Annotated in this window: 52 protein-coding genes and 3 pseudogenes (2 of these 55 running past the window's edge); 41 read left to right on the top strand and 14 right to left on the bottom strand. The window is 40.6% G+C overall.

The window, feature by feature from the left end:
- On the top strand, positions 1-21 hold the 3' end of the coding sequence (locus DWX57_RS09195) for a radical SAM mobile pair protein B (protein ID WP_118758417.1). 888 nt of this gene lie to the left of the window's left edge; the window shows 21 of its 909 coding nt (coding positions 889-909); its start codon lies off the left edge, out of view; it ends in the stop codon at positions 19-21.
- Positions 22-187: 166 nt separating this feature from the next.
- On the opposite strand, the gene DWX57_RS09200 is transcribed toward DWX57_RS09195, so the two are convergent.
- Positions 188-541, bottom strand: coding sequence for a cupin domain-containing protein (locus tag DWX57_RS09200; protein ID WP_015530645.1), 354 nt, complete (start codon positions 539-541; stop codon positions 188-190).
- A gap of 140 nt (positions 542-681) precedes the next feature.
- Here DWX57_RS09200 and DWX57_RS09205 point away from each other — a divergent pair, with 140 nt between their 5' ends.
- The 7 genes from DWX57_RS09205 to DWX57_RS14805 all read left to right on the top strand — a co-directional run bounded on the left by DWX57_RS09205 (position 682) and on the right by DWX57_RS14805 (position 6,203).
- Positions 682-1,014, top strand: coding sequence for a winged helix-turn-helix transcriptional regulator (locus DWX57_RS09205; RefSeq protein ID WP_015534088.1), 333 nt, complete (start codon positions 682-684; stop codon positions 1,012-1,014).
- 75 nt (positions 1,015-1,089) lie between these two features.
- Positions 1,090-1,887 carry a PfkB family carbohydrate kinase gene (locus DWX57_RS09210; protein ID WP_022215831.1) on the top strand — a complete coding sequence of 266 codons (798 nt, stop codon included), beginning with the start codon at positions 1,090-1,092 and terminating at the stop codon, positions 1,885-1,887.
- A 174-nt stretch (positions 1,888-2,061) separates the two neighbouring features.
- Positions 2,062-2,664 carry a Type 1 glutamine amidotransferase-like domain-containing protein gene (locus DWX57_RS09215; protein WP_015534087.1) on the top strand — a complete coding sequence of 201 codons (603 nt, stop codon included), beginning with the start codon at positions 2,062-2,064 and terminating at the stop codon, positions 2,662-2,664.
- Positions 2,665-2,724: 60 nt separating this feature from the next.
- Positions 2,725-3,288, top strand: coding sequence for a GNAT family N-acetyltransferase (locus DWX57_RS09220; protein WP_118650060.1), 564 nt, complete (start codon positions 2,725-2,727; stop codon positions 3,286-3,288).
- Between the two features lie 78 nt (positions 3,289-3,366).
- Positions 3,367-3,771 carry an LptM family lipoprotein gene (locus DWX57_RS09225; protein ID WP_120123836.1) on the top strand — a complete coding sequence of 135 codons (405 nt, stop codon included), beginning with the start codon at positions 3,367-3,369 and terminating at the stop codon, positions 3,769-3,771.
- Positions 3,772-3,844: 73 nt separating this feature from the next.
- Positions 3,845-5,782 (top strand): ATP-binding response regulator, encoded by a 1,938-nt coding sequence (locus tag DWX57_RS09230; RefSeq protein ID WP_243002936.1) that lies wholly within the window; start codon positions 3,845-3,847, stop codon positions 5,780-5,782.
- A 370-nt stretch (positions 5,783-6,152) separates the two neighbouring features.
- On the top strand, positions 6,153-6,203 hold the full coding sequence (locus DWX57_RS14805) for a hypothetical protein (RefSeq protein ID WP_242992750.1): 51 nt from the start codon (positions 6,153-6,155) through the stop codon (positions 6,201-6,203).
- 2 nt (positions 6,204-6,205) lie between these two features.
- Here the strand turns inward: DWX57_RS14805 and DWX57_RS09245 are convergent.
- Positions 6,206-7,258: pseudogene (locus DWX57_RS09245) on the bottom strand (IS1380-like element ISClsp2 family transposase); the annotation flags it as partial.
- 260 nt (positions 7,259-7,518) lie between these two features.
- Here DWX57_RS09245 and DWX57_RS09250 point away from each other — a divergent pair.
- Together DWX57_RS09250 and DWX57_RS14810 are read left to right on the top strand one after the other, a co-directional pair.
- Positions 7,519-10,938 (top strand): M64 family metallopeptidase, encoded by a 3,420-nt coding sequence (locus DWX57_RS09250; protein WP_120123838.1) that lies wholly within the window; start codon positions 7,519-7,521, stop codon positions 10,936-10,938.
- A complete protein-coding gene (locus DWX57_RS14810; protein ID WP_155219561.1) occupies positions 10,919-11,149 on the top strand; it encodes an InlB B-repeat-containing protein in 231 nt (76 codons plus the stop codon). The genes DWX57_RS09250 and DWX57_RS14810 overlap by 20 nt, the downstream gene beginning before the upstream one ends.
- Positions 11,150-11,332: 183 nt before the next feature.
- On the opposite strand, the gene DWX57_RS09260 is transcribed toward DWX57_RS14810, so the two are convergent.
- The gene (locus tag DWX57_RS09260; RefSeq protein WP_044945660.1) at positions 11,333-11,569 is read right to left on the bottom strand and encodes a DUF6061 family protein; all 237 of its coding nucleotides are present in this window, start codon (positions 11,567-11,569) and stop codon (positions 11,333-11,335) included.
- Positions 11,570-11,916: 347 nt separating this feature from the next.
- Between DWX57_RS09260 and DWX57_RS14140 the strand changes: the two genes are divergently transcribed.
- The 7 genes from DWX57_RS14140 (at position 11,917) to DWX57_RS09295 (ending at position 17,570) form a co-directional block, all read left to right on the top strand.
- On the top strand, positions 11,917-12,060 hold the full coding sequence (locus DWX57_RS14140) for a hypothetical protein (protein WP_158547614.1): 144 nt from the start codon (positions 11,917-11,919) through the stop codon (positions 12,058-12,060).
- A gap of 77 nt (positions 12,061-12,137) precedes the next feature.
- Positions 12,138-12,467 (top strand): nitroreductase family protein, encoded by a 330-nt coding sequence (locus tag DWX57_RS09265; protein ID WP_279230024.1) that lies wholly within the window; start codon positions 12,138-12,140, stop codon positions 12,465-12,467.
- Positions 12,468-12,676: 209 nt separating this feature from the next.
- Positions 12,677-13,156: an Hsp20/alpha crystallin family protein gene (locus DWX57_RS09270; RefSeq protein ID WP_022216070.1), complete on the top strand. Its 480-nt coding sequence runs from the start codon at positions 12,677-12,679 to the stop codon at positions 13,154-13,156.
- A gap of 540 nt (positions 13,157-13,696) precedes the next feature.
- A complete protein-coding gene (locus tag DWX57_RS09280; protein ID WP_120123840.1) occupies positions 13,697-15,496 on the top strand; it encodes a diguanylate cyclase domain-containing protein in 1,800 nt (599 codons plus the stop codon).
- A gap of 207 nt (positions 15,497-15,703) precedes the next feature.
- Complete coding sequence (locus DWX57_RS09285; protein ID WP_117551388.1) at positions 15,704-16,204, top strand: hypothetical protein; 501 nt, start codon at positions 15,704-15,706, stop codon at positions 16,202-16,204.
- A 49-nt stretch (positions 16,205-16,253) separates the two neighbouring features.
- Positions 16,254-16,616 (top strand): acyl-CoA thioester hydrolase/BAAT C-terminal domain-containing protein, encoded by a 363-nt coding sequence (locus tag DWX57_RS09290; protein ID WP_243106210.1) that lies wholly within the window; start codon positions 16,254-16,256, stop codon positions 16,614-16,616.
- A gap of 195 nt (positions 16,617-16,811) precedes the next feature.
- Positions 16,812-17,570: an alpha/beta fold hydrolase gene (locus DWX57_RS09295; RefSeq protein ID WP_118017864.1), complete on the top strand. Its 759-nt coding sequence runs from the start codon at positions 16,812-16,814 to the stop codon at positions 17,568-17,570.
- Positions 17,571-17,662: 92 nt separating this feature from the next.
- Here DWX57_RS09295 and DWX57_RS14715 read toward each other — a convergent pair whose 3' ends face one another.
- Complete coding sequence (locus DWX57_RS14715) at positions 17,663-18,079, bottom strand: TetR-like C-terminal domain-containing protein (RefSeq protein ID WP_165852792.1); 417 nt, start codon at positions 18,077-18,079, stop codon at positions 17,663-17,665.
- On the opposite strand from DWX57_RS14715, the pseudogene DWX57_RS14720 reads away from it, so the two are divergent.
- The 5 genes and pseudogenes from DWX57_RS14720 to DWX57_RS09320 all read left to right on the top strand — a co-directional run.
- Positions 18,042-18,941, top strand: a pseudogene (locus DWX57_RS14720) (ATP-binding protein); the annotation flags it as partial. The gene DWX57_RS14715 and the pseudogene DWX57_RS14720 sit on opposite strands and share 38 nt — an antisense overlap.
- 260 nt (positions 18,942-19,201) lie before the next feature.
- A complete protein-coding gene (locus tag DWX57_RS09305) occupies positions 19,202-19,681 on the top strand; it encodes an Hsp20/alpha crystallin family protein (RefSeq protein ID WP_022216070.1) in 480 nt (159 codons plus the stop codon).
- A 271-nt stretch (positions 19,682-19,952) separates the two neighbouring features.
- The gene (locus DWX57_RS09310; RefSeq protein ID WP_117551070.1) at positions 19,953-21,290 is read left to right on the top strand and encodes an acetyl-CoA hydrolase/transferase family protein; all 1,338 of its coding nucleotides are present in this window, start codon (positions 19,953-19,955) and stop codon (positions 21,288-21,290) included.
- A complete protein-coding gene (locus DWX57_RS09315) occupies positions 21,287-21,805 on the top strand; it encodes an NUDIX domain-containing protein (RefSeq protein WP_120123843.1) in 519 nt (172 codons plus the stop codon). Before DWX57_RS09310 ends, DWX57_RS09315 begins: the two co-directional genes overlap by 4 nt.
- A 142-nt stretch (positions 21,806-21,947) precedes the next feature.
- Positions 21,948-22,778, top strand: coding sequence for a metallophosphoesterase (locus tag DWX57_RS09320; protein ID WP_243106211.1), 831 nt, complete (start codon positions 21,948-21,950; stop codon positions 22,776-22,778).
- A gap of 123 nt (positions 22,779-22,901) precedes the next feature.
- Here DWX57_RS09320 and DWX57_RS09325 read toward each other — a convergent pair whose 3' ends face one another.
- The 3 genes from DWX57_RS09325 to DWX57_RS09335 all read right to left on the bottom strand — a co-directional run bounded on the left by DWX57_RS09325 (position 22,902) and on the right by DWX57_RS09335 (position 25,542).
- Positions 22,902-24,428, bottom strand: a complete 1,527-nt coding sequence (locus DWX57_RS09325; RefSeq protein WP_117551076.1) for a CoA-transferase — start codon at positions 24,426-24,428, stop codon at positions 22,902-22,904.
- Positions 24,429-24,472: 44 nt separating this feature from the next.
- Complete coding sequence (locus tag DWX57_RS09330) at positions 24,473-24,817, bottom strand: helix-turn-helix domain-containing protein (RefSeq protein WP_120123847.1); 345 nt, start codon at positions 24,815-24,817, stop codon at positions 24,473-24,475.
- A gap of 128 nt (positions 24,818-24,945) precedes the next feature.
- Complete coding sequence (locus DWX57_RS09335) at positions 24,946-25,542, bottom strand: N-acetyltransferase (protein WP_120123850.1); 597 nt, start codon at positions 25,540-25,542, stop codon at positions 24,946-24,948.
- Positions 25,543-25,816: 274 nt separating this feature from the next.
- On the opposite strand from DWX57_RS09335, the gene DWX57_RS09340 reads away from it, so the two are divergent.
- Together DWX57_RS09340 and DWX57_RS09345 are read left to right on the top strand one after the other, a co-directional pair.
- Positions 25,817-26,008: a hypothetical protein gene (locus DWX57_RS09340; RefSeq protein ID WP_120123852.1), complete on the top strand. Its 192-nt coding sequence runs from the start codon at positions 25,817-25,819 to the stop codon at positions 26,006-26,008.
- Between the two features lie 40 nt (positions 26,009-26,048).
- Positions 26,049-26,927, top strand: a complete 879-nt coding sequence (locus DWX57_RS09345) for a ParM/StbA family protein (protein WP_442872084.1) — start codon at positions 26,049-26,051, stop codon at positions 26,925-26,927.
- Between the two features lie 35 nt (positions 26,928-26,962).
- Here the strand turns inward: DWX57_RS09345 and DWX57_RS14815 are convergent, their stop codons facing one another.
- The 5 genes from DWX57_RS14815 to DWX57_RS09370 all read right to left on the bottom strand — a co-directional run bounded on the left by DWX57_RS14815 (position 26,963) and on the right by DWX57_RS09370 (position 29,736).
- Complete coding sequence (locus DWX57_RS14815) at positions 26,963-27,193, bottom strand: cysteine-rich KTR domain-containing protein (RefSeq protein ID WP_120123854.1); 231 nt, start codon at positions 27,191-27,193, stop codon at positions 26,963-26,965.
- A gap of 267 nt (positions 27,194-27,460) precedes the next feature.
- Positions 27,461-27,865 carry a DUF3592 domain-containing protein gene (locus DWX57_RS09355; RefSeq protein WP_243106212.1) on the bottom strand — a complete coding sequence of 135 codons (405 nt, stop codon included), beginning with the start codon at positions 27,863-27,865 and terminating at the stop codon, positions 27,461-27,463.
- Positions 27,865-28,506, bottom strand: a complete 642-nt coding sequence (locus tag DWX57_RS09360) for an ABC-2 transporter permease (protein WP_120123856.1) — start codon at positions 28,504-28,506, stop codon at positions 27,865-27,867. Before DWX57_RS09360 ends, DWX57_RS09355 begins: the two co-directional genes overlap by 1 nt.
- Entirely contained in the window at positions 28,503-29,360 is an 858-nt protein-coding gene (locus tag DWX57_RS09365) for an ABC transporter ATP-binding protein (protein WP_120123858.1), read from the bottom strand. The genes DWX57_RS09360 and DWX57_RS09365 overlap by 4 nt, the downstream gene beginning before the upstream one ends.
- A gap of 1 nt (position 29,361) precedes the next feature.
- Entirely contained in the window at positions 29,362-29,736 is a 375-nt protein-coding gene (locus tag DWX57_RS09370; protein WP_120123861.1) for a GntR family transcriptional regulator, read from the bottom strand.
- Between the two features lie 390 nt (positions 29,737-30,126).
- On the opposite strand from DWX57_RS09370, the gene DWX57_RS09375 reads away from it, so the two are divergent.
- The 5 genes from DWX57_RS09375 (at position 30,127) to DWX57_RS09395 (ending at position 34,188) form a co-directional block, all read left to right on the top strand.
- The gene (locus DWX57_RS09375) at positions 30,127-30,813 is read left to right on the top strand and encodes a response regulator transcription factor (protein WP_120123863.1); all 687 of its coding nucleotides are present in this window, start codon (positions 30,127-30,129) and stop codon (positions 30,811-30,813) included.
- A gap of 101 nt (positions 30,814-30,914) precedes the next feature.
- Positions 30,915-31,853 (top strand): ABC transporter ATP-binding protein, encoded by a 939-nt coding sequence (locus tag DWX57_RS09380; RefSeq protein ID WP_120123865.1) that lies wholly within the window; start codon positions 30,915-30,917, stop codon positions 31,851-31,853.
- The gene (locus DWX57_RS09385; protein WP_055165788.1) at positions 31,831-32,526 is read left to right on the top strand and encodes an ABC transporter permease; all 696 of its coding nucleotides are present in this window, start codon (positions 31,831-31,833) and stop codon (positions 32,524-32,526) included. The genes DWX57_RS09380 and DWX57_RS09385 overlap by 23 nt, the downstream gene beginning before the upstream one ends.
- 15 nt (positions 32,527-32,541) lie before the next feature.
- Positions 32,542-33,279: an ABC transporter permease gene (locus tag DWX57_RS09390; RefSeq protein WP_055303142.1), complete on the top strand. Its 738-nt coding sequence runs from the start codon at positions 32,542-32,544 to the stop codon at positions 33,277-33,279.
- Between the two features lie 9 nt (positions 33,280-33,288).
- Entirely contained in the window at positions 33,289-34,188 is a 900-nt protein-coding gene (locus DWX57_RS09395) for a sensor histidine kinase (RefSeq protein ID WP_117915790.1), read from the top strand.
- Positions 34,189-34,419: 231 nt separating this feature from the next.
- Here the strand turns inward: DWX57_RS09395 and DWX57_RS09400 are convergent, their stop codons facing one another.
- Complete coding sequence (locus DWX57_RS09400; protein WP_120123867.1) at positions 34,420-34,779, bottom strand: helix-turn-helix transcriptional regulator; 360 nt, start codon at positions 34,777-34,779, stop codon at positions 34,420-34,422.
- 229 nt (positions 34,780-35,008) lie between these two features.
- On the opposite strand from DWX57_RS09400, the gene DWX57_RS09405 reads away from it, so the two are divergent.
- The 12 genes and pseudogenes from DWX57_RS09405 (at position 35,009) to DWX57_RS09455 (ending at position 57,305) form a co-directional block, all read left to right on the top strand.
- A complete protein-coding gene (locus DWX57_RS09405) occupies positions 35,009-35,320 on the top strand; it encodes a hypothetical protein (protein WP_120123869.1) in 312 nt (103 codons plus the stop codon).
- Positions 35,321-35,428: 108 nt separating this feature from the next.
- Complete coding sequence (locus tag DWX57_RS09410) at positions 35,429-35,668, top strand: helix-turn-helix domain-containing protein (RefSeq protein WP_117961092.1); 240 nt, start codon at positions 35,429-35,431, stop codon at positions 35,666-35,668.
- A gap of 457 nt (positions 35,669-36,125) precedes the next feature.
- Positions 36,126-36,320, top strand: coding sequence for a hypothetical protein (locus DWX57_RS09415; protein ID WP_005423220.1), 195 nt, complete (start codon positions 36,126-36,128; stop codon positions 36,318-36,320).
- A gap of 103 nt (positions 36,321-36,423) precedes the next feature.
- Positions 36,424-37,557: pseudogene (locus DWX57_RS14725) on the top strand (integrase DNA-binding domain-containing protein).
- A 267-nt stretch (positions 37,558-37,824) separates the two neighbouring features.
- Positions 37,825-37,950 (top strand): hypothetical protein, encoded by a 126-nt coding sequence (locus DWX57_RS14545; protein ID WP_278321130.1) that lies wholly within the window; start codon positions 37,825-37,827, stop codon positions 37,948-37,950.
- A gap of 238 nt (positions 37,951-38,188) precedes the next feature.
- Positions 38,189-39,541: a hypothetical protein gene (locus DWX57_RS09425; RefSeq protein ID WP_120123871.1), complete on the top strand. Its 1,353-nt coding sequence runs from the start codon at positions 38,189-38,191 to the stop codon at positions 39,539-39,541.
- The gene (locus tag DWX57_RS09430; RefSeq protein WP_015534070.1) at positions 39,522-40,223 is read left to right on the top strand and encodes an ABC transporter ATP-binding protein; all 702 of its coding nucleotides are present in this window, start codon (positions 39,522-39,524) and stop codon (positions 40,221-40,223) included. The genes DWX57_RS09425 and DWX57_RS09430 overlap by 20 nt, the downstream gene beginning before the upstream one ends.
- Positions 40,224-40,230: 7 nt before the next feature.
- Complete coding sequence (locus tag DWX57_RS09435; RefSeq protein ID WP_243106213.1) at positions 40,231-42,738, top strand: ABC transporter permease; 2,508 nt, start codon at positions 40,231-40,233, stop codon at positions 42,736-42,738.
- A 253-nt stretch (positions 42,739-42,991) separates the two neighbouring features.
- Positions 42,992-53,053, top strand: coding sequence for an InlB B-repeat-containing protein (locus tag DWX57_RS09440; RefSeq protein WP_165852789.1), 10,062 nt, complete (start codon positions 42,992-42,994; stop codon positions 53,051-53,053).
- 128 nt (positions 53,054-53,181) lie between these two features.
- A complete protein-coding gene (locus DWX57_RS09445) occupies positions 53,182-55,623 on the top strand; it encodes a LuxR C-terminal-related transcriptional regulator (RefSeq protein WP_118017846.1) in 2,442 nt (813 codons plus the stop codon).
- 270 nt (positions 55,624-55,893) lie between these two features.
- Positions 55,894-56,475, top strand: a complete 582-nt coding sequence (locus DWX57_RS09450; RefSeq protein ID WP_004849872.1) for a xanthine phosphoribosyltransferase — start codon at positions 55,894-55,896, stop codon at positions 56,473-56,475.
- A 35-nt stretch (positions 56,476-56,510) separates the two neighbouring features.
- Positions 56,511-57,305 (top strand): hypothetical protein, encoded by a 795-nt coding sequence (locus DWX57_RS09455; RefSeq protein ID WP_004849874.1) that lies wholly within the window; start codon positions 56,511-56,513, stop codon positions 57,303-57,305.
- Between the two features lie 63 nt (positions 57,306-57,368).
- Here DWX57_RS09455 and DWX57_RS09460 read toward each other — a convergent pair whose 3' ends face one another.
- Positions 57,369-57,671, bottom strand: the end of a protein-coding gene (locus DWX57_RS09460) for an alpha-amylase family glycosyl hydrolase (RefSeq protein ID WP_120123877.1). It continues 1,488 nt past the right edge of the window; the window shows 303 of its 1,791 coding nt (coding positions 1,489-1,791); the start codon falls outside the window, past its right edge — the gene reads right to left on this strand; the stop codon is at positions 57,369-57,371.

A 57,671-nucleotide genomic window follows, 5' to 3' on the forward strand; every position in this document is an offset into this window, starting at 1 on the left:
ACCGGAAAAAGAAATCGTTAATCTAAACGAAAATTAAACTGATGATGGTGGAGAGATTTATTTATCGCAATTTGAAATCGAGAAGTTCTTGTTTGAAAAATTGAGAAATCGTAAAATTGAAAAAAAAAGGAATGCACAGTTCTTAGCTTATCGGGAACTGTGCATTTTTGTAAATAAATACTTTTAATTAGCCTATTACGGCATCCTCTGCTGTAAAATGTTTCAGAGAATTTTCTTTTACCTGAATGCAGATATAAGTAATTCCGGAAATATCGGATGCAAAAAACTGACGCTTTGCAGCAGGTGCGATTTTTATCCAGTCTCCAGTTGAAAGGCTGATTTCTTCTCCATCAATTATGGCCTTGCCGTTACCTGAAAGAATTCCATAGATTTCTTCATTTTCTTTATGAGAATGAACAAATGGGACATTTGCTCCTGCAGGTAGTTCGTTTAAACTGATTTCTGCACCTGTTAAAGACAACTTTTCATGCAGCTCAATTCGGTTTTCCTTTCCAATAGTTGTTTTTGTGTAATTTGCCATAATAACCTCCATAGTTAATTTGTAGTTTCTGGTTGCTTGGTATTAGTATAGTGTGAGACACATACAAAAACAAGTACGCACCTTTTTGTAACTGTGCACTCAAAAATGAATGTGTTACAATAGACTCGGAGGTGAGAATTATGCGAGCAAAAGAAGAATTACCGGAATGCCCAGTTGCAACAGCAGTATCTCTCATCGGAGGAAAATGGAAATTGCTGATTTTGCGTAACTTGAAAGAGCGTCCATGGAGATTCAATGAGCTACTACGAAGTATAGATGGTATTTCACAAAAGGTTTTGACAGATAGTTTAAGACAAATGATGAGTGATGGGCTGGCATATCGCCACGATTACCATGAGCAGCCACCGAGAGTTGAATACGGCTTAACGGAACTCGGAACAAAAATGCTTCCAATTGTTAATTCACTTGCTGACTTTGGTAACTACTATAAATCAATTATTGAACAAAATTAAGGACGTTAGTATTTGAAAAACTCGAACAATTCCAGTTTTTGAAACTGAGAAATCGGAATTTAGGGAGGTACAAGAATGATAAATTTAGTGGCACTTCCGTGCCTCTGTGTAGATGTTTTTGATGGAACAGATGAATTGCGTGCAGGTGGTGAAGCCCTTAATTTTGCAGTTCATGCATCAAAATTTGAGGAGTTTAATGTTTCAATATTGGGTGCGGTTGGACAGGATTCCTACGCAAAATTTATTATGGATTCTGTTTCTGATAAGAGAATAGATGTAAGCCATGTAAGAGTTGAAGAGGATAAAGTAACTGCAAATAATCGTACATATCTTACGGCTGACGGTGACAGATATTACAAAGATGATTCATGGACGGGTGATATTGTTGATAAAATGATATTGAATCAAGACGAATTGGACTTTATAAAAAAATCAGAGGTTGTATTTATACATTTCTGGGCAGGCTGTTTTGAACAAATTATAGATTTAAAAAAGAATAATAACTTCAGATTGGCTGTGGATTTTGTAGAATATCGTAATTTTAAGGAGATGGAGAAATATGCACCATATATAGATTATTTCCTGATTAGTGGAGAGGAATCAATTCTTCCGATATTTGAAGCATTTTCCAAGAAGTATAAAGGACTATTTAATGCATCTTTAGCTGATAAAGGAAGTGTTACATATTATAATGGTGAAAAGTATTTTGTCCCGGCTGATGAAGCTTTAGAAATAGTTGATACTACTGGTTGCGGAGATAGCTACCATGCAGGCTTTGTGTGTTCTCATATGTTAATTGGTGATATTTACGAGGCTATGAGAGTTGGTACAGAATTTGCAACAGAGACATTGTCTCATTATGGTGGCTTTTAATTCGATTTGTAAGGAGAAACAATATGACAGGGTTTATTATATGGTCACTTTTCGGAGTGTTTATAATTGGATTATGAATAAAAGATATGTTTTCTAAGAATTCGGTTGTGAAGAAAAGTAAATAAACTTCAGTTTTTGAAACTGAGAAATCGGGATTTATAAAGGAGAATATTGATGAAACTATTTTTATGTTCGCACTTTTCAAGTGTAGGAAGTCTGATAAAGGAAGAAATTGAAAATAAGAAAGTCGCATTTATTCCAACAGCTTCGTTGCGTGAAGGCTACACCGGTTATGTCGGCTCGGCTCGAAAATTATTCAAAAAGTTGGGAGCAATCGTAACTGAAATTGATATTTCAACGGAGGCTTATTCAACGATACAGTCTGTTTTTGAAGATGCAGATGTGATATATTTTACCGGCGGAAATTCTTTCTTTCTTATGGACCAACTCCGTAAAACAAGAACTGATGGGTTGCTAAAAAAGGAATTGGCAAATGGAAAATTGATGATCGGCGAGTCGGCAGGCGCAATTATATGCGCTCCAAGCATCCAATATATCGAGCAAATGGATGAAAAGCCGGAGGACTACTCACAAGAAGATGATGCAGGGCTTGATTTGATTGATTTCTATGTTCTTCCGCATTATCTTACAGCACCATTTAAGAAAGTTACCGAGAAAATAATGACTGAGTTTTCGGATTTGAATCTATGCCCTATTAACAACCATCAGGGAATTGTAATTGATGGTGAAGGTTCAAAGGTTATTTGCAAAGACTAATTTGAAAAATCCTTTTTTGAAACTGGAAAATCGGAATTTTCTTGATGATGGAGGATGCGTATGGAACATAAGGGCACAATTAGAATAGAAACAGATAGATTAGTTCTTAAACGACATGTATTAGATGATGCAGAAATCATGTTTAAAAACTGGGTAACAGAAAAAGATGTAACAAAGTTTTTAAGTTGGCAACCGCATAAAAATGTCGACGAGACAAAGCAATTACTAATTGATTGGATAGAATCGTATGATAAGCAGGATTTCTATTTTTGGACAATTGAGTTAAAAGATTCGCATGAACTGGTTGGAGATATATCAGTAGTAAGTCTCGATGAGGCAACAGAAAGTGTGGAGCTCGGGTATGGTATTGGAAGCAGATGGTGGGGAAAAGGTATAACTGCAGAAGCAGGAAGGGCATTGGTAAAATTCTTTTTTGAAGAAGTAAAAGTCAAACGTGTATATGCAAAGCATGCTGCAGGTAATCCAAACTCAGGAAGTGTAATGCAGAAAATGGGAATGAAAAAAGAAGGAATAATTAGGCAGTCGGGAACCTGTAATCAAGGTATTGTGGATGTAGTTTATTATTCCATACTTAGAAATGAGTATTTTAGTAATGATAATTGATGAAAAAATCTAATTTAGCGACACACTCGAAAATTTCAGTTTTTGAAACTGAGGAATCGGGATTTAAGGAGGTCTTGTATGAAGAAAATCGTATGTACAATGCTATGTATTATGTTTTTATTTGGTTTGAGTGCTTGTGGTGGAGATGTCAGTGAAGAGAAAACTCATAATGTTGAATCTGAGAGCTATTCAGAAGAGGATATTAAAGCCGCTATTGACACAATAAAAAAGGAGTTTAAGAGTGACTGGAAAGGATGCACTCTCACAGAAATTTACTATGCCGGAGATGACTGCACGAAAGATCATAAAGATTGGGCAGACAGAAACAATGCAGATGAAGTCATTGTTTTATTATCTTCATTCGATGTTGATTCATCTGGTGGAAACGGGTCTTTGAATCCAAATAGTACATACAGTGATTGGAAGTGGATTTTAGTTAGAACAGATGGCGGAAAGTGGCAGCATGTTGACCATGGATATTAAGTCAAATTCCAGTTTGTAGAATCAAGAAAATCGGAATTTGTTAAATTGGAAAATTAGAATTTAGAGGATGTGAATGAGCAGCATGAAGAAAACAAAAGAAGGAGTTAATTTGAAGAAAAAGAAATTCCTTAGACTGAAGAATACAGGTAGTATCCTTGTGCTTATGGGGCTTTTGATAATTTTTGTAATAGCACTGTACACATTTATCCTGCAAAGTTCTTACACTAAGACTGCCCTTGAAACAGAAATTGCGCGCGATACAGCGAGTGCAGATGCAGTACACAAACTTGTGGATGGAAGAATCGGCAAAGAAGATTTTGATCAAATCAAAGATAAATCTGATGAAAAGAAGCAAATATATAAGGATATTTCTTCATATTTCAATGAAATCAGAACACTGAATTCTACTCGATATATTTACACCGCTACAAAAAATGAAGAAGGAAAACTCGTTTATGTGGTAGATGGTTTGGATTCGGATGCGGATGATGTAAGACACCCTGGAGATTATATTGAGGAAGAAATGGTTCCGTATATTGATAGGGCTATTTCTGGGGAGAATGTGTACTCTCAGGATATCATTGATACAACATGGGGACCGATTTTTACGGCTTGCTATCCTGTAAGAGCAAATCATGATGGGACAGGAGAAATCATTGGCGCATTTTGCATTGAAATGGATATGCAATCAGCTTATGGAATGGTTGAAGAGACGAATCATATTTCCATCATCTGCGGTTTAGTCGCAGGAGCTGTATTGCTTTTAATTTGTCTATATACCTATTATGTTTACCAGAAAAGCAAGGCAGAAGAGCAAAAACAAAAACAATTATTAATGAACGCCGCTGAGAAAGCAGATGCTGCCAACAAAGCAAAATCTGCGTTTTTGCTTAATATTAGCCATGACATCAGAACGCCGATGAATGCCATTATTGGATTTACAAACATTGCGCTTCACCAGAACACGGTTTCAGATATTCATGATAGCTTGGAGAAAGTTCAAAAAAGTTCGAATCATCTTCTCTCTTTGTTGAATGACGTTTTGGATTTCAGTCGCATTGAAAGCGGAAAAGATATCATTTCGCCTGAGCCAGTGGACATTACTCAATTGACAGATAACGTCCAGGCGATTATGAATGGACTTCTTTATAACCGAGATCTTAAGTTCGAAGTACATCGAGAAAGACCAAAGAACCCATATGTCCTTGCGGATGTTACGCGTATTCGAGAAGTTTTGGTGAATCTTCTTGGCAATGCTGTGAAATTCACAAAGGACGGTGGAAAGATTACTTTGGATATCAGCAGTTACCCCGGAACGGATGAGAAACATATCATAATTCGTTATGTTGTTCAAGATAATGGTATTGGCATGAGTGAAGAGTTCCAGAAAGAATTATTCAAGCCGTTTTCACAAGAAGATGATGCTAATGCCAGAACCCAATATAAGGGAACCGGTCTTGGCATGGCCATCACAAAAAAACATATAGATATGATGGGCGGTTCAATTGCTGTTGAGAGCAAAAAAGGTGTAGGTACTACATTCACTGTGGAGATTCCACTGGAGTTGACAGAACAAGTTATTCAATCAAAACAAAAACAACCTCCACATAGAGATTTGACGGGTATTCATGTTCTTATGGCTGAGGATAATGATCTAAATGCTGAACTTGCTACGATAATACTGGAAGATGCTGATATGACCGTAACACGCGCATCAGACGGAAAAGAAGTTGTGGAATTGTTTAAAAATCATCCACGAGACACATACGATCTTATTTTGATGGATATTATGATGCCAAACATGGATGGATACCAAGCAACAAAAGCCATTCGAGCCTTGGGTATAGAGCGGTCCGATGCAGTTACGATTCCAATTATAGCTTTGTCTGCAAATGCTTTTGTAGATGATATTCAGGAATCCCTGGATTCAGGCATGAATGACCATATTTCCAAGCCGATTAACATGGAGGAATTAATCGATACTATCACTAAATACATTAAACACGATTAGGAAAACAAAGAAGTTAATTCTGATGAAAAGTTTGCACTGGTCTTGTCGGATGCGAAAGCGCAAGTTTCCTATGATTATGATACAGGTCGCATCACCACATTTCTTATCAGCACCCAGCACCAGGAGGACACCTCTGTTATGGATATTCGCCCGCTGGTGGAAGCTGTCATGGAAACCGCCGGGAAGATCAAGAACGACAATATGTCCGATCAGGATTTCTACAACTTCAAGTTTTTGAAACTGAGAAATCGGAATTGACCGAATAAGTTAATCGTGCCATATGGCTTGATTATAAATACATAGATCAAGTTGTTTGGAATATAGATGATATGAAAAAAACACCCCATGGGGAAAGAATGTAGCTGCCTCAATTACTGATCTGTCATATTATTTTGTCACAAGTGACGGAGAGGATTTTTGACAGTACTGCTCACTTTCTCCGTGGGCATGGTAAAGATCAATGACTGTTTCGTCTGGCAGGGAAGTGTTTGTCCAGTATGTGCCCAGTTCTATATCGGGTACGATAAAATACTGCCCATATCGGTCAATGGTTCTTTCCGTGATCTCATAGATTGTGCGTATTCCGACAGTTTTCTCCTCGTTATCAGAAAGGGAATATGTCACATTCCGGAAGGTCTGTCCGATATAAACAGTTTTCCCATCACGTGGATGCTGGATATTCTGGCAGCATTCCCTGACGGATTCCAGCCATTCTTCTTTACTTTCCTGTCTGGGATTCCGTTTTATGATGAAAGACACATTGTTGTATTTATAGCTTTCTTCCATAAAGATGCCTATGTTTTCAGATGCATCGTTGCCGGAATCCAGCCGGATGAGCAGTGGTTTTTCCGTCAGCTGTCTGCACAGTTCAATGGTCTCTCTCAGGAAATCAGGAGTTTCTTTCTGGCAGTGCTGTTTCCCAATCCGCAGTTCAAGATTGACGAGGTATCCTTCTGTGCCGATATATGCCATAATTGGTGCATATCCGTCAAAACCCTTGTAGGTACGGGATACGCCTTCCTTATTGGATTTCGAATTGTCAAAGGGGGTTACATCAATATCGACAGGAACAAAGCCGTTATCCAGGGCTGTCGGCTCTATGTGTATTTCACGCAGCATGTCGACATTTGCCTGCTGGATGTCTTTGCGCAGGGAATCCCCGATCATGTCAAAACGCTGACGGAGTGTTTCGGCGGAAGGAATCGCATAGGAGATGCCTAATGCGTATTTGTAGTAGTCAGGGTCATCTATCATTTCACGGACAGCCTCATACTGGGGTTTTCCCTGACAGAGCATACCAATATAGGTGAGGAGCACGTCTCCATTTTTTATCTGTTTCTGCAGATAATCTTTTGAAATTGGAGCACGGTTGATTTTTTTAACAAAACTGCTTTTTCCAAGTATTTGCCCTACGAATACCAGACCACTGGGAGTAATGAGCCGCTCATCGCTGAATTCAATGTGTATTTTCTTCATTGCACTGCCTCCGCCTATCTTTTGATACTTTCATTATACAGGATAATGCATGATGATACAGTAAAAAAACAAAATTTTGTTTAACCTAGTGGGTGAAATAAAATGTATTGCGAAAATCAGTTTCCAGCAGGTATTATTGCTGAAAAAAAGGGATGTAACACTATGGTAAGTTTCACGGAATAAGGTGGATTTTCATTGACGCATATAACACCTTACAATATAATAAAAGCAAATATATAGCTTATAAAGGAGGTTCCTTAATGACGAAAAAAATAACCGCAATATTCTTGGCATTGTGCATGGCAATCTCCGTTTTGCCGATGACCATTCAGGCGGCATCAAAGCCCGATATTAAAGTTGGCGACTATGTTAAAATGGGCGCGTATAACAATGCCTCAATTCTTTGGCGATGTGTAAGCATTGACAATAACGGACCGCTTATGCTTGCAGACAAAATTGTTGACACCCTTGCATATGATGCCAAAACAAATGACAACAGCAATTCAAAATCACACAGCAGAAGCTATAAGCGTGATGATTACGGTTCTAACTATTGGAAAGACAGCAATATGCGTTCTTGGTTAAATTCGACCGCAGCTGAAGGCAAAGTCGATTGGCTTTGCGGCAACCCTCCGAAAGACGGATATGTAAGCGGTGTGGGAGCGTACAACGAAAAAGCGGGTTTTCTCAACGCTTTTTCAAAATCTGAAATTGCGGCAATGAAAACCGTTACCCAGCGTTCTCTCGTTTCTCATCCCGAATACAACAAGGGCATAGTTGATGGAGACGCAAATTCGGATTTGTTATACTACACCGATATTTCGGAAGCGGTGGCAAACTACGACAGTTCATATTTTGAAACTACAACCGAAAAGGTTTTTCTTCTTGATGTAAAGCAGGCTAATGCCGTGTGGAAAAATCTCAAAGGTTATTATGTTGCGTATAATAATGACGGTATGGCTTGGCCTTATTGGCTTCGCACTCCTGTTACCGATTGCAATCACGATATGCGTTATATCAGTTCATCGGGTCAGGTCGGTCGTTATGCTCCGTGGTATTCCGATTTGGGCGTAAGACCTGCATTTTATCTCGATTCCGAATATTTTGTTACAACTTCCGGCAGCGGCTCACAAAGCAGTCCTTATATCGGCTCTGCTCCAAATAAGCAAGAGGATGATTATACAATTTCGGAACCTGCCGAGGACGCAAATCCCGATTGGAATGTCAGCACCGAGCAAAGCATTCAGCTCACCCTCGGCCCGTGGTATTCAAATGACGGAAAATATTCTAATCCTACCATCCCTGTTTATACCATCCAAAAAACACGCAGCGACACGGAAAATATGGTTGTTGTCGTTTGCGGCGAGGGATACACAAAAAGTCAGCAGGGCAAATTCATCAATGATGTCAAACGACTTTGGCAGGACGCTATGAAATATGAACCGTATCGCAGTTATGCCGACAGATTCAATGTTTACGCTCTTTGCACAGCTTCCGAATCGACTTTTGACAATGGTGGAAGCACCTTCTTTGATGTTATAGTCGACAAATATAATTCGCCTGTTATTTCTAATAATCTCCACGGAAGTCAGTGGAAAAATCATATTTTTGAGAGATGTATCGGTCCTGAATTTATCGAGAAAATTCACGATGCTCATATCAAAAAAAAGTGTGATCCAAACACAATTCCGTCCGGTTCGGAATATGAGCCTTATTATTATGTTCACGATTATATTGCTCAGTTCGCTATGGTTGTAAACACAAAATCAGATTTCGGCGGTGCTTATAATAACCGTGAATACGGCTTCCATTATTTCATTTCGCCATCAGACAGTTATCGTGCGTCAAAAACTTTTGCACACGAGTTTGGACACGGTTTGCTCGGTCTCGGTGATGAATACAGTAACGGATATTTGCTTGACGATAAGGAACTTAAATCACTCAATCTTTCCTCGGTTGAAGACCCGGAAAAGATAAAATGGCGACAGCTTTTAGGTTTTAGAAACACATATACCTGCCGCAATGCTTACGGCTCAAAAATGCTTGTTTCAAGTTATGAGTGCATAATGAGAGACACAAACTATCAATTCTGTGAGGTTTGCCGTTTGCAGGGCTTCAAGCGAATGTCTCAGCTTGTTAAGGATGTAGACCTTTATGTTGCAACTCCCGAGGTTAAGGAATATACGGGCGCTTATTCAAAGCCGTCTGATTTTACCGACCTTGAAACAAGTTCATATTATAATTACACATATAATCGCAATGACCGACTTTTGAGCGGCAACAGCAAAAGCAGATTTAATACTAATATGAACGGTAAAAAAATCGAGCTTAGAACTGTTATTCAAAACATTTCAGATAAAAATGCACGACAATTAAAATTCAAAATGTGGATTAAGCACTCCGACGGAAGCGTTGCGACCGATTCATCGGGGAATCCGCTTCAAACAGTACAAACCTTTGACATTCCTGTTTGGAATGATAAGGCAAATTTCTGGCCGCTCGGTGCTTTGGATCACATCAAAAGCGACTTTAATTCAGGCTTAAAGAGTTGCTCGCTTATTTATCAAATTCCGTCTGATGCACAGCTTAAGAGCGGCGATACCGTGGCATTTCAGGTGCTCGATGAAAACGGAAATGTGCTTGCAGACGACAATACGGAAACACAGCGCTACACAACCGTTTCAATTCAGTATAAATTTGAGGACGGCTCTGAAATTCCAAACACTGCCGGCGGAACATTTACCGTGCCATACGGCACAAAGCTTGATTTAACACCGGCAAAAACACTTTATGATTATGAATTTATAAAGGTTGACGGCTTGAATAAGCCTATTGTTTCGGACGGAACGGTTGTTACATATTATTACAAAAATAAAAACGAAGAACACACTCACAATCTGACTTTGGTTGCTGCGAAAGCTGCCACCTGCACAGATGGCGGTAAGGAAGCATACTACAAGTGCGAAGGTTGTGGCAAGTTCTATGAAGATGTACTCGGTACAAAGGAAATAACCGACCTTGCATCTTGGGGCAATATTGCTAAGATTGCCCACACCACAAAGCAAACCGTAACAAAGGCAACCCCAACAGCAAACGGCAAGATAGTAAATTACTGTTCGGTATGTAAGAAAACTCTTTCAACGACAGTAATTCCAAAGGCATCAAGCATAAAGCTTAAAGCAACATCATTAACATATAACGGAAAGGTTAGAACACCTAAGGTTATTGTTAAGGACAGAACAGGAAAGACACTTGTTAAGAATACTGACTATACTGTGTCTTATGCAAAAGGCAGAAAGTATGTTGGCAAGTACGCAGTAAAGATTACCTTTAAGGGTAAATACAGCGGAACAAAGACGCTTTATTTCACAATCAAGCCAAAGGCAACAAGTATTTCCTCACTTAAAGCAGGTTCAAAGAAGTTTACAGTAAAGTGGAAGAAGCAGGCTACACAGACAACAGGCTATCAGGTACAGTACAGTGCCTCAAGTAAATTCAGCAAGGCTAAGACCGTAACAGTAGGCAAGAATACAACAGTATCAAAGAAAATTTCAAAGCTTTCGGGCAAGAAAAAGTATTATGTAAGAGTTCGCACCTATAAGACAGTTAAGATTAACGGCAAATCCATAAGGATTTATTCAGGCTGGTCAAAAGCTAAGACTGTTACAACAAAGAAATAAAAACTATACCGTAACCTTTGATTCTGCCGGTGGCTCTGCAGTAACGACTCAGACTATCGAAGAAGGTCAGAAGGCAACCAAACCTGCCGCTCCTACCAAGTCTGACGATACCACCAAGCCTTCGGATGATGTTCAGAATCCGCAGACCGGCGACAACAGTATGAGTGGCTGTGGATCGCTCTGCTGTTCGTCAGCGGCTTCGGAGTTGTGACAACTACTGTTTATACTAAATTAGACGAAGCAATTTCTGATGCTGTTAAAACTGGGAAAATCACTCAAGAAGAAGCGAACGCAGCTTACAAATAAATATACGAGGCTTGTCTTAAAAAAGACGAGCTCAAAATGACAATGAAACTGTCACTCTCTGGAGACACTAGGAGTGACAGTATAATCATCATAAATAAAATGAATCTTCGGCATCAACCCACATCTGCATAGTTCCATCAAGGTATAGTCTTGCATATTCAAGTGGTTCATCAATAGCAAGTGCATTTAATGCACAATCTAATCTGGGTGTTGTTTTTAAATTCTTTTCTGCTTCCCAGCAGTCAATGCGGAGCATATAGCCAGCAGAAGTATAAACATCAATGCTGTTGCGTTGTGGATTGTATTCTGCAAATATTGTTCTCATCGTATCAAATCTCCTTATCATTCAATCAATCATTTGTTACAAAAATCAGAAGCATTTCAATCAGTTCACCATGTCGTTTTTATTTTGTGTTATACTGTTTTAGAGGATTTTCTTTTCCTTGTATTTTCCCTTATCAGGGTTCATAAATCCATATGGGAAGATATAACATAAGGGAAAGTCTAAGGGAAAGATCACCTGCGACAAACTTAGTGTTTTCAAGGGATTCAGAGATATTTGATAATAAAATATAACAATTATTAAATCCCTTGGAATACATGAAATCTCAATTCCAGTTTGTCAGAATGAAAAATCAAGTGTAGAAGGACACATGACAGGTGGGATTTGGAATGATTCAGACAAAGAAAAAGATGAATTATGTCCGACCGTTTGAACAGGTATTACAGGAAGAATCTCATCCTGCGAATCAGACAGCATATATTGATATTATCAGGGTACCGGAGAAACTGGCGGAAAATAAATATGAAGGATAACTTCAAGTTTGATGGACTATACTCGGCGTAGATATCAGAATGAGAGCGAGGGAAAATGCATGGATATGTTACAGTTGATGAAGGAGAGGCACAGTGTGCGGCAATATAAAGATAAGCCAATCGAGCAGGAGAAACGTGCGGAGATCGACAGGCTTATCTCTGAGATAAATTTTGAGAGCGGACTGAGTATGCAGGCGGTCTACGATGAGCCGAACTGTTTTGATTCGTTTATGGCGCATTACGGCAAATTCACAAATGTTTCTAATTATATAGCTATAGTTGGCGCGAAGAACGACCAGGAAAAGGCCGGCTACTACGGTGAAAAGCTGGTGCTTGGATGTCAGGAACTTGGAATTGCCAAATACCACTTTGAGGCTGGGAGTGGACACAAAATCTTCACAAAATAATTAGCACTCACCTCTTGACGGTGCTAACAATCAGATGTATAACATAGTCAAAGATAAGGAAAGGGATTAGAAAGAAGAGAAAGAATCCCGAAAGTTTATCTTGATAATTATTTTGAAAGTAACAGTAAACAAAAAGTCTAAGTGCCTTGGGGTTTCATAAGAAACCACAATTTCCGACACTTGTTTGAGATTGAAAGGAGAAATGACTTATGTTACCTAGTATTTTTGGAGAAGATTTATTTGATGATTGGATGAATGACTATTTCCCATTTGGAAGGGATTTTGACAAGGAGTTTAGTAAAGCGTTAGCACCTACCGAGCGTGCGCTGTATGGTAAGCATGCAAAGAACATGATGAAGACCGATGTCCGTGAGACTGATGATTCATATGAAGTAGATATGGATCTCCCAGGATTCAAGAAAGATGAAGTAAAGGTTCAGCTTGCTGATGGTTACCTGACAATTGAGGCTGCAAAGGGTCTGGATAAGGATGAGAAGGACAAGAAGAGCGGCAAATATATCAGACGTGAGCGTTATGCCGGCAGCATGAGCAGAAGTTTCTATGTCGGTGAAGGAGTTACTCAGGAAGACATTCATGCAAAGTATGAACATGGCGTACTGAAACTGTCGATTCCTAAGAAGGAAGAGCAGAAGAAAGTAGAGAAGAGTAATTACATCGCAATCGAATAATGTAAGAAATGCGTAATTACTTAATAACAGATGACTAATATTCGTAGAGCCCTCCGTGTATCTGCAAGGTGCAGGTATGCGGGGGGCTCTTTTGCTTGTCTGTTCCAGGGACAATCCTCATGACAAAAGAAACGTCCCCATTAAAGTAAAAAAACGTCCCCATTAAAGTATCAGCCATGAGAACAATATGACAGCCAAAGGCATGGTTATGATACAGAACAAAGTAGTAAATACATTTAAAAGACTGGAGTATGTTGCATCTTTGTTATATATTATCTTTTTCCATTCCAGGTGTGGCTTTTCGGAGAGCATTGTGCTGCAGTGTGTCCAGGATCATAATAAAAAAGTTAATAAGCTTTCCGAGCAAAATTATACTTATCTGCATAGCGATTACCTCTTTTCGTTTCTGTATTATAGTACTATTCCTATAAAAAAACACCCCTGAATGCTGGCTTGTCAAAAATAAAAGAATGCGATAAAATATGTGCAATTTGTAGAGAACTTGTAAATAGCATCCAAAATAAGGAGAGATGACATACTATGAATTCGCGTAAAAACCATAATAAAAAACTTATGTTGCCGATTCTCATTTTTCTGGTTGGCTGTCTGGTTTTGACAGTAGTTTTATACCATTCATACAGATCAAATTATAAACAGGTACGGAATGTCACAGCGCTTAATGCCACAACATATGCAGAACGACTACAGAATGACATGAACCGTGGAGTTGCAATTACAGATACACTTGAAGAGATAGCAATCAGCGCAAATGGGGAAATTGACAATTTTCAAAAAGTTGCCCGGAATCTGATGGCAGATTTTATTCAGAGCATACAGATTGCGCCTGACGGTGTTGTCACAGATATATATCCGGAGGCGGGGAATGAAGCTGGAAAGATAGATTTGATTCATGATGAAAGTCGCGGAGAGATATGCCGTTATGGAAGAGATAAAAATATAGTCACGATGCAGGGCCCTTTTGATTTAAAACAGGGGGGGCAGGGCATTGCGATTAGAAATCCTGTATATCTGGAGGGCGCAGATGGCTCTCCGGTATTTTGGGGATTTACCATAGTAATTATACGTGTTCCGGAGATATTTACAGAATCAATTCAGTCACTCACAAAATTTGGTTATGATTACTCCCTGACAAAGACAGTTTCCCCTTTGTCTGATGATACAGAGATAGTATCATCATCCGGCAATATTATGAAGAATCCGATTACATTTGAGTTTGAATTTTGCGGCTGTCTATTTGATTTTGAGGTAATGCCTGCTGATGGCTGGAGTCATGGGTGGAATGTATTTCCGCAGCTGTTTTTGGGAATATGTGTTATTTTGCTCTTAACTGGATTAACGGTTGTCATCCTTGTGATTGAGAGACATAGAGATATATTAAAAAAAATAGCGATAACAGATCCACTGACCGGACTCTTGAATCGTAAGGGCTTTGACGAACAGCTCAAAAAGGTTATGCAGGGCGATCTTCATATTCATTGTGTGGGTATACAGATGGATATTGATGATTTTAAATTTATAAATGATATGTATGGTCATGTGGTTGGAGATGCCGCACTGAAAAGTCTTGCACAGGACATGCAGAGCTATTTCAATGATAATTCTATTCTTTGCAGAAATGGCGGTGATGAGTTTTCTGTCATTCTGGTTGACACAACAGAGGAAGAGGCAAGAAAGAAAATAGAACACTTTACTCTTCAGCCACGACATATAACGTATAATGGTGAGGAGCATCCATTTTACATTTCTCTCGGGTATGCAGAATATCCAAAAGATTGTGAAGATGTTTTGAAGCTTATCAGATGTGCGGATATGGCACTTTATGCGGTAAAACTTCATGGAAAGCATAATTGCAGTCGTTATCGAGGTGATTATAAGATACAGCACAGAAGACAGCTTGGGTTTGCACTCCAGGATGTATCAAAGAATCTCCCGGGAGCTTTCCTTATATATATAGCTGATCCTGAAAATGATGATATTTTATTTGCAAATCGTGAACTGATAGAATTGGCTGGATGCAGTGATTTTGATGATTTTCTGGATTACACAGACCGTAGATTCAGAAACCTGATCCATCCAGACGAACGGGATTCTGTTGAGACCAGCATCTGGGAACAGATTGATGCAAAGACCAGTGGAAATAATGACTATGTAAGGTTCCATTTTGCAAAAAAAGATGGAACATATCTTCCTGTTCTTGATCACGGAAGAATAGTGGAAAACCGTTATTATGGAAATGTATTCTACGTTTTGATCATGGACTGCGCTCTGGTTGAATCTTATTATGATAACAAAACAGGTCTGGGAACTGTGCAGGAATAGCGGATTGGCTTTTACAGTAATAGGACACAAATTCTTCATCCAGCCATTTGCAAATATAGTAGGCTGTTATACTCATTTACATTCTCAGGAAAATATGCTAATATTAGGTTAGCGACAACTAACTCAATCTCGATGTTTCGATCAGTGCAGCGTCTGTCAGATAGATCGAGGCGATTTTGCATGGCTGGTGTTAGGAGAGGAGGCAAAATGAATTATCTATTAGAAATAGTTATTTTTAATGTTATCATTTACACAATTTGCGGTATCAATATAGCAAAGAAGGGAAAGCTTGGCATGATACAGGAATACCCCAAGGCGATACAGGATCGATGCAGAGAGCTTGGATTGATTCAGGAAAGCTCCGGGAAACTTAAGAAGAAAGCAACGATAGGAAAACTGGGATTATTTATCGGATACATATTTTTGCAGACTGTATTAGCGTACTATATCGGCGGTGCACGTACTTTCTCTGAAGGATGGTTTCACGGATATATCATGTGGGTAGTTGAGATGTGGTTTGATGCATTGGTGGTGGATTGTCTGTGGTTTTGCCATAGTAAGAAGATGATAATTCCGGGAACTGAGGATTTGGTGGATGCTTACCATGATTATTGGCATCATATTAAATATGCGGTGATAGGAATGTTCAGCCAGGCGGTGATTGCTTTGCCGGTAGGGCTTTTGGTGATGTGGCTGTCTGGGAGGTAAAGACGCAAGAATAAAAGGCTGAGCATTTTCAGCTGCAAACTGGAATTTGATGAAAGGACTTTCCTATCATGGGAAGCCGCTTGCTTATATGCCATTTGTTTACGAACATCCAACGTATTGGAAAAAGGTTGAAGAGGAAACGAAAGGCTCAGGTGATATTGAGCGTTCCACATGCCTGTTCATAGATTCCGAAAAAGATCGGGAACATACGGAAGAAGAAATGATAAAGGTTGAAAATATCAAGGAAAAGTTAATTTTGATTGGCGCAGATGATGATAGCTTCTGGGAGGCTGGCAAATATGTCCGCCGGATGGATCAGCGTTTGCAGCAACATCCGCATGAGTGTGAGGCTACAAGAAAGGACGTAGACAAAAGACATTCGGCGGCGCTGCATGAGTGGATTGCGGTATAATGTTCGTGGTACAAGGTGCTTGCCGGACTACAAAAGGTTGGATTCGTCAGTAACCACTGAGGTTTGACGCATCCGGCTTTTATATTACAGAAATATGGCATCGAATGGATATTCGATTCTGCCGATATAATGTATAATAGAAAGTAACAAATCGGAAGTTATCAAATTGATTGGGAAGTATACAGGAGATAAGGAATGACAATTCATGAATATGGAAAAAGTAATGCAAAGACAGTGGTTCTGGTACATCCATCTGTAGTGATGTGGGATTTTTTTGAATATCTAATTCCTTTATTGGAAAAGGATTGTCATGTAATTATTCCGGCATTACCGGGATATGATGAAAATGATTCACAGCAAAATTTTACCAGCGTGGAAAATATCGCCGGGGAATTGGCAGAGTGGTTAGTAAAAAATAAGATTACCACCATTGATGTTCTATATGGCTGTTCTATGGGAGGTAGTATTGTTTTAAGAATGCTTGCAGATAAGAAAATTACCGTAAATAACACAATATGCGATGGCGGAATCACACCATATCAGATACCATGGTTACTTACTCGATTCATTGCTGTTAAGGATTTTCTGCTGATCTCTATGGGAAAAATAGGCGGGTTTAGCCTTCTGGAAAAGGTGTTTGCAACAGATGAATATAGCAAGGAAGATTTAGAATATATGGCGAAAGTTTTCCGCTTTATCAGTTATAAGACCATCTGGAGAACTTTTGAATCATGCAACAACTACAGGATGCCGGAAGGTACTATAGAATATTCGGGTAAATTAGAATATTGGTACGGTGATAAAGAACGTAAAGAAAGAGCAAAAGATTTAGCATATGTAAAAGAACATTTTCTACATGTAAAGTTTATAGAAATGAAAAATATGGGACACGCCAGTATGGCGACATTATATCCAGAAAACATGGCAGAACGTATTATGAATTTAGCAAAGTAAGGAGTTGCAGCAAATAAAAAGAAGTTGTGTTGTGACAACTTCCAGTTGTGCGCCCCGCTAAGGGTGTGTAGTCAAGCCGGTGGGAAGCCGGTTTATCCAAGGTCTAGCCAATCAGATAATAGCGAGTCTTGGGATGATGTCGGTAACGGCATTTGACAAGCGTAGACAGCAAGAAAGCAGGGTTGAATAGTGATTGAGCTTCGAAACGTTAAATTCAGTCGGTCGATTTCAATCCTTCCTCTATACTCCTGCCTTATAATGTCAGCAATTTCCGCAGGACTTTCCTTACATCCATTTTTTAACCACATTTTTATAATACTTGTAATGGCAGCCCTGAAAAATTCACAATGATATTCTATGTATTTATTTCCAAAATGCTGCTCTGCCAGCTTATGATCAAACTGAACTATTTTATAGTTATCATCAAAGCCAAGTTTAAAATATGTGTTAAAAATAATCTGATTATCTTTTATGTATCTAAACAGCTTTTCAAAATCATTAAAAGAAATTAAAAAAGATTACTATTTAGAACAACTTATAAATTGTGAAGGAAATGGTCTGATTAAAATTGTAACAGGAATAAGAAGATGTGGAAAATCATATTTATTGCGAACGCTGTTTAAAAATCATTTGCTTGAAAATGGAGTGGATGAAAAAAACATCATTGAAATGGCGTTTGATTTATACTACTTTCTTTTAGATGAAGTGCAGTTGCTGGATGAGTTTGTGAGTGTGCTTAACGGTTTAGCGGATAAGAAGAATTGCGACGTGTTCGTAACGGGAAGTAATGCATAGTTTTTATCCAGAGATATAGCTACTGAGTTTGGCGGCAGAGGGGATGAGGTTCATATGTACCCTTTGAGCTTTTCGGAATTTATGAGTTGCTATGATGGAAATAAATATGATGGATGGAACGAATATATTACTTATGGCGGTATTCCGTTGGTGGTATTAGCTGAAACGGATGAGCAAAAAATGAATCTATTGGATAATCTGTTTCAGGAAACATATATCAGTGATATTGTGAAACGAAACAAAATCAGAAACGTTGGAGAAATGGAATCATTGCTAGATGTTTTGGCATCCGCAATTGGCGCGTTGACAAATCCTAACAAACTTCAGAAAACATTTAAAAGCGTAAACAATTCGAAGATTACAGCAACAACGATTACGAAATATATTGAATATTTGGAGGATGCTTTTTTAATTGAAGAGGCGAACAGATATGATATTAAGGGAAAGTTCTATATCGGTACGCCAATGAAGTACTATTTTATGGATATGGGACTTAGAAATTCAAGAATTCATTACAGGCAGCTGGAAGTGACACATTCTATGGAGAATGTCATTTACAATGAATTAAGAATGAGAGTATCTATAAGGGATAGAGCCATTTGCGTTCACATAATCTTCATAAAAAAATTAGCACTCACCTCTTGACAGTGCTAACAACTGGGTGTATAACATAGTCAAAGATAAGGAAAGGGATTAGAAAGAAGAGAAAGAATCCCGAAAGTTTATCTTGATAATTATTTTGAAAGTAACAGTAAACAAAAAGTCTAAGTGCCTTGGGGTTTCATAAGAAACCACAATTTCCGACACTTGTTTGAGATTGAAAGGAGAAATGACTTATGTTACCTAGTATTTTTGGAGAAGATTTATTTGATGATTGGATGAATGACTATTTCCCATTTGGAAGGGATTTTGACAAGGAGTTTAGTAAAGCGTTAGCACCTACCGAGCGTGCGCTGTATGGCAAGCATGCAAAGAACATGATGAAGACTGATGTCCGTGAGACGGACGATTCATATGAAGTAGATATGGATTTGCCTGGATTCAAGAAAGATGAAGTAAAGGTTCAGCTTGCTGATGGTTACCTGACAATTGAGGCTGCAAAGGGTCTGGATAAGGACGAGAAGGACAAGAAGAGCGGCAAGTATATCAGGCGTGAGCGTTATGCCGGCAGCATGAGCAGAAGCTTTTATGTCGGTGAAGGAGTTACCCAGGAAGACATTCATGCAAAGTATGAACATGGCGTACTGAAGCTGTCGATTCCTAAGAAGGAAGAGCAGAAGAAAGTAGAGAAGAGTAATTACATCGCAATCGAATAATGTAAGAACTGCGTATTTACTCAATAACAGATGACTAATATTCGTAGAGCCCTCCGTGTATCTGCAAGGTGCAGGTATGCGGGGGGTTCTTTTGCGTTCTGCTATTAGATGCAAATGAGCATTGTTCCAGTGAAAGTGGAAAATATTATGACTATTTTGGCTGGAATATCTTTAAAAATGTTGAAATGATATTTAATTTATTTGATAATGGTGATAGAGACTGGTGATGGAGGACAATCGGTGAAACGTTATTCAATAAAGGGGGATTTATATGTTCGATTTTCAGCAAATGTATAGAGAAAAGCTGCGTACACCGGAGGCTGCGGTGGAGTGTGTCAAGGATGGAGACTGGGTCGATTACACATCGTCCCTTGGAAAACCTGTACTACTTGACAGGGCACTGGCAAAGCGGAGAGATGAGCTGCACGATGTGAAGATCAGGGGTAATCTGATGGCTGGGCCTATAGAGGTTGCAGAGTGCGATGACAGTCAGGAGCATTTTGTGTATCATAGCTGGCACTGTTCGCAGTACGAGAGAAAGCTGTGCGATGAGGGCAAATGCTATTATATACCGATGGTGTTCCACAATAATGCGGCTTATTATGAGTATTTTCTCCATGTAAATGTGGTCATGGTGTCGGTGGGACCTATGGACAAGCATGGTTATTTTAACTTCTCGGTGAATACCGGTGTGGCTGCCCCTATTGCCAGGAAGGCTGACATAGTGATAGTTGAGGTGAATGAGCATATGCCTAAGATACGCGGCGGATATGACGAATGTATTCACATATCGGATGTGGATATGATCGTAGAGGGAGAGCATGAACCATTTGCTGATGTGAAAACACAGGCACCGCGGGAGGTTGACCGGAAGATAGCGGAGCTGCTTATTCCGTATATTGTGGACGGTTCAACACTGCAGCTCGGTATCGGAGGAATGCCAAATGCGGTGGGTGAGATGCTGGCCCAGTCAGATCTAAAGGATCTTGCCATGCACACGGAGCTCTGTTCGGACGCATATCTGGCCCTGTACAAGGCGGGCAAGCTGACAAATAAATACAAGAACATAGACCGTGGAAAAGGCGTATTTGGCTGCGCCATTGGTTCAAATGAGCTGTATGAGTGGCTGGACGACAATCCTGGGATAGCGGCGTACCCACTTGAATATGTGAACAGACCGTATGTCATATCGCAGATAGATAATATGGTATCAATAAACAGCTGCGTGGCTGTGGATCTGTACGGACAGGTGGCGGCGGAGAGCAGCGGTTCACGCCAGATCAGCGGAACCGGCGGACAGCTTGATTTCCTGATCGGAGCATCTGGCTCCCATGGCGGCAAGGCGTTTATATGCATGAGCTCCACCCACACCGACAGGAACGGAGTGAAACACTCCAGGGTTAAGCCACAGTTCAACGGAGATATCATCACCTCCCCTAGAAGTCAGGTGTATTTCCTTGCGACAGAGTACGGAGTCATCAACCTTGAGGGACGCTCCACATGGGAGAGAGCTGAGGCGCTCATCTCCATAGCTCATCCGGATTTTCGCGATATGCTGATAAAGGAGGCCCAGGAGAGAAAGATTTGGCGGAGGTCGAATAAGAGATGAAAAGATTATTTGACATAGATATAAAGGACTACGAAGCGGGCTACAAGGTATACTGCAGACCATCGGCACGTGGAATCATCCTGCAGGGAGACAAGATAGCCCTTGTCTACAGTGGGCGGGAGCACTATTGCAAATTTCCAGGTGGCGGTATTCAAGGCGGAGAGGACAAAAAGGTAGCTCTTGTCCGTGAGGTCCGTGAGGAGACCGGGCTTGTGGTCATCCCTGATAGCATAAGAGAATTTGGAAGTGTACTCCGCAGACAGAAGAGTGACAAATCGGCTTATACTATATTTGAGCAGGAAAACTTCTATTATATATGTGATGTTGAAGCTGCGAATATAGGACAGGAACTTGATGAATATGAGCGAGAGGCGGGATTTGTGCTAAGAGTCTTGCCAATCGATGAGGCGATATGTGTAAATGACGAGTATCACAGTGAGAATTATTTCGATGAGGTTATGATAAAGAGGGAGCTGCGTGTTCTTCAAATGGTGAAGAAACAGATGAAACTATAGACGCATCTGATTATGTGTAAAATTTTATGTGGGCTGATACTCAGAAACAGGGGAAATGGGGAATTTAAAAGTGGGGCTGCGAATGAAAGGAAAATCTAAAAAACAAAAAAGTAGAAATACGAAAAAGCAAAAATATATAAAATTGGCAATTGCTCTGAGTATAGTGATTGTCATAATATTGTTCTGCAATTTTCAGAACAAACACCTTGAAACCACACATTATACATATGCGGCAGAGCAGCTTGGTGCAGATCTTGAGGGATATCGCATAGTCCAGATATCGGATCTGCACAATGCAAAGTTTGGCAAGAATAACCAGAAACTAGTGGACAGGATAAGAGAATGTGAACCTGATATGATCGTCCTGACCGGAGATCTTGTGGACTCAAATCACACAAATGTAGACCGCGCAGTCCAATTTGTGGATGAAATCGTGAAAATATGTCCGGTATACTATGTCACAGGCAATCATGAATATTGGCTTGAGAAATCTGAATATGACGAGCTTATGGATGGGCTTATAGGTGCCGGGGTGGTTATTCTGGATGATCAGGTTGTGGAGATATCCATGGGTGATGCAAAGTTCAGGCTGGTTGGACTGGACGATAAAAGTCTTGCGGATGGAACACTTGGGACGTTACTGAATAACGCTCAGAATGTGGCGCATGAGGACTCTGAGAAAAAAGAATTCACAGTCGTTCTTGCACATGAGCCACAATACCTCGCAAGGTATGCCGGCACCGGTGTTGATCTCGTGCTTTCCGGACATGCCCACGGCGGACAGTTCAGACTTCCATTTGTCGGCGGGATAGTGGCGCCGGATCAGGGATTTTTTCCAGAATACACAGCGGGGGAATACTATATGGACGGCACAGAGATGATAGTCAGCCGAGGCCTTGGCAACAGTGTGATTCCGGTGAGGCTGTTTAACTATCCAGAGATTGTGTGCGTGGAGCTGGTGGGGAAACATTAGTTATTGTGAGAAAGTTAATGTAGATAAGAAAATGATGTACATAAAAGATCGTGGGAAGATTTTGAGTAGGGATCTTCTCACGACCTTTTAATATATTAGGATTTATTTTTCTCAGACTTCTAGCTATCGCAGCCTTTCATCCACCTCAACCTTGAAAGGAAGCTTGTTCAGAATGTCATGTTCAAGATCAATTCCCGGGTACACTTCTATGAGTTTGAGCCCCTTTTCAGTGAGCTCAAATACGCATCGTTCTGTGACGTATATAACCCTCTGCCTGTTTGCCAGCGCACGTTTTCCTGAGAAACTGATGCTTCTGACATCGTTTACGAACTTAGGAATGCTTCCCTCGTTTTTGATGGTCACGATGCCGTCATTGTCTTCCACGGCAAGCCCCTTCGTATCAAATGTGAGACAGAACACAACGGTTGCTGTCTTGGCGGTGATATTTGCAAATCCGCCTACACCGGCAAATGCGCCAGGACCCTTGTGGGCATTTACATTCCCGAACCTGTCAACCTCGATTCCGCCCATGAAACAGATATCAAGACCGCCATTGTTGTAGAGATCAAACTGGTTTGCCATGTCATAGATGGAGTCCGCGCCGATAACAGCGCCGAACACCTTGCCCGATGCCGGAAATCCTCCTACACCTCCGGATTCTACGGTCAGGGTTATCTTGTCCAGAATACCGTTCTCTCTGGCATACTTGGATACAGTCTCCGGAATTCCAACACCTATGTTGACTATATCGTCCGGTTTCAATTCCAGAGCGGCCCGTCTTCCAATGATCTCTGCGCTTGTATTGACGACATTCTTTGTCTTGGTACGACCGGAAAGCATTTCAGCCCAGTCCTGCCACTGTGAATATGGAATCTCAAAACTTCCTGTCAGGGATTCGTATGATGCGTGTCTTGGCTCCGGCGGTATCTCAACGATAGCGTCAACCAGACATCCCGGAATGATGGTATTGTGAGGTCTTGATGGCCTTGCCACAAGTCTGTCAACCTGCACGATGACCTTTCCGCCATTTGCCTTTACGGCCTGACAGATAGACAGCGCATCTCCTGCGGTAAACAGATCCTCAAATGAGATGTTGCCCTTGCGGTCGGCAGCAGTTCCCTTGATGATAGCCACGTTGATAAGCGGCAGCTTGTAGTAGAGGAATTCCTCACCGTCAAGCTCAACGTATTTTACAAGTGAGTCGTCTTTTGATATGTTGTTGATTCCCGGTCCCTCAAGTCTCGGATCGACAAATATATCCAGCCCGACCTTGGAGAGTGCTCCCGGAAGTCCGCCGGCCTGTGCACGAATTGCGTGTGAGATACAGCCGAGTGGGAGATTGTATGCCTCAAATCTGTCCTCAAGGACAAGCTTCTTGGTGCTGTACATGGCACCGAAATGTCCACAGATGATCTTGTCAACTGCGCCGTCTCTTATGTATCCCTCTGCCGCCTTGTTCTCATCCCACGCACCAAAGCCCGCGCTTGATATAGCTGTGAGGTGCTTCGGCGAACCTGTCCTCTGGTATCTTTTATATAATGCCTCGTGAAGCTCGATTGGAATATCTATGCCGAGAAATGAGTTGAGCGCGATCACATCTCCGTCATTTATAAGCTCCATTGCCTCGTCGGCTGTCATTATCTGGTACATTTGTTCTATCCTTTCGTGTGTATATTAAAATTAGTCAAATTAAGTTAAGATTTTGGGGATGAATTGCAATAAGCTAGTATTCTTTGTATTATTTCAGTATCTTTGTTCTGGCAGAATTCAACAAGCTCGAACAATTCAGGATTCTTGTTTTTGTCAATTACAATCTGGGTTGCATCTGGAGAATCCGAAAGGCCGGTCAAATATTCAACAGATGTGTTAAAACACTGTGCTATAATTTCAAGTGTTTGTACAGATGGAATACGTTCTCCGTATTCATATCTACAGTATCCTATTTTGGAAAGATTAAGTCTTCTTGAGGCCTCGGCCATAGTAATACCCATGCTTTCTCTTACACTTTTTAAGCGTTCTGGAATTAATTGAGCAGACATTTACGTTCCTCCTATGATATTGGCAGTAACCATTGGATAATATATAATGGATTTTATCCAACGGTTACTATACAATAAAAAAATCCTATAATCAATGGAGAAAATAGAAAAAGATGTGTTAAGTTTTTCTATTCAGGAAATTTCACAAGATCGTACAGCTTACCGTATGCTTTGATGTCACGCACGCCGTAAAGCTCCATGCCGAGGTGCATATATTTGTCGCACTTTGACCGGGCATCCGTTTCCAGAATCACAGGAACATGCAGACGATTTCCCTCTGAGAAAGCCATATCCAGCACTTTTCGCATATACCCCTGACCCTGATACTGCTCCCGGACACATACCATGCCGACAAATATAAAAGGTTTCTTTTCTTTTTTCATTTTGTCCTGCAACGATTTGCCGCCGCTTACGATCGCTTTCCACATACGCATCATTTCTCCGATGCTCATGGAATGGAAAAGGGCTTTGATAAGCGCCATCCCCGCCTTGAAATTCGTCTTTTGCCCTGGCAGGGTATAAGCGATATATCCCTCGCCATTATCGCTGGTTGTATAAAGCATGTCTCCTTCGTATGCCATCTTCACGTATCCATAGATATAATCCGCCACGGCATCCTTACTGCGGTAGAATACTCCCATGCCAACTTCGTCCCCATAGTCGTAATATCCAAATGCGTGCCCGATCTCCCTGGCCGCCTCTTCGTTCCACTTTGTTACTTTCATTTGTTTCTCCCTTCGAATTTTTGAGCATCTAGGCAATTGCAAAACACCTATGGAAAGAAAATGCAATGACTTTAGCATATCCAGTGCATATCCCGATTTTGAGTTTTGCAATTGCCTAGATTGAACGTTAATTTATCTAGTGTGTTGATTTTACGGGTTAGCTTGAACTAACTCCATAAAATCATAACATAACGAGAGAAATATGAAAACATAAAAATACGAGACATATAAGATAGAAGCTAATCGACGCTGATTCCTCCAAAGAATTCATCAAATGATATATCATAGATTTCTTTCAGGGCAACCAATTCAGAGATACAATGGTGAGTTCTATTATCAGAATATTGCAGTTAAGGAAGAAGATTTTTGCCCTGTAGATCCAGAAGAAAGAATACCTTTTGAAGAAACAGATACAGATTATAAACAGTTACAGTTAAATATGAATCAGGGAATTAAGGGCATTTAGGGCAAAATAAGCAAAAAGAAATGTTACCGGAGCAGGAGAAATAACAAAGATAGCTGCCAGATGCTTTCCGTCCGGTGTAGCCAGATATGACAATGAGCCAATCTTTCAGAATAATCTTCTTGTTTACAATGGCATGTATTACCAGATCGGAGAGGAACACAAGGAGTTCTGTGCAGAGAAAACGCAGGATGAGGACTATTATGTGCTGACACTGGCGGCTATCGCAAGAGAACTTGATGGGAAAGGAATGAATCGGGCAAAGGTACACATTGCAGCCGGACTTCCGCTTACCTGGGTAGCTACACAGAAAGAAGATTTCCAGAAATATCTTCTCCAGAATGAAAGCGTGGATTTTATATTCCGCAATAAAGAGTATCATGTAGAGTTTGCAGGAGCTGATATTTACCCACAGGGATTTGCAGCAGCCTTTTACCGCTTACAGGATTTCAAAGGGATCAACATGCTGGTGGATATTGGAAACGGAACTATGAACATCATGTATATCAACAATTCCCGTCCATTAGAGAAGAAATGTTTTACAGAGAAATATGGAACGCATCAGTGTGTGCTTGCTGTAAGGGGATCTTTGTTGAAAGAACAGGGAACAGTGGTGGATGATCTGGTGATTGAGCAGGTGATCCGTACTGGGACAGCAGATATTGGTGAGAAATATCTGACAGTCATTCGTAAAGCTGCCGGAGATTATACAAAAGAGATCTTCCATAAGCTGAGAGAACGGGAATATAATCCAGAACTGATGCGTCTGTACGTGGTCGGCGGTGGCGGTTGTATGCTCCAGAATTTTGGAGAATATGATAAGAGCCGGGTGACGATTGTACGGGACATCTGTGCCACAGCGAAAGGTTATGAAGCAATGACCGTAAGGAAAATCCAGAGAAACGGAGGAATGCTTGTATGAGAAAAGAACGGAAAATCATCAATACAAATATCCGTTTAAATCTTTGTGATGAACAGGACAGGCAGGCATGGGAATATTTGCAGACGATGGACAGGGAAAAATATAAATCGTACACTAGAGCAGTTGTAGTTGCTTTGTATTACATCTATCTTTATTTCTTTCTTACACTTCGGACAGTACAGCGGAAACTTTACGAGAATAGTATCGTCATATACTTTTGTTTTTCCTCCGCAAATCGGGCAATAGATCCAAAGAGAGTTTTTCAATTGTCATTCACTCTTTACACCTCCAATAATGGCATAGCTCCGCGTTGATCGTCCGGCTTTTGTCTATTTATAAGTATATTCCAAAAGAGCCAATGGACTACAATTTCTCATAGTTCATCGGCTCTGTGACTGTGTGTCAGGCTCTTTGATAATTAGTTTTTCTTATTGTTCTTCCATATTTTGTATATAACATTGGAAACAGGAAGTAAAACACATATAGCTACAAACCAACCTGGAAAATGTGGCATAATCTCAATCCTCCTTATCTTATACAAGATTGAATATAGCCGTTGCAATGCAGATGGCAGCAACGATAAGTGATACAATAATTCGTAAAATAGAAAAACTATACAATTTTTCCGGATTTTGTGTGTCATAACGCACGGTAACGGTTGTTCCAATCTGTGACGCCATTGGTACTTGTATGCAGTTTTGGGACTGATACGTTCTTCCATTCACTTTATACGAAACGGTCGCCCATTTTGAATTACGAAATTTTGAGTTTTCTGGATTTATTGTTTTGAAAGAAATAATCGTACCGACGGTTTGTGCCGTGTTGTTTCCTTTAAAAAAAAATTGAATACAGTTTATCAATCCAAAACACGATGCTATCACAGCAATGACATAAAGAAAAATAGTATCTCTATCCATAGTCCCACCTTCTTTCTTCATCACGCCAAGTCTGCTTTATCGTAAATCTTTATAGACAAAGATGCCGATAATGCTAAAATCGCAAAACCAATAAGGACAATACCGCCATAAACAAGGTATGGCGAAAACATAGAGAGGAAGTTTAAGTTTAGACTTCCCGCTCTCATAAGCAGTGGCAGAATAAATGGCGAAGCCATAATAATCACCCCCAAGGCAAACTTTGTTTTTTCATATCCAAACTTATACTGTATTGGCAAATAAATACCAATAAAAACAGATACTATAAGAAACATAAATGCAAACAGCTTTATATCTGATGTTCCTAATCCGGGCATAAACAAGGTTTCAAGTTCAAAAACGATACAACAGATTGCATATATAGCTATGCAAAAAATGTATTTTGATGAAACTATTGCTTTCCGTGAAAATGGTGTGGCACATAGTAATGTCACAGCTTTTGGGAATTGATACTCTTTTAGGGAGACATATTGCAACAGCATGAAAATGCCAAAAATGACAGAAAGAATAAATCCAAAAACTCCCGTAAATTCCGGTGTCCGCCAACGCATGACAGGTGGGATAAGTGCAATAACTACAAGCATAATCAGCACATATTTTTTTACAATCAGAAAATCCTTTTTTAGTAGGGCGAACAACATCATTTTTCACCTCCGATATTCCCAAGCATAATATCCTCAATCGTCGGACGCTCAACCATAATGTTGGGAATATAAGACCGTACTTCGGATATTTGCTTTGTAATTCCTGTAAATCCAAAATCAGTTTCCGATATAGATAAAAAGAGCTTGCGAGCATCAGTTGTTAAAGCCCCGCTATCACCTTTGACAAGCCGATATGTGTCAAGCAAGGTATCCTTTTCCTCTCGAAAGACGATACGCCCGTTATCAATCATAATGAGCATATCGGCAATCTTATCAAGGTCAGAGGTGATATGTGTCGAAAAGAAAACACCTTTGCCGCCATTTTCCATGTACTCAGTTAAGATTTTCAAAAGCTGCCCCCTAACTAAAGGATCAAGTCCGCTTGTCGGCTCATCCATAATCAAAAGTTCTGCGTTATGAGAAAGAGCTAAAGCAAGAGCATACTTCATTCTCATACCTTTGGAAAGGCTATTGATTTTTTGCTTCGGGTCAAGCGAAAACATATCCATGTACCGCTTAAAATCCTGTTCAGACCATGAAGTGTACGCAGATGAAATAATTCCTTTCATTTCACCGAGCGAAAGTTCTTCGTAAAATCCCCCACCGTCTAAAACTATACCAATACGGTCTTTGATTTCTCTTTCATTCTTATCCATGTCAAGACCGAAAAACTGAATTTTGCCGGATAGCTTGTTCGTCAGACCTAAAAGCGTTCGCAGCGTTGTTGTTTTACCTGCGCCATTGACACCAATAAAACCTGTGATACACCCCTCTGGCAAAGAGAATGTCACATCTTTCAAAGAAAAATCGTCATACGACTTATTTAAACCGTTGACTGTCAAAATATCGTTCATTTCAAGCCTCCTCGTAAAGAATATCCATCATGGAATTAAGTTCTTCCTTACTGATTTTCAGTGATTTTGCTGTTTGTATCATATCCGTCATTTTTTGTTCTACAAGCCGTCGTTTGGAGTCGCGGAGTAATTCAAGATTGCTTGTAGATACAAATGTCCCAATTCCTACTTGACTTACAATAAATCCCTCCTGTTCTAACTCCTCATATACCCGTCGGATTGTTAAGACGCTCACTTTCAAATCATTAGCAAAAGCCCGAATAGATGGAAGTGCGTCCCCTTCAACCAATTCTTCTTTTAATATGGCGTCCTTAATCTGGTCTTTTATCTGTTGGTATAAGGGAGTGTCAGAAGTATTTGAGATTAGTATTTTCACAAAGCCCCTCGCCCCTTTCTTTTGGTGTGATGTAACTACATACACATTATAAACAACAAGCACATTATTGTCAATATAATACTGAAAACAAATAGAGAGGAATTACAGGGGGTTTCTTTACTCTCTTTTGGCAAAGCGGGGCTTTCCGGTGTAGTAAATAACAAGGGATAAAACTTTCATAGCAAGCATACAGTGGATAAAACTGGAAGATTGTAGAATAAATGTTACAGCAGAATAGTATGGTAATTGTTTATCCAATCTATACTATTCTGCTTACAATTAGATTGACAAAATAAGAATCCCTCTCATATAATTGGTTGCAATGATATTGAGGAAATACAACCTTAAATGTATAATGGGAAAGTAGCATTGTAGCAATGAGGTAGGATAATGAATAAAATATTGATTATTGAAGATGATTTAGAAATAAATGCGTTATTGGCTGATTTTCTAAAAGAAAAAGGATATGCTGTGCATTGCCAATATGATGGACTTCATGTTCTGGATTTTTTGAATAAAGAAAAAATTGATTTGATTATACTTGATATTATGCTTCCTTATCGGAGTGGTGATATTATTTTATCTGATGTACGCAAGAAATTTACGATACCTGTTATTATTATTTCAGCGAAAGAAACTACACAAAATAAAATCGACTTGCTTCGTCTGGGAGCAGACGATTATATCACAAAACCTTTTGATATGGAAGAAGTGCTTGCCAGAATTGAAAGTAATCTGCGAAGAGTACAATTTCAAAATAGCCAGACAGAATGTTTGCAACATAACAATCTGACTTTAGACCTAGAGAAAAATACAGCATTTTTGAATGGAATAGAATTATCCTTAACCGCTAAAGAATTTGGCATTTTAGAATTGTTGATGAAATATCCAGATAAAGTATTTTCAAAATCGAATCTTTTTCAAAGTGTTTGGGATACAGAATATATTGCTGAAGATAATACACTTAATGTTCATATCAGTAAGTTACGCAATAAATTAAAAGCGATATGCTCTGATACAGAATTTATTGATACTGTTTGGGGCATTGGCTACCGCCTACATAAAGCTAAGGATTAAACGTTCCTTAGCTTTATTATTTTTTTAACTTTTCTCATTACGATTTAAGAAATTCTTTAAAATTGCCTGTTATACTGGTTTAAGTAAAGGAGGTTTGGGATATGAGTTCAATTATTTTAGAAGCAAAGTCTTTAACCAAAGAATATAAACAAACATTAGCATTAGACCACATAAATTTACAAATAAAAAAAGGAAAAATTTATGGATTTATTGGTCAAAACGGAGCAGGTAAGACTACTTTTTTAAGATTAGTCACAGGGCTTGCGTTTCCAACAAGTGGTACACTTTCTTTATGGGGAAATTCTGGAACAGAAGAATTGCAGAAACAGCGTAAACGAATTGGAAGTATGATTGAAACGCCTGCTCTATTCCCGTCAATGACTGCCTATCAAAATATGGAAGTACAGCGTATTCAACGAGGCATACCAGATAAATCAGTTATTAAAAGGACATTAGATATGGTTGGATTGCAAGATACAGGTAAAAAGAGTGTCCGCAATTTTTCATTAGGTATGCGTCAACGATTGGGGATAGCGATTGCACTTTTAAATACACCAGAACTATTGATTTTAGACGAGCCTATCAATGGTCTTGACCCTGCTGGAATTGTAGAAATCAGAAATTTATTAAAAATTTTGAATAAAGAATATGGTATGACCATTTTGGTTTCAAGCCATATCTTAGAAGAATTGTATCAAACAGCATCAGAATTTATTCTGATTGACCATGGAAACATTATAGAAGAGATTTCTGATTATGAATTAAATGAACGGTGTAAACGACATATAGCAATTAAAACAACAGATGTTCAGAAAACGGTTCTGGTTTTGGAAGAGAATCTTCATACAGATAACTTTAAACTAATGCCAGATGGCATAATTCGTTTGTATGATTATTTGAATGATTTAGAGACAGTTGCGTCTGCTTTGGCAGAATCGCACATTCTTGTAACAGGACTTTCTGTATCTGGCGATACTTTGGAGGACTATTTTTTGAGCAAAATAGGAGGAACAAAAGATGTCAAATCTCCTAAAAACTGAGTTATATAAGTTGTTTCACAGTTGGTATTTTTGGGGAATTGGAATATTCAATCTCCTTTTAAGTAGCATATTGCTGTTAGATAGTAAAGAACGCTCTTCAAACTTAATTATGGCATCATTATACAATATTCCGTTACTCTATTTTTTGAGTATAGTGTTTATAGCATTGTTCATTGGAAGTGATTTTAGTGGAAGAACTTTAAATACTTATATTACTGCCGGACATAAAAGAAGTTCTATATTTAGAGTAAAGTTAATTGTATCTCAAATAGGTTGTATTATCATTCTGGTATTTCCATTATTTGTACATGGAATTATTAGTCAATTTTATATTGGAGAAAAACTTTTTTGGAATGATAGCACATATACTATGGTTTTACTAACTCTGTTTGCCATGATAACACTGTGTGCATTACCGATGTTTTTTGCTTTTATTTTTCGTGATATGGGGAAAACACTGACAGTTTCAATGGTTTTATTTTTTGTTATGATTTTTTTGCTGAACAGTGAATCTGCACAAATAATCAGCAGAATAATACCAATGGGACAACTTAGGTTAATTTCATTGCAAAAGGTCTATTCGACAAACTTTTGCTTGTTTGTAGATTTTTTATGGAATTTTATTTTATATTTCATTGCAGGTAGTGCTTTTTTACATACAGACTTGAAATAACCGGAGGTGTTTTTTATGGATAAATTATTAAAACTGGAAAAATATCAGTTGTTACATAATTCTATTTACTGGTGTGGTATGATTGGAATATTTATTTTAGGATTTTTTACAGCAGATACTTATGTTACAGAGGTCATGGGACCGACAGAAGAAATTGCTTCTTCTCTTGCTGATATTTTTAATGGAATGGTGTATGATTCTACGTTTCTTCTTATCATCATGTCGGCTATACTCGCATTGATTTTAGGACAGGAATTTTCTAAGAGAACAATAAACTTAGAGGTCAGTGCTGGACATTCCAGAAAACAAATTTTTACAAGTAAAATAATATCGTATTTAATTGCTTTTAATCTTATGGCTCTTGTCTATCCAGTTTCAGGGTGCATAAGGGAATTTGGACGCTTTGGTGTTGCAGACGTGGGAATGTTTTTTTACAATATTATAAAAGCAATCATTTATTCTTGTCTGCTTAATAGTGCGATATTTCTAATTGCAATACTTATTTGTTGCTATTTACAGGATGCTGTAAAAGCAACCTCGGTTACAGCAATTATTATTTTTGGTCTTAGCTTATATCTTGGCTATGGAATGATGTTGAGATTACCAGTCGGTTTTTTACCTACTTATCAAATCAGAATCGTTGTCAGCATGAAAACCTTTTTTCAACCGATAGCTATTTTAGTAGGATGTATATGGTCTGGTATATTGGTATTGCTTTCGTGGATAAAATTTTGTAAATGTGATTTTAAATAGGTGGAGAAAATGTCTAACATAGAATGGATTTTAATTATCATAACAATATTTTTAGTAATACTGCTATTTCGATATATTCAATTAAAAAAACAAATCCGTAATCTTGCGGATCAAGTTAATGAATTGAATTCTGGAAATTCACAGCAGATGTTAGACATTTCGTTGATTGATAAAGATTTAGAAAGACTGGCTGGTATATTGAATCAATATAATATCAGACAACGACAGGCTGTTGCAGGCGTATTACGCAATGAAGAGTATTTAAAAGAATCTGTTGCTAATATATCACATGATTTGCGTACACCTCTTACAGTCATTCTTGGTCATTTACAATTATTGCAAAAAGAAAATTGGGAATCCAGTCAAGCACAGCGTGTAAAAGTGATTTTTAGCAAAGCCGAAAAAATGAAAGAATTGGTAGAAACATTCTATGACCTTTCTATTTTGGAGGAACAGCAGACAGTTCCAGAAAAAGAAAAGTTTAATATATCTAATATGTTAATAAATTTAATTACGGAAAATGCCGTTGCATTAGAAAAGGAGAATATTTTACCCGAAATAAATCTCCCAGATTATTCAATATACGTATATTCTGATAAAAATATGGTAGAACGAATTTTACAAAATCTGTTGACAAATGCAATTAAGTATTCTGTTGGAACGATAAAAATAACACTTATGGAGAAAGAAAATAATAATATTATATTTACCATTGAAAATCCAATGAGTGACAGTTCAGAAATTGATTGCAATCGACTTTTTGACCGTTTTTATACAGGCGATAAATCAAGACATAATGGAAGTACAGGATTGGGACTTGCGGTAGTAAAAACACTTGTTGCCATTCTTGGCGGAAATATTGTTGCAAAAGTACATGCCAATAGCCTTATTATTACTCTTGAATTATAAAGTATTGAAGATATATTCGTATAATAATTCATTGAAGAGTGGACATCAAAATGTAAAGTCAATAGTTTGTAAAGTTCAGTTACAAACTATTGGCTTTTTTCATTACTGTGTAACAAGTAAATTTACGATAAAGAAATAAGGATAGTCGGCTCTTATTTGTTGCCTGCGGAGCAGATCAACAAATAAATGTTGAAGAATCTGTATAGAAAAACAGAGAAAACAAGAAGCAAATCACTTCTTATTCTCTCTGCTGTTCAAGATACCGTCAATCGTACCTTGAATGATTTTTAATTCATTATCAATCAATAAATCAAGTGATGAATCTATCTGACGGCGGGCTGTGTTTTTCTCAACATTCTTCGCTGGATAGAAATACTCGTCAACAGATATATTGAACATTGTAACTAAATCATGGAATAACTGAAAGCTAGGGTGTTTTCCGATATTTTCAATATCTGCGATATGACGTTCTCCGTAAAAGACTTTATCGCCTAAATCATTTCTGGAAAGCCCTGCTTTCTCTCTGGCTTCTCTGATTGCCAGTCCTAAAGGACGAAAATCAAAGCTGTGTGTATTTTTATTTTTTCTCATTTTTAATCACATAGCATGAGTTTATACTTCATGTTGTGCGATTAGGATGTATTAAAAACTCATATATCAGATGTTTTAAAAACAGTCTATTTGTTATTGATGCAAATAGGCTGTTTTCATATTTACAAAAAACTTTTTCAATCCTGCAACAAATCACACCCTGCCGTACAGATATGGTGCGGAAAGAGGGATACATACTTTTCACTTTATAGAGAAAGGGGGGGTGATTTTGAAACCATCAGACTTCCAAAAGACAATACAGTGTCAGTTTGACTGTAAGCTCAAAAAGGTTGTGAAAGGCATTGTCCGTAACTACCGCAAGGAATTAGCCAGACGACAGGCAAAGGAAGTATCCTTTTGTGAGCTTCCAGAGATTGTTGTTGAGAAATTGATTGTATGGGACGATTACGAAAGTGAATATACAACATTCGATGTGTGCGGTACAGAAAACCATGTACTTGACGAAGAACTTGCAGAAGCACTGAAACAGTTGCCGGAGCAGAGCCGGAACATTGTATTGATGTTTTTTTCTTGGATATGAGCGATTCGGAGATAGGCGAAAAGCTGAACATCAACCGAAGCACATCATACAGGCACAGAAGAAATTCACTTGAAGAAATCAAAAAGCAGTTAAAGGAGAAGAAAACAAATGAAAAATAAGCAACACACACTTCCATCATTTTTTCTCATATCATCAGCCGTGGACGGTAACGAAACTGCCATAGAAAAGCTGTTGCTGTTCTATGAAGCCTACATATCAAAATGCTGTTTACGTCCGTTTTACGATGAATACGGTAACGTATACATTGTGGTTGATATGGAATTAAAGGGACGTATCAGAGAAGCCCTTTTAAAAATGATATGTGAATTTGAAATAGACGAACATTAAGTAATATTTGAGCGGAGCATGATTTAACAAACTCCCCTCTTTCCTGTTCCGCTTTTTCTTATCATTCTGTATCAGTCCATTTGTAAAAATGAATTGATACAGGCTGACAAGAGCCTAACAGTTCTTTGACAAGTGAATAAAGCAGTCAGATACGTTTGTGCTTGCAGTGAGCCATCGGAAGTTGTACGTCGTGACTTTCCCAATCGGGAGATAGCGATTCATGCAATGATCTGGGAGCAACCGTTGGAAAAGTCGTTCTGCCATGACCTGCAACACAGGATAATGATACACCCGTACGACACGGTTCAGCCCACAGGAATGGGAATGGTTGAGATACCAGCGGAGCTTGCCTAAGCCGTCTGATTGCTTGTAAAAAGCACATGGTAAAGGAGAGTGATACTTTTACGGGTGTGCAGAAAATGACGATAATACAGGTCGGTAAAAGGAGGGCTGACAGATGAACAAAACAAAAGAAAGACCAACCTCACAGCCGATAACGGTAAATATAGATAAATTGTCTGCAATGTTATCTTGTGGTCATGCTACTGCAAGAAAGATTGGAGAACAGGCAGGAGCAAAAATTGTGATTGGACGTAGGGTTCTTTATTCGGTAGAAAAAGTCAAAAATTACCTCTCATATCTGGAAGAATAACACCCTTTTTCATTTATGTTTCTTGTGATATATGGTACAATATTTATGGACATAACCACGTCATGAGAACAAAAGGGGGCTATTACAGAAAGGAATGTTTCTCATGGCAAATAGCAGAAAAGACCATAAAGGAAGAAAATTAAGAGAGGACGAAAGCTGGCGTAAAGATGGTAGATACAGTTACCGTTATACAGATATAAGAAGCGGAAAACGTCTGACAGTATATGCAAGAGATTTACCGGAATTAAGGGAAAAGGAAAAGCAGATTGCAAAAGACTTGGAAGATAACATTTTAACTGATGGAGCAATCAAAAAACTTACTCTTAATAAATTGTTTGAAAGATATATGTCTACTAGGGAGCTGAAAGAATCCACTAGAGCAAATTATCTGAAAACATGGGAGAATCGTGTCAAAGATGAAATTGGAAACATCAAGGTTGTTCAGATTTTACCATCACATATCAAATCATTTTACTCAAAACTTTCTAAAGCAGGATATGCATATTCTACAATAAAATTTATTGAAAATATGATTTGTCCGGCATTGGAAATGGCTGTTGATGATGATATTATCCGCAAGAATCCGGCAAAGTTTTCTATCAGTGATTATGGTAGACAGGCAGAAGAACGTATTGCCTTAACAGTTTTACAACAGGAAAAAATGCTGGAATTTGCGAAAAATAATCAAGTATAAAACACCTACTATCCAATGCTCAGAATCATGTTAGGAACTGGTGTAGGGTGCGGAGAACTGATTGGATTGACTTGGGAAGATGTAGATGTCAGAACAAAAGTGGTAAGTATTGACCATCAGTTGATTTATAAAGATTTAGGAGATGGCTATAAATTCCATATTTCCACGCCAAAGACGGATTCTGGAATCCGAACTATCCCTATGACATCAGATGTACAAAGAGCATTTGAAGAACAAAAGAAATTAAACTTTATGCTTCAAAAAGGAAAAGATGTTGAGATAGACGGTTATAAAGGATTCATTTTCATGGCAAAATCCGGCATACCGCTCATGCCTAGTGCGATAAACAATATCTTATATAATATTGTAGACGCATATAACAAGAAAGAAGTTCAAATTGCAAAGACTGAACATAGAAATGCTGAATTGTTACCAAAGGTATCCGCTCACATAGATGTAACAATGGATGTATATAACCATGTAAGTGAGATGTCCAGAATTGAGAGTGAAATCACAAGGCTGGAAAGCGTAGCAATTAGCTGACACCAAAAATAAAAAATTGGTGTCAAATCAAGAAAAAGTGATGATTATAAGGAAGAAAAAGTGTTGCAAACCCCGTAAAATCAAGGTTTGCAAAAAAAAATCTAAAAAATTAGCACTCACCTCTTGACATTGCTAGCATAGAGGACTATAACATAGTCAAAGATAAGAAAAGGATAGCACAACCGGTGGTGCACATGACCGTTTGACATATGCACTGCAGATTTCTGTTATATAACATTTTAGGAAAACAGAAAGGAAGTGTTCAAAATGGATAAAAATCCAAAGCATCCATTGAAGAAAAAGAAAGCAGTTCAGAAGGTATATGCAACAGCAAATCACAACGCTGTAGCAGCTGAAGAACCGGCTACACCAAAGTCAAAAAAGCATAAATAGTATATGAGACAAAGGTCCCCTGTATCTGCATCAGGCAGGTATGGGGGACTTTTTTTGTCGTGGGAACAGCAATATATAAATTTGATTTCTGAATATGGGGTTACTGATGTATAATATATATATAACAAATATTTATGGGATATATTGTCGGACTTGACAGACTGATATATTTTCGAACTAAAATATATTGAGTGTTGATGGGATAATAGATTTGGGACACATGGGGAATATGAAAAATATGGAGAATGCGGAAGGAACGGAAACAACAGATAAGGTCAGAAAAACGGGTAAGCTGGATGAGAAGCTTTTGCCGCCGGACAAGCTTGTACTGCCTAAAGCCTCTACGCCCAAAAATCAGAACAAGCTTAATATGAAGATACTTCTGGTGGAAATTCTCATTGTGGCAGTGATCGCTGTGATCGTGATAGTTATGGCAGTAAATGGTAAGGGCAGGAATCCTGACATGAAAGGGTATTACTATAGAGGGCGTTGGCATCCAATAGGATTCGCCGGCATAGACCTGTATGGTTTCATTATGCTCATATTTATGTGTATTGGCCTCGGAGTGATGCGGGTAATCCCGGGTACTATAGCGGATTTTTCGACAAGACCGGGGAAAGAGAAACGTGGAGAGCTTGAATCTATCAGGAGAAATAATTATGCAAAGCATTTGTGCAGATTGATCGAGATCGATAAGACGGAAATTTTGGATAATATGAGAGATAGATTCAATCCTGTAGTCCAAATCCTTTTTTCGGAGGCGCAGGCTGAATGTCTGAATAGATCGAGGGCCTGCAATCATCTTATGGTCAGACTGGGGCTTGGCAGTGTGGATATATCTGATCATGTGGTGGTTCAGGAGGCTGGCGGAAAGCGGGAGAGAGAGGTACAGCTCACAGACGTTGCAAATGAGGTGAAGATAAAAACGGCAGTTATCCACGACTTGCCGGTGGTGCTGGATCTCAGCCGTACCGGGGTTATAGGAATAGTAAGTGATGGAAATAAAAAGAGTGCATTTGATATAGCGAGAAATATCATAGGCCAGCTTGAGATAAATGAGACAAATGACAGGATTCAGCTAGCATTTGCCTGTGATCCGGGTGATGGTGAATGGGTAGGATATGATGAGCTTTATCTGGCGGATCGTAAGAATGGAGAAATCTCTTTTGCCGTAGGAGAAGCTGATGTGAAGGGCTTGTTAGACATGCTGGCAAATGAGCTTCAGAAAAGAAATGGTACTCTGGATTATTTTGTGAATAGCGAGAATGTAGGCGGATATAGGCATATAGTTTTGTTTGTTGACGATCCCGGACTTCTGGAGGGGCATTTGATAAATCGGTACATTTTGCCGGGGGAAGAAAATCTGGATTTTACAGTTGTCGTTCTCTCTGATGATGAAGAGAAGTTTATTTTGGAGATGGACTGTGAGATAATACAAAATGATGATTTTGCGGGAATATATAAGCCTGGAACGGAAGAGTGGATAGAGATCAAATTTGACAGGGTGACCGAGGCAAGGCTGTGGAGCCTGGATGAGATTGTAAGAAAGAACAGTGAAAGGATGGTGCAGGATGAGCTACGTAGAATTTAAAGATGTTAAGAAGGTATATAAGACAGGAGAGGTGGAGATCAATGCTCTCCGCGATGTGGATTTTGAGATAGAAAAGGGAGAGTTCTGCGTTATAGTTGGAGCCTCTGGTGCGGGCAAGACTACTATCTTGAATATACTTGGCGGTATGGATACTCTGACAAGCGGCAGCGTGAAGCTGGATGGCAGAGAGATATCAACTTTGAATAAGAGACAGCTCACGGCATACAGAAGGTATGATGTGGGATTCGTGTTCCAGTTTTACAATCTGGTACAGAACCTTACAGCACTTGAGAATGTGGAGCTGGCGGCACAGATCTGCAAGGAACCGCTGGATGCTGCAACGGTTCTGAAGCAGGTGGGACTTGAGGATCGTATGGCGAACTTCCCGGCACAGCTCTCAGGTGGTGAGCAGCAGAGAGTTGCCATAGCAAGGGCGCTTGCAAAGAATCCAAAGCTTCTGCTCTGTGATGAGCCGACCGGAGCTCTGGATTACAACACAGGCAAGGCTGTGTTGAAGCTTCTTCAGGATACATGCAGAAATACGGGAACGACAGTTATAGTCATAACGCACAACCAGGCACTCACAGCCATGGCGGACAGAGTCATCACGGTTAAGAGCGGAACTGTGGAGAAAGTGGTTATGAATGATAACATCAGGAACGTTGAGGATCTGGAATGGTAGGTGGCCTATGAAATCAATGATGAGACGCACGACATTTCGTGAGATAAAAAATACATTTGGAAGATTTGCAGCCATCATGGCGATCATAGCTCTTGGTGTGGGTTTCTTCTCGGGGCTCAAGATGACGAAGCCGGACATGATGAATACCATATCGAATTTCCTTGACAAGGGAAATTTCTATGATCTGCATCTTCTGTCAACTCTTGGATATACGGATGATGACGTGGATTCATTTGCTGGGGAGAAGGATGTGCTGTACGCAGAGGGTGGTTACAGTCTGGACGTCCTATACGAGAACCAGGGCGAAAATGACAGGGTGTTGAAGACTATGTCAGTTCCGGAAAACATCAATAAACTGAGTCTTGTGGACGGACGCATGCCGGAAAATGAAGATGAATGTGTTGTAGATGCCAAGATGGACAGTATAAAGATAGGTGATGTCATAGAGGTGGCAGATGACGATGCAGCAGAAGGTGAGGGCGGCAGTACACAGGATATACTGAAGGTGAAGAAGTTCACTGTTGTCGGAACTGTCAACTCCCCTCTTTATATTAATTTTGAAAGAGGAACCACAACCCTTGGAAATGGTAAGATCGCGGGCTTTGTATATGTCAGTCCTGAAGCATTTGACAGCGAATGCTACACCGATGTATATGTGAAATTTGACAGAAAGTTTGATTTGTATGCCGATGAGTATGAAGACTATATAGACGACAGGAAAGACGAATGGGAGTCAATATGTAAGGCCAGTGTACTGGACAGATATAAGGATATCCTCATGGCAAAGGGTATGACGGAGGATATGGTGAAGGACATAACGCTGGATGATGCAGATGGTGTGAACTATTACATACTCGGCAGGGAGACGAATATCGGATATGTCTGCTTTGAGAGTGATTCAGACATAGTAAATGGAGTTGCAAAGGTATTTCCGGTATTCTTTATATTGGTTGCCGTGCTCGTGTGTATGACTACCATGAACAGGATGGTTGAGGAGCAGCGCTCTATGATAGGTATGCTGAAGGCTCTAGGCTATGGCAAGGCGGCGATCATGGGAAAATATATGATCTATTCGGGAACTGCGGCTGTAGTAGGATGTGCAGGTGGATATCTTATAGGTACATATGTATTTCCGGAGGTTATCTGGTATGCATATCATATGATGTATATACATCTGCCACTTGAGAGAACCACAGACTGGACGCTGGTTATTGGCGTGCTGGCAGCATCCCTTTTGTGCACTGTAGGTACAACCTGGTTTTCCTGTAGATACGAGCTTTCTGAGACTGCGGCAAGTCTTATGAGACCTAAGGCTCCGAAGCCGGGCAAGAGGGTGTTCCTTGAGCATATCCCATTTATATGGAAGAGACTGAAATTTCTGAGAAAGGTAAGTGTCAGAAATGTATTCAGATATAAAAAGCGTTTTTTTATGATGATAATAGGAATAAGCGGCTGTACTGCGCTGCTGCTCACAGGCTTTGGAATAAACGATTCCATAAGCGGATTTGCGGACAATCAATATGGGGAGATACAGGTTGGAGATGGAGTGATAACGCTGAATACATCGATTGCGGGTGATAGAGAAGATGAGCGCTTCAGTAGTCTGAAAGACCGGCTGGAGGAGGATACCTCCTGCTATGATCTCGTCAGTGAATCTACCTGGGATCTGGTGTGTGATGGTGGCGTAAAGTCCGTGAACATGGTCATCATGGAAGAACCTGAGCACGTTGACAGGTATATGAAGTTTGCTGATAAAGATGGTGCGAAGATAGAATATCCGGGCAAAGGGGAAGCTGTGATCAATACTGCGCTGGCAGAACAGTACGACATCAAAACAGGCGATGTAATAACGGTCAGAGACAGCGAGATGAAAGAGATAAGAGTTTCCGTATCAGGCATATTCAGGAATCATGTATACAACTATGTGTATATATCACCTGAAACATATGAGGATCAGATGGGGGAAGCACCTCAGTACAAATCGGTGTACTTCAATCTTGAGGAAGGCGCAGATTCGCATGAGATATCTGCCGATCTTATGGGTGATGCAGCAACAGCGTCAGTGACTATCAACAAGGATATGAAGAACAGAATATCCAAGATGATGGAGAGTCTGAATTATATAGTAATTGTAGTCATACTCTCGGCTGGTGCACTTGCATTTATCGTTCTCTACAACCTGACAAATATCAATATCACAGAGCGCCTCAGGGAGATTGCAACCATAAAGGTTCTGGGATTTTTCAAAAACGAGACTTCAGCTTATGTGTTCAGGGAGAACAGAGTCCTGACGACATTCGGAATCGCTGTGGGACTTGTGCTTGGAGTTTTTTTACATGCATTTGTCATAGGCCAGATCAAGGTGGATATGGTTGCATTTGATACGTATATAGCGCCGATGAGCTATGTGTACAGTATCGTTCTGACATTTGTGTTCAATTTCCTTGTCAACAGAGTTATGTCAGTCAAGCTTGATAAGATAAATATGGCGGAATCGCTTAAGTCGGTGGAATGATCCTTTCATATATGGCATGTAACAGAATAGTTTAGATGTTTATTACGATCCACAGGGCGTACAGTATAGACGGTACGTTCTGTGGATTTTTTTGCAAAAAAGTTGTTTTCACGCCTGTTACTAGCCTTTTGGTTAGTGTACATGGAAAAACATAGCAATTATAATTGTAAATATATTATTGATATCAGAATGTGGCAGCTTAAAACGGCTGGTGCTCATGGTTAGTTTTTTAAGTGAAAGGGAGGAAGAAATTATGAGAAAGAGGGCGATAAGCTGGGCGCTGACGGCCAGTATGGTGCTATCTATGCTGTCCGGATTTATTCCCGGACAAAAAGCATACGCGGCGGACAGCTCGAAGAAAACAGGCAAGACGGTGGTCGAGACAGAGATTGACGAGAGTACATACAAAGCTCTGGGTCTCAGCACCGATATAGACAAAAGCAAAGCTGCGGTGCCGTATGACAAGGATAATATATCTACATTTGCAGAGGTGAATGAGGTATACGTTGCGGCAAACGGCAATTACAGAAACAAGTACACTGTGCGAGACGGATTTGACAGGATTGGAGATTTCAAGGACAGGACTACAAAGGTAAACAGCAGCCTTGGCAATCTGTACGGAGCGTATGGTTTCTATGATCTTGGCGAAGATAATGTGAAAGTGGAACACGGCGGATCGGGAGACAGTAACATAAGTAGCAACATGGGAAATGTTCTAAAAAAGGACAGTAATGGTTTTAGTGGCCTGTATGCGACAAGCGTTGCATTTGATGGAGGCGACGGAAAAACCAACTACGTTGCGGAGCTAAGAGTACATGGAGATAAAGTATTCAGTCCAGCTGGATGGAAAAGTATTAAAACTGTCATAGACGGCAAGGAGTACCGCGGAAAGATAGATGTGAATATTTTCAAGATAGCAGCTGATGGTACAAGATATTCAATTGCTACGCTTACCCCTACTTTAAACAAGAATTCTACATATAGCGATGGACTTTTGTATTTTATCAGAAGATACCAGCAGGAGCTGGATGCGATGTTTGAGATCGAAAAGGCCGATCTGAATGGAGATGGCTTTGAAGATCTTCTCGTATACTGTGGAACTTACGAGGATAGAAATATAAACGATCAGAACATACGCTATGCCATAGTCGATGTATATTATGGCAAGGGAAACGGCAGGTTCACAAAGGGAAATAATATAAGCATACCGGGCGGGCTTGCATCTAATTATGAAAGTGGAACGGATGGATCGTGGTGTGATTATGGAATAGGAAGAGCTCCTGTGGTAACTCTGGCCGGCGGTGATCTGGAGCAGGATGGCCGGGATGAGGCCGCGGTTGCCGTATCTGGATCAGTTCTGAATTACAACATGGCAAAGGCAGGTCATATGACCGTCTATACATATAAAGACGGCGGACTTGTCCCTATAGAAGGTCTGAATGAAGTGTCACTTGGAGACACAGATGGCGGAAAACAGAACTATGGAATGTATGCTGCAAATTGTGCATTTGGCCGGTTTAAGTATCCTGGATCAGGAGCCATGGTCACAGGACTTATAGTTGGTGGATATTATTCGAGCAATTCTCAATATGTGCAGAGGGAATATGAAGCCACGCAGGCTGCATACAGATACGTATACTACGATAGTCTGACGGATAATTATGTGTTGTCAGATTATCATACGAGAAGCCTGGGGACTAAGAGTAAAGAAATCGTGAAATATCACGAGGTTAAAAGTAACGAATATTACAGACCTGTGAATGCACCTCTGGCGCTTGCGTGTGCAGACCTTAAGGGCATGAACGGCAATAATGAAAATGACAGTGTGCTTTTTGGCGCAGAGGTATATGCTTTCTCACTGGAAGATGGCGGAATAACAGGTTCGGAGATAGGAAGCATGAGTATATGTACCGACCAGCGCAATCAGGGCAACGACAAGAAGAAAAAAGATCAGGTGTGGATCGGCGATGTCAGGGTTGGCTGTGTCGATAAGGATGCCAAGGGGAACAATTACAGACAGAGTTTTGTGTGCGTTGTGGGAGTGCACAGAGAGAAGAAACTCAATGATAAAGATGATTATTACTGGCTGGACATAGCGACATTTTCCATGGATGGCGGCAGCCCATACAGCAGTCAGGAGGGTGTAGTATGCCAGTCAAACAGCAGACAGGATATGTATGGAACATTTGTTTCACTGTGTCTTCCGGATATTGATAATGACAGTGTGCGGTTAAAGTACGAGGGAGAGTATCCGGTATACACAAATCCAGAGGTCTATGCAATCCTTCAGGCAAGTCCGTATTTTGATGATGTTCAGGAAGTATATGAATATGTAAATAACGGTGGAACATCATATTCAACAAGCAAAGGTTCATCGAACACGGTATCAGCTAACTTGTCAATATCAGTTGGCGCGTATGTGTCGTCGGAGATCCAGCTCATCGGAGCAGGTGAGGTAGAGGTTGAACTTTCGTATGGAGCAAGCTTTGAATATGCAAATACAAAGACAACGGAATATGAGATAACATATAATGCCGCAGGTGGAGGTTCTGATCAGGTTGTTCTGTACTGTTTGAAATATATGTATTACGAATACTCCATATATGATCCGATTGCGAGAAAATGGGAGCCGGTGGTTATGCCGGTATGTCTCGGACCTTCAACTTCAATCATAGATGTGGCAGATTACGACAAGGTTGCAAGAAGGAGCAAGGGGCTCAACGAGATATATAATAATATTCTGAATAACACAGCGGGAGACCCTGCTACATACCAGACTCTTGGAGGTAAATTAAAGTACGCCTATCAGTCAGGTGGAAATAACAATTATTCTTCTGTAAATGCCAGCTCTGGTGCAGATCAGACTCAGACGATATCTGTGACTGATGAGAATGAGTATTCAACTGAAGTGTTCCTTGAGGCGAACGAAAAGCTTGGTGCTGGAGGCGGAGGACTCGGTAATAAGGTCATCGTCGGTGTAACATCAAGCCAGCATGCGGGTCTTGGTCACACCCGTGTAAGCTCGAATGGTGTTACATACAGTGGAACGGTGGACAATGTTCCGGCAGACTGCACAGGCTTCTCATTTGACTGGCAGCTGCGAGTGAACACTGCAAAGCTGAACAGCGACAGTGATTCAGTGTTCGTCATTGGCTATGATGTTAAGAATGTTGTTCGTCCGGCGCGTATGCCGATGGGACTTTCTGTTGTCGACACAACGAGAAAAAGTGTCAGTCTTGAGTGGTCACCGTCCAATGATGCAGATTACTATGAGGTCTGTATCGTTGATGCAGGAGGTAATTACAACAGCAAGGCAGTTGTGCCATATACAGTTACTGACTATGAAGTGAAGGGACTATATTCCAACAGGACTTACACATTTGCAGTGAGGGCTCTTCAGGCAAATGGTTCAAAGAGTCTGTTCAGCCGTCCGGCAACCGCGACGACACTTCAGGACAGTTCTAACTTCCATATAACAAAGAACCCTGATGATACAAATACGTTTGCCGGTGGAAATGCAGAATTTGCGGCAAATGCGGTTTATTATGATGGGGATGGAGTAAACCAGAGCGTTGGATACAACTGGCAGGTTAATACAGATAATGGATGGAGAAGCGTATCGACAGGAGGCAGCAATCCTACGCTCAGACTTACTGATGTAAGTGATGAAATGGATGGAAACGAATATCGATGCAGAGTTTATTACAACGACATCACACTCTACACCAAGACTGCGACACTCACTGTAAATAAGGCGGACAGCAAGGTCATGCTCCTGGCGCACAACGATACCGAGAATAAAGATCTGTCGGATGGCAGCGTAGTCAGGGCATCGGGCTCAGAGACTACAAAGGTGGAGAACGTGACTAAGGAGAGAAATCTTATAACAGTAACATCCGGAGTCAGGGAATATATTCTTGTCAGCGACGGAACAAACTATATGTGGAAAGATAGTAACGAGAATTACTATCCATGCAGCGTAAGCGTCAAAAAGGACAGCGATGGTTACGTGGATGAATCACAGACATTTAAAGCATCTGATGTGGGCGGCACGGCATATGGTGTGAGTGAATCAGATTTCATCGCAGATATTGATGGCAATACTTACAAGCTGGCCAGCGTAAATGCAGATGACTATGCAGGTGAAAAGGTGTCATATGCATCTGATGATGTTACATATGACAGGATACTCGCAAAATGGGTATCAGAGGATGGCAGCAAGAACTTCTATCTTCTCGGAAACACATCGGGAAGTGAAGACAGTACGGTGTACTATTATGTGGCAGATAGTGAAAGCGGAAGTTTTACGATGACTTCAAAGAAGACTCTGAATGTGTCAGATACTGTCAAGGTGGTCCAGACTGATCTCAAATCGGTATATCAGACCAAGACGGTGAGATCTGAGACCACAGGGGCAGAGGTCACATATACAGGAGACAAGATCACACTCAGCTGTCAGCCGAAATCACTGTCAGGTGAGGACGTACAGGGAGATGTGGAATTTGTCATTACAGGGCCTGAGATCAAGCGCATAGCTGGTAAGTACGACAGAGCAAATGGCTGCTATACTGCACAGTGGGAGCCATCCGGACAGGGAATATACAACGTATATGTATACTTTGCAGGAAATAAACAGTACAACGACAGTATATCTGACTCGATGTCTATATATACCTCATTTGAGGGAAAGACGAACATGAATCTGACCATGCAGGATAATGTAAGATACGGAGATTCAGTGAAGATGTCTCTGGAGAGAGTGTCATACGACAATACAGGAAAGCTTCAGGATATCACGGACGATTCAGAATACACAGTCAAGATAAAGAATAATAAGACAGGAGAATTTGAGGACACAGACAAATACGAACTTGCAAACGGCGTGTTTATACCGAAGTCTATTGGAATGTTCCAGATAACGGCATCAAATGGCGGAGACAAGACTCAGAAGAATATAAATGTTGGAAGGGCACAGCTTGAGATAGCTGCCCAGGATACAGAGAAAAGTGTAAATGATTCTGTAAGAGAGTGCGAGGATGCGGTGATAACAGGTCTCAAGGCATGGGATACCGACATAATGCCTCAGAGAGACAGGGATTACGAGCTCGGATCATATGGAGTAAGTGGGCTGCTGCCGGGTATATATGATATAGATGTTGCATACGTCAAGGTGGGCGATCAGCATTCACAGGTTATGAATGAACTTGAGAAGAACTATATAATAAACCTGGTTAAAGCATCATACACACTGACAGGAAACGTGTACACCGTTACTGCCAGGCCGGCAAATACACATGGTACAGTTTCAATCAAGTACCAGCAGCCTGGAAATGAAAACAGTGACGGACTCACAGTTGACAGTGGAACAAGACTCCCTGAGAACTCAACGATCACTTTAGCTGCTACTCCTCATAAGGGATATAAGGTTAAGAGCTGGTCACTAAATGGAAAGACAGTTACGGATCCACAGTGTGGAACATCCGGTGGCAAGGCGTGCAGCGATGACCAGATCCAGATGGCTAAGCTGAAAGCAAACATGAATGTAGCAGTAAACTTTGAGCCTGTATATCACAAGCTGACATACAAGCCGGACAATGAGGCTCACGGAACACTCAAAGCAAACTATGTGACGGATGGAACAATTGGAAAATCGTTTGGTTCAGGTGCAAACATTCATATAGAACAGAAGGTAAGACTCACTGCGGTTCCGGCAGCAGGATATGTTCTGGATCATTGGACTGTTACGGGAGAAGATGGAGTTCCAGAGACCGTTCTCGCGGAAGATGGAGTGACAAATAACACATCTCTCACATATGATGCAGAGGAGATCAGCGAGGATACACTTATCACGGCATATTTTGCAGAGGCACAGAATTTCAAAATATCAGTCTCGCCTGTAACTGTTGGAAGCGATGGAAAGACTACAGTGACAACAGGTGTGGATGTCACAGTCAAGGCTCAGCGAGTTGACGGCACAGTGACTATAGAGAGCGGTGAAGACGGTATATATGAAGTCAGCCGAGGCGACAATGTGACCATCCAGGTTACCGTTCCGTCAGGACTACTTCTCGACGGATGGTCAGCAGCAGATGGACAGGAACTTGGAACTATATCAGCGGATCTCAGGACGATGACAGTGTATGATATAGCTTCAGACCTCGACTATACAGTTAAGTACACTGCGCCGAACAGATACAAGGTGACATATGGTGCGGATGATGATGCAGCCGGTGTGGTAGATGCTGTGGCTACCGGAAGTACAGACGCACTTGTATCCGGTGACAAGCAGCTTCAGGGAAGTGACATAGTATTTACAGCAACTCCAAATGAAGGCTACGAGATAGCATACTGGGAGGTAAATGGCGAGAAGGTTGATGCTGAGGCAGAAGGTGCTGGTGCCCAGAGGTATGAACTAGAATATCTCGGCAAGGATACAAAGGTTGTCGTATACTTCTACAAACAGCCGGTTGTGTCGTGGATATCAGGAAATGACACAGAGATGACTGCAAGGTCAGGAGATTCTGATCTGGCAAATGGCGGATGTATCGCATATGCAAGTAAGGATGATCTGAAATTCACATTTGCAGTGAAGAGAAATTATGAGATAGCTGACATAAAGGTAAATTACGCAGGAGAGGATGTATTCAGTCTTGCGGAGGACAGCGGAGAAGGAAAGCTGGCTGAGACTGCGGATTCTGAGTCCGGAACAGAGAGATACACATTTACGTGGAGTGCTCCGGCAGATGGATTTACAGGGGATGTGACAGTAAATGCCACATACAGAAAGATCGCACCATCCGTGAAGGCTGAGTATTCTCTGAAAGTGATAGAGAAGGCTTCTGCTGGAGAGGCGTCAGGAAAGACACACGGCTCTATAAGTGCAGATGTGTCAAGAAAAAATCTCCCTTCATACATACAGATAGGAGATACCATAAGTGATGCGACGGAGAGCAAATCTGCGCAGATCACAGACATATACAGAGATTCTGTCATCACATTCAAGGTTGTGCCTGATGATGGATACAATGTAAAAGAATGGATCATAAATGGACATAAGCTGACAAGCGAGACGGAGAATATAAAGTTATATTCAGACAAGAAAGTAAATGATACCCTTAAGATCACGGTTGACGGAGATTCATCTGATGTGACAGTTATGGCTGGTCTTGAGCTGGTTGGTGATGTACTCACATTTGGTCCTGAGACAGAGGGAACAGGTGAGGTGAGCGCCATGATCACATCTACAAAGCTGGTGCTCGAATCAGGAGATATGATAGGTGCTGCTTCATATGTGGAATTCACAGCGGCGGCTGCAGAAGGATATGAAGTAGCAGACTGGCTTGTAAATGGAATCAGTCAGGGCGTGGCAGAGAATATATTTGCATACAAAGTGCCAAAGGATACGAGAGTTGATGTGAGGGCTGTGTTTGACAGACCTGTGTATAAGATAACATGGTCAGCGGACGGAGCCGGACAGATAGAGGCAGAGAACGTGACATCAGGAGAAACACTATATGGAGAGTCTGCGGATATCAGAGGCGACAGAATGCTTAAGTTTACGGCTATTCCGGATCTGTATATGGAGTGTACGGGATACACAGTAAAGACAGCAGAGGGAACAAAGGATTACACAGCAGAGGAGCTTGGCAGCAACGTATTTGTGGTTGACAAGGTGGCATCTGACATAGATGTTGTTGCTCACTTTGCTAAGCAGGAACTCAAGTCAGTTATAACCTTTGAGGCAAATGATACTGCTCTGGGAACTGTGACAGCGGTATATGGACTGGACGAGAAGGCTGAGATCACAAGTGGCGATAGCCAGGTATCCGGCGGAGATGCAGTATTTACGGCAGCTCCTGCAGATGGCCAGATGATCGAGGGCTGGTATCTTGATCCTGAGTGTACACAGGCTATAGAAGGCACTGAACTGGAGCAGACTACCTATGAGGTGAAGACTATCTACACAGATGTGGCAGTATATGTTAAGTTTGTGGAGATTCCAGAGTATACAGTTAAGGTAGGTACAACAGGAACCGGATCGGCGAAGATCACTGCATCTTCTGACGGTGAGGAACTTGAGATCGTATCAGGAGAGGTTAAGCTCAAGAGACATAAGGATCTTACAATAACAGTTGCACCGAAGGATGAATACAACACAGTTGAGCACTGGACAGTTGACGGAGCAGATGTTGATTCAGATGAACTCACATACAAGCTGACAGACATAACAAAGGATGCAGAGATATATGCATATATCGCACCATCACTTCTTGTAAATGTAATATTCAAGAATGAGGATGAAGTTAAGAAATATGACAATATAGACATCAGTACAGGTTATGTCGGCGAGGATGGAGATATAAGCGGACTTAAGCCAATAAATGCTGAGAATAACTTAGTGAGAATAGGTTCTGGCAAGGATGTAAGATTTGCCATAACACCTTCTGATGATTATATGATCCAGGCATGGACAGTTAAGTACATCAGAGGCGGAAAGGTTGTCAAGGAAGAGTCTGGCACTGACTTTGGATTTACCAACGAGATACTTTTAAATGATGTTACAAACAGCATAGAGGTAAGTGCAGAGCTTGTTGACAGAGTTGGATATGCCATTCCTGTAGAGGGAAATTATGACAGAGATAATAATCTGATAGAGACTGCAGGTGGTGAAAGCACACCGGAGACAGCTTACACTATAACAGACCTTACAAAGATACCAGACAATGTGGTATTCAAGAATGACAATGGCGTAGTTCTTGATAATATGGTAAGAGAGAACGGAGATGCGAGTGTTGTTATTACACCTGCTGAGGGCTGGAGAATCAGAGATATAATCATTGATGAACCAGAGAACGCTGAAAATTCAGAGGAGTCAGAGAATATCATGTCAGTCCAGCCAGTGCTTGCAGAGGATGGAACTGAGACAGGAGCATATCTTGTAAGTGATGTAAACGTCACAAAGAATATGGAGTTTAAAGTTGATGCAGTTAAGCTTTACTCTGTAACAATAGCAGATACAGAGCATGGAAACATAAAGGTGACAAAGCCAGATGGCACAGAGGTGAAGAACGGTGAAATGATTGACGAGAAAACTGTTCTTACATACACAGCAACACCGGATATGTACTATGACTTTGACGCATGGACAGAGGATGCGGCAGATCAGGCTGAGAGCACATTTGAAAAAGCCCTTGACGGAAGTATCACAGTGGGAGCAGCCTTCAAGGCAAGATATGCAAAGGTAAGTATTGCCACAGTGAAGAATGGTACGGTAACTGTCACAACAGCTGACGGTAAGAAGATATCTAACGGACAGCTGGTTCAGGAAGGCACAGATATCATCTGCAAGGCAATTCCTGCAAAGCATTGTGATCTGTCAGCCTGGGGCGGAGATGCCAAAGGCAAGACTGGTACTACAGTGAAACTTACGGTGACAAAGAACATGAATATAAGCGCGGCATTCAAGTTCAGGTATGTGAAGGTAGCGATTGGAAAGACTGAAAACGGATCGATCACAATCAGGACTGCGGAAGGCAAAACAGTTAAGAATGGTGCATCAGTGATCGAGGGAACGGTTCTTATCTGCACAGCAAAGGCGGCAAATAACTGTAAACTTGGAAGCTGGACAGGAAGCTTCAAGAGTACAAAAACTTCGGTAAAGGTTGCTGCAAATAAGAATATGAAAATCAATGCCAGGTTTGTAGCAAAAATACCGGCACAAAATACAGCTGGTATCAATAAGAATATCCATGCAGTAGTATCTGGAAACAAAGTGACAGTTGTGTGGGGTAAGGTTAACAAGGCTGACGGATATGATATATATGCACAGGAGTGCTATGTAAACTTTAACTCGAAAAGTCTTGTTAAATCGGTAAAGGGCGCATCGGCAACCCGAGTTACAATATCCAGCATTAATGGCAAATCACTTGCTAAGTTAGATACGATCAAGCTGAGAGTAAAGGCATATAAGCTGGTAAATGGTAAGAAGAAGTATATAGACAATAGTGTCATGCTTCATATAGTTACCAATAGCAGCAAATATACCAACATCAAGAAGGTTCTGCTTCCACGGAAGAGTTACGTGTTGGGAGTTAAGCAGACGATTAAGCTTAAACCTGGATATACCAAGGCAGATGCCAGCAAGAAGGTGCTTGATGGCACACATGGTGCAAGGTATTTGTATGCATGTACAAATAAAAATGTTGCTACAGTTGATGCCAAAGGAAGAATAAAGGCAAAGGCCGCAGGAAAGTGTACGGTCTATGTAATTGCTGTAAATGGCACTACACAGGCTGTGCAGATTATAGTAAAATAAAAATAGTAGCTGCATGAGGTGCTTGATATCCGGCCCGTTGGGGCTGGATGCAGGCACCTTTGCTGATATATACAGGGTGTTGATTATCTATACCGGGATTAAAAAGTGAGAAAAGGAGATTTGTACATATGGGGAATACGGCTTCGGGTAATAAAGGCTGTTTTATAAAACCGAAAAAAGCCTGGAGGCTTCTGAAGACAGCGGATGAAGGGAATGTAACTGCATATATATTCGGGGTCAGTGGTTCGGGAAAGACGACTCTTGTCAGCAGATATCTTGGAACACGTAAGTACATGGTGGTGGATGCCGGCGGTATCAGACCGGATGACCTTGTGGTAGAAAGCAGCAACGCAAGAAAAATAATTGTCATAGATAATCTGCACGAGCTCTCATGGGGGGATGTGGACACAGTGAGGGAGCAGATCATAGAACTCATTAGAAGAGAAGACGTATGGGTTATACTCGTTGGCCGGTGTCCGGTTCCCCCATGGCTTTCTGCTGTAAGATTTCAAGAAGGATTTTATGTGGTGGACAGCAAGCTGCTTATGTTCAGTTTGGAGGATATAAAGAAGTATGCTGAATACGCTGGATTTAGTATCAATGAGGCACAAGTGCAGAGAATGTACTATGAGACTACAGGACTTCCGCTGGCTGTGGAGATGTGCCACATCAAATACATGGAAATGGCATATACAAGCGAGATAACAGATGATATGTATAATGATTTTTCGAGACGCGTTGAGGATGAGATGTGTAATTACCTTGAGTATCATGTGTATGATAACTGGGATGTGGAAATGCAGGAATTTCTCATGGAAATATCCGTGGTGGATGAGTTTACAACAAAACAGGCTGAGATGATAACCGGAAGAAGTGACAGTGAGCTTTTGATCGAGAGGGCAAAGTGGCTTGGAAACTTTATGACCAGCCGGATGGATAAGGATGGCAATACACAATATCAACTGCAGTTTCACATGAGGGTCTCTATGCGCAGACGTCTTAAGCGGAAGTACGAGAAAGAGCGTATAAGAGGCCTGTATGAGAATGCCGGACTGTTTTACAGACTTAACGGAGATATAAGGAAAGCTCTAGAGATGTATGAAAATGCAGGAGTTACAGAGCGAATAGTTTCAATACTTGTCGATAATGCCAGACATGCGGCGAACAGTGGTTATTACTATGATCTGAAAAAATATTACCTGGAACTTCCGGATCATGTCATCGAGAAAAGTCCTGAGCTTATGTGTGGTATGAGCATGCTGCAGTCACTCCTTCTAAATCCTGATGAGAGTGAAAGATGGTACGACAGACTAAAATTATATGCAGATGAAAACCAGGGAAGTGCCAGGAAAAATGCAAAGGGGCTTTTGCTGTATCTGGATATTGGTCTGCCGCACAGAGGAAGTGTTGATGTATTAAAGCTTTTGAAGTCAGCATACACAATGGTCTTTAATAAGGAGGTAAGAATACAGGAATGGTCGGTTACATCCAATCTGCCTTCAATGATGAACGGTGGAAAAGATTTCTGTGAGTGGAGCAAGAGAGACAGAGAGCTGGCATCGAAGGTTGGCAGGATAGTTGAGTTTGTGCTTGGAAAATATGGAAAAGGCCTTGTAAATCTTGCTTTGGCGGAGAGTTTTCTTGAAAAGAGCGGAGATAATTATGAAGTGGCAACTCTTGCGGCAAAGGGCAGAATGCAGGCGGAAGCAGGAGGGAAAATAGAGCAGTGCTTTGTTGCTGATGGTATATTGGCGTGGCTGCATTTGCAGAACGGAAAGCCACAGGAGGCTCTTGAGGTTTTGAATGGAATAGAGGGAAAGGCTGAAAAAGAGGAAGGACAAAATCTCCTTCCCAATATATATGCATTTGAGACCAGATGCAGCCTGTACAGAGGAGATAGAGCCTGTGTTACAGGTTGGATGGAAAATGCTCCGGATGAAAATGTTGAATTCAGGATATATGACAGGTTTATCTATCTAACCAAAGTGAGAGTATACCTTCAAAGCGGACGGAATGAACAGGCATATTCGCTGCTGACAAAGCTAAGATATTATGCTGAGATGATGTCCCGTACGTATATAGGGATAGAATGTAGTGTGCTGATGGCTGTAGCTTTGCAGCGATTAAAAAATGATGACTGGAAAAAGGCGATGTGCCATGCTATGGATACTGCGATGGAATATAGCTTCACAAGGATTATATCCAGAGAAGGTGCGGCGGTGAATACTCTTATAAATACCTGTGGATGGAAAGTCGAGAAAGATGGTGCTGACGATAAGGAGATAGCCGCAAGAAGGGCATATTTCAGACAACTGCAGAAGGAGACTGAGAGTATGACGAGATACTACCCCGGATATATGAAAGCGGGAGTGGATGATGTTCAACTCAGTGAGACTGCTACAGCCATACTTAAACTGCAGGCAGAGGGGCTGTCCAGACAGAAGATAGCGGACAGACTCAACATGTCGGAGGCGAATGTAAAGTATCATCTGAACCAGGTGTACAGGAAACTCGGGGTGACTGATAAGGCCGGGGCGGTTAGGGAGGCATCTAACAGGGGACTTATCTAGTGATTGTGAGATTTGTGTTCGGTGGTGATTTACTTGAATACACCGCATGTAAAAGTTGTATATGAATGTATATAATTAGGGTGGAAAAACTTAGATTGTTGTTGTATTATGTCTATAATTATGATTACATACGAATCAGTAACGTCAGATTGAGATGAGGATAATTTCCGTATGGCATAAAAGTGTTGGTGAAGATGGCATTTGGAACTTAGAGAATGAGCGAGTACGGACGGATTCGTATTTGACAGGTATTCAAGGAGGAATTACGACGTGAATTTTTTGGAAGAGAGAATAACTAAGGATGGAATAGTAAAGGAGGGCAATGTTCTCAAGGTGGATAGTTTCCTGAACCACCAGATGGATATACGTCTGTTTGATCAGATCGGTGAGGAGTTCAAGAAGAGATTTGAGGGAACAGAGATCAACAAGATCCTTACTATAGAGGCATCCGGAATAGGCATTGCCTGTGTTGTTGCCAGACATTTTGACGTGCCTGTTGTATTTGCGAAGAAGTCAAAGAGCATTAATATAGAGGGCGATGTGTATGTGGCAGAGGTTGAGTCATTTACACACAAGTGTAAGAATCAGGTTATCGTATCCAAAAAATTTATAAATCCGGAGGACAAGATTCTTATCATAGATGATTTCCTTGCAAATGGATGTGCGCTTCAGGGACTCATCTCCATAGTCAAGTCAGCAGGCGCCAGCGTAGAGGGAATCGGAATCGCAGTTGAGAAGGGCTTCCAGACAGGTGGTCAGGTCATCAGGAATCTCGGATATCATCTTGAGTCGCTTGCGATAGTGGACAGCATGGACGCTGCTACGGGCGAGATAAAGTTCAGGGAGCAGTAGGATCGCTGCGGGATATTTGCTGAGAGGTGGGGTATATGGGAAATAACAATTTAGAAGAAAAAAATGTTTCTATGCCTGAGAAAATTGGAGGCGTAATATTTGGCATATGGTTTGTTGCCAGTATTATAGCCGGATTTGTTGCAAGTGAGATCGGAACGGATGCTGTTATGCTTGTTGTGGGGCAGTTTTTTGCCGGGATAGTTCTTGTCATAATTCTAAAGACTCTTATTCCGATGATTAAGAAGCGAAAGCGGGGGAGCATCATCGGTATAGTGTTCATATCTGTGTTTGCCGGTGCTGCATCGGCGCTGATATGGGCGGCGTGTGCTGTGAAAGATGGCTCTTTTGCGGATAAGATAGTATTGCTCCCGGAACGGATATTGGGGAGAGAAAATTGCAATGTTGGAGCATTTTATGCAGAGATATTTGCCTGTGCATTCTTTGTGGTCAGTGCAATAACACTGCTCTCTGTGATATGTAAGAGAAAAGCGCTTGAGCGAAGATGTTCATTTACTGTGAAAGCTGTATGCCATGATGTACGTGCAGATATGAGACAGGATATGAGAGCCGGCAGAAGATATCCGGAGGCGGGAGTATTTGAATTTACATACAGGGATAAGCAGTATAAAGTGTATGAGCAGACATATGTATATGGACTGAATATAAGTAAAGGCGATGTGGTATATCTTTATATCAACCCAGAAAATCCGTACGAATTTTATCTGGAAAACAGTGGTATATTCAGCAGTCAGGCGATATGGTCAGCAGTTTTTTTGATGGTTATATCAGGTTTGATGGCCGCAGGCTGCAATTTGTTGATTTTTAGGTGAAAAAATAGCCAGGTGCATGTTCTCCAATTTGGAGAATATGCACCTGGCTGTTTCTACGTAATTTTATCTGAAACTCTTCAGCCAATTGACGAGAGAGTCGTGCCAGATATTATCTACGACTGTCTTTTTCATCTGTGCGTCAACAGGTCCGTTTCCGGCAAGCTTTGCCAGGATTGCAGCCTGAAGTTCAGGAACTGTCATGGATTCCGGAGACTTGCTCCAGTCAACTGTGATGGTTTCTGGATCAACCGGGGTGTCGGCGGCAGCTTGGGCAGAAGCGTCCTTGGCTGAATCTTTTACCTCGTTGGCGGCAGTAGTATTCTTCTCAATATCAGTAGTGTTTTTCTTAGCATCTGCAGATTCTGT

This window comes from Coprococcus sp. AF19-8AC (assembly GCF_003603115.1).
Lineage (GTDB): Bacteria > Bacillota > Clostridia > Lachnospirales > Lachnospiraceae > Coprococcus > Coprococcus aceti.

What these genes read in the sequence shown, in the direction of transcription:
- DWX57_RS09315 (WP_120123843.1), top strand. Translation starts at nt 21,287, where the DNA reads ATGAAAAGATTATTTGACATAGATATAAAGGACTACGAAGCGGGCTAC.
- DWX57_RS09385 (WP_055165788.1), top strand. Translation starts at nt 31,831, where the DNA reads ATGTCAAATCTCCTAAAAACTGAGTTATATAAGTTGTTTCACAGTTGG.
- DWX57_RS09225 (WP_120123836.1), top strand. Translation starts at nt 3,367, where the DNA reads ATGAAGAAAATCGTATGTACAATGCTATGTATTATGTTTTTATTTGGT.
- DWX57_RS09400 (WP_120123867.1), bottom strand. Translation starts at nt 34,779, where the DNA reads ATGAGAAAAAATAAAAATACACACAGCTTTGATTTTCGTCCTTTAGGA.
- DWX57_RS09395 (WP_117915790.1), top strand. Translation starts at nt 33,289, where the DNA reads ATGTCTAACATAGAATGGATTTTAATTATCATAACAATATTTTTAGTA.
- DWX57_RS09380 (WP_120123865.1), top strand. Translation starts at nt 30,915, where the DNA reads ATGAGTTCAATTATTTTAGAAGCAAAGTCTTTAACCAAAGAATATAAA.
- DWX57_RS09440 (WP_165852789.1), top strand. Translation starts at nt 42,992, where the DNA reads ATGAGAAAGAGGGCGATAAGCTGGGCGCTGACGGCCAGTATGGTGCTA.
- DWX57_RS09365 (WP_120123858.1), bottom strand. Translation starts at nt 29,360, where the DNA reads ATGAACGATATTTTGACAGTCAACGGTTTAAATAAGTCGTATGACGAT.
- DWX57_RS09265 (WP_279230024.1), top strand. Translation starts at nt 12,138, where the DNA reads ATGAAGGAGAGGCACAGTGTGCGGCAATATAAAGATAAGCCAATCGAG.
- DWX57_RS09375 (WP_120123863.1), top strand. Translation starts at nt 30,127, where the DNA reads ATGAATAAAATATTGATTATTGAAGATGATTTAGAAATAAATGCGTTA.
- DWX57_RS09410 (WP_117961092.1), top strand. Translation starts at nt 35,429, where the DNA reads ATGAAAAATAAGCAACACACACTTCCATCATTTTTTCTCATATCATCA.
- DWX57_RS09430 (WP_015534070.1), top strand. Translation starts at nt 39,522, where the DNA reads ATGAGCTACGTAGAATTTAAAGATGTTAAGAAGGTATATAAGACAGGA.
- DWX57_RS09425 (WP_120123871.1), top strand. Translation starts at nt 38,189, where the DNA reads ATGGAGAATGCGGAAGGAACGGAAACAACAGATAAGGTCAGAAAAACG.
- DWX57_RS09220 (WP_118650060.1), top strand. Translation starts at nt 2,725, where the DNA reads ATGGAACATAAGGGCACAATTAGAATAGAAACAGATAGATTAGTTCTT.
- DWX57_RS14545 (WP_278321130.1), top strand. Translation starts at nt 37,825, where the DNA reads ATGGATAAAAATCCAAAGCATCCATTGAAGAAAAAGAAAGCAGTTCAG.
- DWX57_RS09200 (WP_015530645.1), bottom strand. Translation starts at nt 541, where the DNA reads ATGGCAAATTACACAAAAACAACTATTGGAAAGGAAAACCGAATTGAG.
- DWX57_RS09260 (WP_044945660.1), bottom strand. Translation starts at nt 11,569, where the DNA reads ATGAGAACAATATTTGCAGAATACAATCCACAACGCAACAGCATTGAT.
- DWX57_RS09390 (WP_055303142.1), top strand. Translation starts at nt 32,542, where the DNA reads ATGGATAAATTATTAAAACTGGAAAAATATCAGTTGTTACATAATTCT.
- DWX57_RS09445 (WP_118017846.1), top strand. Translation starts at nt 53,182, where the DNA reads ATGGGGAATACGGCTTCGGGTAATAAAGGCTGTTTTATAAAACCGAAA.
- DWX57_RS09290 (WP_243106210.1), top strand. Translation starts at nt 16,254, where the DNA reads ATGAAAGGACTTTCCTATCATGGGAAGCCGCTTGCTTATATGCCATTT.
- DWX57_RS09415 (WP_005423220.1), top strand. Translation starts at nt 36,126, where the DNA reads ATGAACAAAACAAAAGAAAGACCAACCTCACAGCCGATAACGGTAAAT.
- DWX57_RS09335 (WP_120123850.1), bottom strand. Translation starts at nt 25,542, where the DNA reads ATGAAAGTAACAAAGTGGAACGAAGAGGCGGCCAGGGAGATCGGGCAC.
- DWX57_RS09360 (WP_120123856.1), bottom strand. Translation starts at nt 28,506, where the DNA reads ATGATGTTGTTCGCCCTACTAAAAAAGGATTTTCTGATTGTAAAAAAA.
- DWX57_RS09310 (WP_117551070.1), top strand. Translation starts at nt 19,953, where the DNA reads ATGTTCGATTTTCAGCAAATGTATAGAGAAAAGCTGCGTACACCGGAG.
- DWX57_RS09340 (WP_120123852.1), top strand. Translation starts at nt 25,817, where the DNA reads ATGATATATCATAGATTTCTTTCAGGGCAACCAATTCAGAGATACAAT.
- DWX57_RS09305 (WP_022216070.1), top strand. Translation starts at nt 19,202, where the DNA reads ATGTTACCTAGTATTTTTGGAGAAGATTTATTTGATGATTGGATGAAT.
- DWX57_RS09355 (WP_243106212.1), bottom strand. Translation starts at nt 27,865, where the DNA reads ATGAAGAAAGAAGGTGGGACTATGGATAGAGATACTATTTTTCTTTAT.
- DWX57_RS09325 (WP_117551076.1), bottom strand. Translation starts at nt 24,428, where the DNA reads ATGTACCAGATAATGACAGCCGACGAGGCAATGGAGCTTATAAATGAC.
- DWX57_RS09435 (WP_243106213.1), top strand. Translation starts at nt 40,231, where the DNA reads ATGAAATCAATGATGAGACGCACGACATTTCGTGAGATAAAAAATACA.
- DWX57_RS09330 (WP_120123847.1), bottom strand. Translation starts at nt 24,817, where the DNA reads ATGTCTGCTCAATTAATTCCAGAACGCTTAAAAAGTGTAAGAGAAAGC.
- DWX57_RS09250 (WP_120123838.1), top strand. Translation starts at nt 7,519, where the DNA reads ATGACGAAAAAAATAACCGCAATATTCTTGGCATTGTGCATGGCAATC.
- DWX57_RS09270 (WP_022216070.1), top strand. Translation starts at nt 12,677, where the DNA reads ATGTTACCTAGTATTTTTGGAGAAGATTTATTTGATGATTGGATGAAT.
- DWX57_RS09210 (WP_022215831.1), top strand. Translation starts at nt 1,090, where the DNA reads ATGATAAATTTAGTGGCACTTCCGTGCCTCTGTGTAGATGTTTTTGAT.
- DWX57_RS09215 (WP_015534087.1), top strand. Translation starts at nt 2,062, where the DNA reads ATGAAACTATTTTTATGTTCGCACTTTTCAAGTGTAGGAAGTCTGATA.
- DWX57_RS09285 (WP_117551388.1), top strand. Translation starts at nt 15,704, where the DNA reads ATGAATTATCTATTAGAAATAGTTATTTTTAATGTTATCATTTACACA.
- DWX57_RS09295 (WP_118017864.1), top strand. Translation starts at nt 16,812, where the DNA reads ATGACAATTCATGAATATGGAAAAAGTAATGCAAAGACAGTGGTTCTG.
- DWX57_RS09455 (WP_004849874.1), top strand. Translation starts at nt 56,511, where the DNA reads ATGGGAAATAACAATTTAGAAGAAAAAAATGTTTCTATGCCTGAGAAA.
- DWX57_RS09205 (WP_015534088.1), top strand. Translation starts at nt 682, where the DNA reads ATGCGAGCAAAAGAAGAATTACCGGAATGCCCAGTTGCAACAGCAGTA.
- DWX57_RS09230 (WP_243002936.1), top strand. Translation starts at nt 3,845, where the DNA reads ATGAGCAGCATGAAGAAAACAAAAGAAGGAGTTAATTTGAAGAAAAAG.
- DWX57_RS09280 (WP_120123840.1), top strand. Translation starts at nt 13,697, where the DNA reads ATGAATTCGCGTAAAAACCATAATAAAAAACTTATGTTGCCGATTCTC.
- DWX57_RS14140 (WP_158547614.1), top strand. Translation starts at nt 11,917, where the DNA reads ATGATTCAGACAAAGAAAAAGATGAATTATGTCCGACCGTTTGAACAG.